Here is a 57671-nt window from a genome sequence, read left to right as displayed (position 1 = left end):
AAAAGTATAAACATACTAAAAGACATCATCATGGCACCTATTGTAATAACCTTTATTTTGTTAATTTGTTTTCTTTCAATATAACTTACAATGGGCATTTCCAAAAAAAAGATGAGTAAACCATTAAGCATAAGTAACAAACCTGATTGAAATTCAGTCAAATTAAATTGAATTTTATGATAAAGGGGAAGAGTAGTAAAAAGTTGAAAAAATAAAATGCCTACAAGCATACAGCAAAATAAGAAAATCCAAAAAATAAAATCATTAAATACAGAAGTATTGTTATTTGATAAATTGTTTTCCTTTTTAGGTTCTAACTGTTTCCTTTTTACCGTTATAAAATATCTAAAAATGCTAATAGCCAGTATACAGGTTGCGCCATCAACCCAAAAAAGACCTTTGTAGCCTATTTTCATGATTATTAATCCAGCCATAGCAGGACCTAATGCAAAACCTAGATTAATAGCTAAGCGAATTAATGTTAAAGCTCTTGTTCTATTTTCTTTAGTAGCAAAAGTATTTAAAGATACGAACATAGCAGGTCTATACATATCAGCTACAACCATGATAATAAAGATACCTATACATAAGCCGATGAATGAATTGATGAATTGTAAAATAAAAAAACAAATTCCGCTTGTTAGTAGACTGAAAATCATTATTTTATAAAACCCTATTTTGTCAGTAAGTTTTCCTCCCAACCATGACCCTACCATAGAACCGATACCAAAACTAACTAATATCCAACTGACTTCCTTGTAGCTAAAATGAAGGTCTTCTTTTAGGTACTTTGATAGGAAAGGAAGAACCATTGTTCCTGCACGATTGATAAAGGTTATTAAGGTTAAAATCCAAATTTCCCTTGAAAAGCCCTTAAAATTATTAATATAACGAATAATTCCAGTTTTAAGCATAATAGTAAAGTATGTTCTCAAAAATACTAAATGAAATATAAAAAATAAGTAATTATAGATATTTGTTTAATCCGGATTCCGAATTAGACTTCATGTTCGAGATGAAAAGACAAAAAATGAACATTTTTTGTAAATAGGGAGGAAAAGCCGTAATCTAGTCGTAGTTTGTCACTTCAACCTTAGAGAGAAGTCACATTATTTATGTTATTTCTATCCTATTTATAAATAACAAGATTATGAACCTTTAAAATAACCTTAATATAATAAAAAAGTACGCTTTTTAGATTGAAAGTCCTTGTTTATTTGTAATAAATTTCTAACGCATAATATAGGTTTAATTTTAATAAATGAAAAATGTATTTATTGATAATCTAAATTATTTGGTAAAAAAGATAGTTTATGTAAAAATATATTAATTTTAAATTTGTTTAAATAAAGCATTTTTAGATAATTTAAAAACTCTTAAAAAATAGGTTTCATAGGAATTGTATAATTTGAATTTCTTTATTATAATAAAATAGCTAGGTCTTTACTAGCTTATGAGAAAGGCTCTACTTAGAACTATTACTACTAAAGCAAAAACATGAAAGATGAAATATAATTTACATACACATTCATTTAAAGATCAAATAGGAGTATTGGAAATAGTAAATCAATACCCTCTAGAATTAGATGAAAAAATACCTTACTTTTCCATTGGGATACATCCTTGGTATATAAAAGAAGAAGAAATAGATATAGAATTAAAGATTATAGAAGAAAAATTAGTGTTACAAAATTGTTTAGCACTAGGTGAATGTGGATTGGATAAAAGGATAGAAACGAAATATGATCTTCAATTACAAGTTTTTGAAAAACAATTAGAACTTGCAAAAAAATATAAAAAACCCTTAATTTTGCACTGTGTTTCAGCTTTTCAAGAAGTAATTGGTCTAAAAAAGAAATGCAAATAGAAGAGCCCATTATCATACATGGCTTTTCTAAAAACATTCAGGTAGCTAAAAGTTTATTAGATAACGGATTTTATCTTTCTTTTGGGAAATATTTAATAAGAAATCCTGAGTTGGCATTGGTATTTAATTATATACCAGATGACTGTTTTTTTTTAGAAACAGATACAATAGAAGAAACAATAGAAGAGGTGTATGAAAAGGCTTCAATGATAAAAAAAAAGAATGTAGAATCATTAATTGAAGCCAATTTTATAAAAGTATTTCAACTTTAACTAATAGATAAAAATAAGAATTGAATGGCAGTTTGGCAGGAAAGAGCAGCGTTATTATTTAAAACAGAAGGCTTAGAAAAATTAAAAAATTCCAACGTTTTAATTGTAGGAATGGGAGGAGTAGGTTCATTTGCAGCAGAGTTTGTAGCGCGCGCTGGAGTAGGTAAAATGACAATAGTAGACGGAGATGTGGTAGATATTACAAATATTAATAGACAATTACCCGCTTTACATTCTACAGTAGGGCTACCTAAGGTACAGTTAATGGCAGCACGTATTAAGGATATAAACCCAGAAATAAATCTTACCGTTATAGAAGAGTTTCTTTCGCCAGAAAGAGCTTATGAACTTGTTACGGAAGATTTTGATTATGTTATGGATTGTATAGATAGTATTACGCCAAAACTCAATCTTATTATTGCAGCTAAAAAGAAAAAAGTAAAGATAATTAGTAATATGGGAGCAGGAGGTAAATTTGAAGCTAGTAAAGTATGTGTAAAAGATATTAGCAAAACAGATTACTGCCCATTGGCAAAACAAGTTCGTAAAAGATTAAAAGCAGAAGGGATTTCAGGAGGAGTAAAAGTAGTTTATTCACATGAAAGACCTGATTATTCAAGCGTAAAAATGACTGACGGATCTAATTTTAAAAAATCTTTTTATGGAACTAATAGTTGGATGCCCGCTTTATTTGGTTTACACGCGGCCGAAAAAGTCATTAGAGATTTGTTAAAAAAATAAAAATCCGCTTTATTTTTGCGGACTTTTAAGGTTATCAATGTGAGTATTTGTGGTGTCTTTTTTTACAGTACTCACTTTGGTAGCAACTTTTATAGGCCTAACAGGAAAATAAATTTCAGTTATCCATGAGGAGGCCGATTGAAATGTGGTACTATTTTTTATTAAAACTTCTATTTCTCGATATTTATCGCTTTTTTCTAATCTATTTTCTTCCATAAAAGCATAAATTTTAGGAAAAGCTTTTATCAGGTGAGTATAATTTCCTTTTACAGTAGCCTTTATAGTGCTTGAAGGATTAATCTGACCGCTTAAAATATCACTATCACTACTGGTGTATATTTTTTTCTTTATGGGTAAAGCAATTGAATATTTGAATTGATTTTTTATACTATCTTTTGAGTGATACACAATAAAAGGATACCCATTTGTAATTGTGTTCGTATTTTTTAGTATTTGTTGTAATTGGGGGACAAAGCGTTTAATCATTAAAGGAATTTCTTCTTTTTAGAAACAACAGGTCGTTGTATGTAATAAAGAGTATCTCTTTTTACAAAACCATCTAATTGTATTTGAAAACTGTTGATTTCTCTCGTTAAAGTTGTATTAACAAAGTTTAAAGCAGACTCAAAACGATCTTCAAAATCATTTTTAACACTTTTGCCTATGATACTAAGAAATTTATCTTTAAATGTTAGTTCTCCCTTGGTGAACCAAATAGCCTTTGTTTTATTTTTTAAAGTATCTTTAAAATTCAATACCAACTCATTTTGAACATCATTAAGTATAACTTGTTGCGTAATGGATTCGTTGGGGATTTCTTGGGTTGAAATTATTTTAAATTTTTCACCTTTCCACGGATTGATAGAATCCCAATTGGTACCATCACTGATATATTTAAAAGCAATTTCTTTAGAAACGTCAATTAATTTTTCATGTTGTATCGTATATTTTCCATCTTTTGTGGCTACAAATATAGCGATAGTTCCCGTAAGCAATAGTGCTAGTAAAAATAAGTATTTAGCTACCTTCATGATCTTAAGTGTAAACCCATGTAAAGCTATAAAAAAATGTTAAAAACGCAAATTTATTATTGATTTTTCAGTATTGTCTTTATGAAGAATAAAATTCCGATAAAAATAAAAAAAGAGATAAGTATCCAAAAACTACCTCTATAATGTATTTTGTGTAATTTTATATCTTTTCTATAAGAAAAAATCATTAATACAACAAAACAAATAAAGAATGAAATTGCAAATAAAATTTGACCTTGGCTGAACATAGTTTTTTTTACAAAATTAAGTATTAGTATTGGGATATTTTCATTTTAGACCTTTTAATTCATTCTGTTAATAGTTATAATCATACAAATATGAAAAAACAAATCGAATCAGTCTCTTTATTTCATCAATCTTTTGGTTTAGGAATAAAGAAAGTGCCAAAGGCCGATTTAGGAAATGACCTAAATCAACTACGTTTTAATTTGATGAAGGAAGAAAATGAAGAATATTTAGAGGCAGTTCAAAATAATAATTTAGTAGAAGTAGCCGATGCTTTAGGGGATATGTTGTATATACTATGTGGTACAATTTTAGAACATGGATTACAAGAAAAAATAGAAGAAATATTTGAAGAAATTCAAAAAAGTAACATGAGTAAGTTAGGACTAGATGGGAAACCCATTTATAGAGAAGATGGTAAAGTATTGAAAGGACCTAATTATTTTAAACCTAATATAGAAAAAATTTTATTATAAGAAAAGGTCTTCTTTAAGTTATAAATAGGTTGGTATTATAAGCTTGAAGAAGACCCTATTCAGTCATTCATTAAAATGGTACATTACATAATGTTACCTTCTATAATTACTTGATCAATAAGATGACTTGTAAAACTGTAAGGTAATTGGTAGTAAGTAGGAATTTCCTTTGTTATAATTAGATTTGCTATTTTACCTTTTGTTATACTACCATGTGTATGGCTAATTCCCATGGCATAAGCTCCATTTAGAGTAGCTGCATTAATGGCTTCTTCGGGAGTCATTTTCATTTTAATACAAGCAGTAGCTACTACAAAATTCATATTTCCTGATGGAGTAGTCCCGGGGTTAAAATCAGTAGCTAGAGCCAGAGGAAGACCTGCTTCTATCATTTTTCTAGCAGGGGTGTAAGGTATGCTAATAAAGTATGAGCAGCTAGGAAGTGCTACAGGCATGGTATCGGATTTTTTTAATACTTCAATATCATGATCTGTTACAATTTCCAAATGATCAACACTAAGAGCATGATGTTTTACACAAGCTTCAATTCCATTAATTGCCGTAAATTGATTAACATGTATTTTTGCTTGTAAGCCATATTTTTGACCCGCTTCCATAATACGTTCTGTTTCTTCAACCGAAAAATAACCTGTTTCTAGAAAAGCATCAATGTAGTCTGCCAAATTTTCTTTAGCAATTAAAGGAAGCATTTCATTTATAATTAAATCGATGTAAGCACTATGGTCTTCTTTATATATAGAAGGAAAAGCATGGGCTCCTAAAAAGGTAGATTTTATTTTAATAGGATACTCGTTTGCTAATCTTTTGATTACTCTTAACATTTTAAGTTCTCCTTCAATGGTTAGACCATATCCAGATTTTATTTCAATAGCCCCTGTTCCTTGCTGTATAACTTCTTCTAATCTAATTTTAGATTGTTCAAAAATTTCTTCCTCAGAAGTTTCATTTAATTTTTTAGCAGAGTTTAGAATTCCACCCCCTTTTTGAGCAATTTCTTCGTAAGAAAGCCCCTTTATTCTATCTACAAACTCTTGTACTCTGTTTCCAGCATATACAAGATGTGTATGACTATCGCACCAAGTGGGTAAAACTACTTTTCCTTTTGCGTCTATAATTTGAGCATCTACGTTTTTAGGACAGTTATCCATAGATCCAAAATCAGTAATAAGATGATCTTCAATTAATAAATACGCATTTTCAATTTTGGGAAGTTCAGCCATTTCCTTTCCTGATACTTTTAGGACAGATTCTTCTCTTATTTGTAGTAATTCTTTTATGTTTATAATTAATTTTCTCATTTTGATTTAAAAAATATTCCTGCTAAAGTACTTTGTTTTACAGTATTCAACAACAAAAAAATATTTTTTAAAATGTATTAATAAAATATAATTATGATTTTAATAATTATTTTGTTAAATTAGTGCGTTTATTTATTTAAAATAATTCTATTTATTTTATTGTAATAAATAAGAAGCGGTTAAATTTAGATTGTTTCAAGAAAATAGAGGTTAGTTATTTAATACAAAAAGCTGTTAAATTTTTTTTGACAGCTTTTTTTTTTTTTAAACATATTTTTGTGTATACCAAAATCGAAATTCATCTTGCGAAAAATAAAATATAAAAAAGGAAAAAAATTATACCGACTCTTTTAGAGTATACTGGAGGTTATAAAAGTATTCCAACTACAATGCAGTTATTTGTTTATGATACCCATACTTTAATAGAAAGTGCCGATGGTTTTTTTGAACAAATGATAGTAGATGTAGATTTAAATAAACAAAATTGGATCAATATTCATGGACTAACAGATTTAGAGAAAATTCAAAAAATAGGGGCTTTCTTAGATGTTGATAAATTTATTTTAGGAGATATTCTCAATACAACTAAAAGAACTAAAATAGATGAATATCATAACGTCTTATTTTTTAGTATCAAGTCTATTTTACCTATAGAACATTCAGATAATATAAAAGTAGAGCAAATATCTTTTTGTTAAAAGAAGGTGTTTTAGCTTCTTTTCAAGAAAAAAAAAGCGATTTCTTTGCTCATATAAGAGAACGTATCAGAACACATTCAGGTATAGTACGTGATAAAGAAGTAGATTATTTGTTATATCTTTTATTAGATGCTATTATAGAAAATTTTTTTATTACTATAGAAGCAGAAGAAGATAAGGTAGAGGAATTAATCAATATATCTAAAACTAATTCAAAGCCTGAAATATTAGAACAAATAGAAAAACATCGAGATAATTTTAATTTTTTGAAGCGTTCTATTATTCCTTTACGTGATTCATTATATTCTATAAGAAGTACAAAAGATGATAATGTGTTTAATGTAATAAAAAAGAAAATTTTAGTTTTTTTGATCGATTACACCAAAAGTGTTTAGAATTATTAGAGCAAATAGAATATGATTTGACAACATTAGATAGTGCATCAAATTTTTATTTTGCTTCACAAAGTCATAAGATGAATGAAGTAATGAAAACTCTCACCATCGTTTCGATCTTTTTTATGCCATTAACATTTATAGTAGGAGTTTATGGGATGAATTTTGATAATATGCCAGAATTACATTGGAAATATGGTTATTTTATGGTTTTAGTTTTTATGGTAGTTTTGTTAATTGCTATGGCAATTTATTTTAAATGGAGAAAATGGTTTTAAATCTAAAAGTAAAATTAATTTTTTAAAAATAGCCCTTTTAAATAATAAAAAAACAGGAATAATTATTGGCTATAATAAATAGTATTTTTACTTTTGTAGAGTATACAAAAATTCCGGAAAATGTTTGAATTTCAACAGTATTTAGGTTTCTTACTTTTCTTAACCATTTTAACAATGGGATTTTGGTTAATGATTTTCTTGATTAATTTCGTATTCTACTGGGTAGGAGGTTATTTATGGAATGAATATAAAGAAAAGAGAGCCAATAGAGAAAGTTTAAAACAATAATTTTTATTGTTTTTAAAAGCCCCTATAAGGGGCTTTTTCATTATATTATCCTCCTAATAATCGTTGTCATTGCCTTCGTTATGTGTTTTAGGTTTAGTTTCTTTCTCCGTTTTAGATTTATTAAAACGATAAGTAAAAGATAAAGTAGCAACACGCATACGATTTTGCATCTCAGAATAAGAATTTACACTAGGCAAATTTAAGTCACGAATCATTTTACGTGAATTGAAAACATCATTTACATTAAAAGCGATAGTGGCTTTGTCTTTTAGTATGTCTTTGCTAAATCCTAAATTAAGCACTGCAATTCCTTTTTGAACTCCCTGCGCAATTTTTTGTGATGCGTTGTAAGTGAAATTAGATTGAAAATCAATTTTATAAGGTAAATTAATTCGTGAGTTTATACGTCCTGTCCAAGTGGAAGATTTGAAATTGAAATCTTGAATAATTAATTCGTTTTTTGTATTAGTGTATTGATAATCACCTTTTGTAATATTATAAAAAAAGTTAGCATTTGCATTTAACTTCCACCATTTTTTTAAGGTGTAATTAGCTGTAACTTCCAAACCATATTTATCATCTGTTGAAAGATTAAAAGGCATATTAATAATGACAGGAGTACCATCAATAAAATCGCCTCTTTCTTTACGAACAATTTGAAACGCATCGGTTGTATGATTTAAATATACAGAGGCATTTAAGGTTAATTTATCCCATTTTTTTAAATACCCAATATCAAAAGCATCACTATAAGCAGGATTAATATCTGGGTTACCTTGAAATAAATTAATATTACTAGTATAAGAAGCAAACGGATTGATAAAACGATCTCTAGGACGCGTAATACGTTTGCTATAGTTGGTTGATATACTAGCATTTCCTTTTAATTCGTAGGTTAAAAAAATACTAGGAAAAAAATTATTATAATTCTTTGAATTAAAAAGTAGCGAAGTTAACTGATTGATTTCAATATGAGAGTTTTCAAAACGTAAGCCTAAGAGATATGAAAATTTATTGATTTTAGAACCAAATTGAGTATAAAAAGCGTTTACATTCTCTATATAATTCATTTTATTAGTAAAACCTATAATATTTTCGAAATTACCAGTTGTCGGGTTTAAATTCTGTACTGAAAAATCGGCCAGTAAGTTTACGAAATTACCGCGATAACCCGCTTCAAATTGAGATTCTTTATTAAAAGGAAGGATATAATCTAATTGAAGTAAATTTCTTAATTGAGTATCATGTTTTTTACTACGTTCATTTCTAATGAATTGATTGTTATCCAAAATTGTTTGAAGAATATCCGCATCATCTTTATCCGTATTTTTTGAAAAGGCACCATCAAAAGTAATTTTATGACCTTCTTTTTTAAATTTTTTAGTAAAATTAGTCGTATATTCTACATTATCTTCTGTTGAAACTAATTGATTATCACGTTTAGATGTGTTTTGATAAATTCTATTAGAATTAAAGTTATAATATAAAACATCTTCATTGTTTCCTCCTTTATTGTTTCTGTAATTAAAAACATTTGTCCAAGATGTATTTTTATTAAGGGCAATCTCCATACCAAAATTTAAATTGATTCCCTTAGAGTATTTTTCACTTTCTCTTCTTTCTTCTAAATAGGATGCCAAAAGACCTGTTTTCTTATTAAAAGTTTCTTGATCAATTTTGGTTCTTCCGGGGTTATTTCGATCATTATAACCTATGGTAGAAAAGAAATTCATTATTTCATTTTTGTAATTTACATTAGCAGAAATGCTATTGTTTTTAGGGATTCCAGCTGCAATTATAATACTGCCGTTTATTCCTTGGTTTTTGCCTTTTTTTAGAATTATGTTGATAATTCCTCCGCCTCCTTCAGCATCATAACGAGCAGACGGAGTGGTAACCGTTTCTACTTTATCTATTGCATCTGCAGGAATCATTTTTAGAGCATCCGTTACACTTACTGCATTAGTAGGTTTGCCATCTATCAAAATTCTAACATTTTCATTACCTCTTAAAGCAACAGTTCCTTCACTACTAACAGATATAGAAGGAATGTTGTCTAAAACATCACTCACCGTTCCTCCTCTGACTAATATATCCTTACCTACAGTAAAAACCTTTTTATCCAATTTTAGATCAACTGTTGTTCTTTCAGATCGGACTACTACTTCACTCAACGTTTTAGCATCAGGCTCTAAAGAAATAATTCCAACATTTAAATTTTCATTATATAATTTGGAATTACTTATTAGAGTTTTAAATGATAAATATTCGTATTTTAAGATAAAATTACCTGATACATTTTGAAAAGTAAATTCTCCTTTTAAATCTGTAATAGCACCATTAACAGGTTTGTTAGTGGTCGGATTAATAACCGTTATTGTAGCATATTCAAGAGGTTGTTGTGTCGTTTTATCAACAAGTTTGCCTGTAATTGTAATTTTTTTAAAAATGTTTTTTCCTGTGCATTTATAGAAATGATAGAAAAAACAAAAAATAGAAAAAATATTTTTTTCATCTGAAGGGGAATTAATGAGCAAATGTAATGGGTATATTTTGCTAAAAGGATTAATAAAATGTTAATATCTATTATAAAATTTCATTGATTCGTTCAGTAGGTCTGGCAATAACAGCTTTATCTCCTTTTACAACAATGGGTCTTTCTATAAGTTTTGGATGTAGAATCATTGCTTGAATAACTTCTTCTTCATTTAATTCTTTTGATTTAAAGTTTTCAATCCAAATACTTTCTTTTTTTCTTACTAAATCAATAGCTGGTATATTTAATTTTTTTAATAAGTCCTTTAATTCCTCTGTAGTAGGTGTGTTTTCTAAATAATTAACTACTTTAAAATCTTCATTTTGATTTTCTAAAAAGCAAACACCTTCTCTTGATTTTGAACAACGTGAATTATGGTAAATTGTAATCATAATTTAATCTATTTTTTTTGTAACAAAAATAGACTAAATTGCTCTTATAGTTAAATAATAATAATATGTTTTTAGAACAAGCTTTTTTCAGGGGAAATAAATTTTGGAAATATCTCTTAGGGACATTTATAGTTTTTATAGCAGCTTTAATTGGGCAAATACCTTTTATGATGGCTGTTTTTTTAAAGTTAGAAGAAAAAGGAGATACTATTTATGGTAAAAATGAGGTAGCTCTTTTACAAGTGTTAGATACTAATTTTGGACTTTTTCTTATGTTGTTGAGTTTTGTTTTTGCTTTTTTAGGCTTTATTTTTGTTGTTAAAATTGTGCACAAACAATCTCTCATAAAAATTATTACAAGTAGAAAAAATATAGATTGGAATCGTGTGTTTTTTTCATTTGCTATTTGGGCTCTTTTTCAAGTTATAATAACGGGTTTTTCTTATTTGTTATCACCAACAGACTTCGAATGGAATTTTGAATTAAAATCATTCCTATTATTGTTTTTAATAGGCGTATTAATGATTCCTATACAAACAACTATAGAAGAATTGATGTTCAGAGGTTATTTAATGCAAGGTTTTGCATTTGTTTCTAAAAATAAGTTATTCCCTTTAGTTCTTACTTCTTTAATATTTGGATTACTACACATGAGTAATCCTGAAGTGGGTCAAATAGGTAAAGTGTTGATATTGTATTATATAGGAATAGGTTTTTTTTTAGGTCTTATTACCTTGTTGGATGAAGGAATGGAACTTTCCTTAGGTTTTCATGCAGCAAATAATTTAATAACAGCTTTGTTGGTAACTTCTAATTGGACTGTCTTGCAAACAGCATCTATATTAAAAGATGTATCCAAACCTGAATTAAGCATTGCTCTTTTTTACCAATATTCGTGGTATTGCCTCTTTTATTCGTTATTTTTTTAAATAAATACAAATGGCGTAATTGGAAAGAAAAATTAACAGGGACTATTTTTATACAAGATAAATGATAACAATTCATCCTGATTTTAAATTAAATGATGTATCGTATGATACAGAAACTTTACTTCTTTGGGCAAAAAGTAAGATAGAGGAAGGAGGAGATTATGAAAAAAATGCAGCAATCTTTATTTTAGAATGGTTAGATGTTTATTCTAATGTAAATGTACAAACATCAGGAACTACAGGAAATGCAAAAAAAATGATGCTAAAAAAAAGCGCCATGGTTTATTCCGCCCAAAGTACAGGTGCTTTTTTTTAAATTAAATGCAGGATCAAAAGTATTATGTTGTTTGCCTGTGAAATATATTGCAGGAAAAATGATGCTGGTAAGGGCAATGGTATTAGGATGGGATTTAACGCTTGTAGAGCCAAGTTCGTCTCCTTTAAAGGACTCTTATATTGAATATGACTTTGTAGCTATGGTTCCTTTGCAAGTAGAAAAATCATTAGATGAATTACTCAGAGTCAAAATTGTACTAATAGGAGGAGCTAAAGTAAATCCAGTTTTGACCCAAAAGTTAATACAAAACTCTATTAATGCTTATGAATCTTATAGTATGACTGAAACAGTTACACACATTGCATTAAAAAAAATAGGAACAAAAAATTTTAAATTATTGCCTGGAGTAGTAATTGAGCAAGATAATAGAGGATGTTTAGTAATAAATGCTCCTAATATTAATGAAGAGATATTGGTTACAAATGATTTAATAGAATTAGTTTCTGATTCAGAATTTATTTGGAAGGGAAGAGTAGATAATGTTGTAAATAGCGGGGGAATAAAATTATTTCCAGAACAAATAGAAGCTAAATTGATACCTAAAATAAAAGAACATTTCTTTTTCTATGGTTTACCAGATCAAAAATTTGGAGAAAAATTAGTATTGGTCATAGAAGGAGAAGCTTATGAATTAGATTCTTCTATTTTTGAAGAATTAAGCTTGTATGAAGTGCCTAAACAAATAATTTTCATAGCTAAATTTGAAGAAACTGAGACAGGTAAAATAAAAAGAAAAGAAACAATGTTAAAAAACAAGTTAATATAAGGAAAAGACCTATAAATAAAAAAGAAAATTCTTTTACTCGAAAATCAAGATTAATTTTAGTATAATTTGCTCCGTGAAATGCGTAAGTAAATTCTTAAATCTTAATGAATATACTTTATGTTTCTGAATGTATTAGTTTCGTCTGCTCACCCGTTCTAGTTTTATTTGTTAACTAGAGCGAAGCGATTGAACGAACTTAAAGAGGTTGTCTAAAATAATAATCTTACATACTACTTGTTATACAATAAGATAAGTTGTATTATTAGTACTATATTGGATTAAAATGATAAAATGGCGATTTTTTAGAATAACCTTATTTTTTAGATGTTTTAATGAAAAATATTATCTCAAAGTAAAACTAGTTTTAGCTACTAATTCAGTTTTATCAAAAACATTTACGAAAAAAGTTCCTTCTGAAATATCTTCTACAGGAAGATCTTTTTCTACTTTTACCGTTTTGTTTTCATAGCGTACAGAGGATACAAAGCTGTATGTAAGCATTTTGTCTCCAAAGCTTTCAATTTTTTTATCGCCTAATACATTGTTTTTACTATCAATAATTTGGACATAGTATGATTTATCTCCTGATTTAGCAATTTGATTTTCTGCTATTGTAAAACTAATTTTTAAAAGATTAGCACGACTTGCTTTGTCTGTAACAATTTGTTTTCCACTGCTTTTTTGTTTAACAGCTGTTGTTTGTAGATTTACAATAGATAATTTAGACCCTTTTTCGATTGCTTTAGCAAGCATATTATTTTTTGAAATTAAGGTATCATTTATTGAACGAGATTTTTTTAATACAGTATTAGTACTATCAATTTTAGTATTAAGTGTTGCATTTTCTTTTTTTAATCCATCAATCTGTTTGATTAAATTGGCAATTTTAGATTTCAGTTTTTGAACTTCATCTTTATATTTCATAATAGCTGCCGTGTCTGTATTTTTTGTTTTTTCTAATTCAGTCATTAATTGCTGAATTTTTTCTTTTTCGGCCATTAATTCCTCTGTCATTGTGGTGTTTGATTCCATAGCGGTTTCTAAAGATTGCTTCGTTATTTCTAAATCTTTCATTAAAGCATCTTTTTCATTTGTTACTACAGATAAGGTATTTTTAGAATCTTCACTTAGCTTGTAAATATAAACTAAACTGGATGTTAACATCATTAATAAAATACCTATAACAACTTTAAAACCTACGTTGCTAGATCTTTTTGGAGCACTTCTTTGCATATTAAATTTATTTATTTAGGGTTATTATAGTATGCTAAAATAATTTTTTAATGTGATTGTAGCAAGGAGTTAACGTAATTTTACATAAAAATAGTATTTTTGACTCAATATAATTTCGTTCCCCAATGGAAAATTTAATTCGTTTTAGACAATCTGATCTTTCTAAAATTACGGTTTATCGTAATGGAGAAATAAAATTTGGAGAAAAAATTCAAATCGTTCCCAAAGATGAAGAGGTCTTTAGTTTTTTTAAAAAAAGTGATGCTAGATACGTACTTTTAGGAATTCCTGAAGATATAGGTATACGAGCTAATTTAGGAAGAAGAGGTGCTAAGACAGCTTGGGAAAGTACTCTTCAAAATGTAGCTAATATACAACATAATAAGTTTTGTAAAGGAAGTCAAATTATAATCTTAGGTCGTGTAGATGTTTCGCAAGAAATGAGTCAAGCAGAAGATTTAGATCCTAATAATCCAGATGATCGTAAACAATTATTTAAAATAGTTGAAAATATAGATAAAGAAGTTTCCCATATTATTTACCACATTATAAAGGCAGGTAAAGTACCTATTGTAATTGGTGGAGGGCATAATAATGCTTATGGAAACATAAAAGGAACTGCATTAGGATTAGGAAAATCCATCAATGCCGTAAATTTTGATGCCCATTCTGATTTCAGAATTTTGGAAGGAAGACATAGCGGTAATGGTTTTTCCTATGCTTTTGAAGAAGGCTTTTTAAAAAATTATTTTATTTTTGGATTACATGAAAGCTATACATCTAAAAATGTCTTAGATATTATAAAAAGTAAAAATGATCGGGTAAAATATAATACCTATGATGAAATTAAAATCCGTCAAGAAAAACACTATCAATCAGAATTAAAATTAGCTTATGAACATATAAAAGGAGATTCGTATGGAATTGAAATTGATCTAGATTCTGTTCCTAATATACCTTCTAGCGCTATGACTTTAAGTGGTTTTTCTGTAGAAGAAGTAAGGCAGTTTTGCTCCTTTTTTGCTAAACACAAAAATGCTAGCTATTTACATATTTGTGAAGGAGCTCCTTCTTTAGGGGAGGATAAAAACCCTCAATTAGTTGGTAAATTAATAGGTTATTTAATAACTGATTTTATAAAAGCACATTCTTCAGTCTTAAAATAGTACCTTTGTCCAAATTATATATATATGACTTTTGAACAGTTTAGTTTTCATCGAAATATTGTAGAGTCAATAAAGGAAGCGACCTATACAAATCCTACTGAAATACAAGAAAAAGCAATCCCAATTATTTTAGAAGGAGAAGATTTAGTTGGTTGTGCACAAACAGGAACAGGAAAAACGGCTGCTTTTGCTATACCTATTTTAAATTATTTAATTCCTATAGTAGGATCTATTAAAAAACGAAAATATATTCGCACCGTTGTTTTAGCTCCTACTCGTGAATTAGCGTTACAAATAGAAGAAAGCTTTAATAAATACGGAAAATATACGAATTGCACGACACTTACTATTTATGGTGGTGTACCCCAAACTACTCAAGTAGAAAAATTAAAAGAAGGAATTGATATATTAATTGCCACGCCGGGACGATTTTTAGATTTAAATAAACAAGGAGTAATTGATATCAATCATCTACATCATTTAGTGATAGACGAAGCTGATTTAATGCTTGATATGGGATTTATTAATGATGTAAGGAAAATAACAAAAATAGCGCCTCAAAACAGACAAACACTTTTGTTTTCTGCCACAATGCCTATAGAAATTAGAGAAATAGCAGAAGAATTTCTTAAAAAACCCAAGTATGTAGAAGTTAAATCAACTATTAATAACAGTCAAAACATAGTACAATCAATTTATTTTGTTGAAAAAACAGATAAAAAACAACTTTTAGTACGAGTTATCAAGCAAGAAAAGCTAGTTAATACAATAATATTTGTAAGAACTAAGCAAGGGGCTGAAAATCTTGTTGAATTTTTACAAAAGAATCAATTAAATTGTGATGCCCTTCATGGAGATAAATCACAAAATGCACGCCAAAAAGTATTAGAAAATTTTAAAAATAAAACAATTGATTTTTTAATAGCAACAGATGTTGCTTCAAGAGGAATTGACATAGATCAACTACCTGTAGTCATTAATTATGATTTGCCTAATATTCCAGAAACATATATTCACAGAATAGGTAGAACGGGTAGAGCAGGACATTCTGGTATTGCTATTTCATTTTGTGGTAAAGATGAAGAAATATATTGGAAAGATATTATTAGATTGTTAAAAAATAAAGTAACAACGGTAGATAATCATCCTTTTCCTTGGAAATCTTCCAATAATAATGGTAAGAAACGAAACCCTTCTTCTAATAATCAGATAGCTACTAGTGTAAGTAGCAACTCGTCAAAACAAAGAAGCGGAAAAAAATCGAGAAAGTCAGATAATTCTAAGAAAAATAAAAAACGTTGGTATTAAGCTCTATAAATAATCAAAATAAAAAGAAGTTTATATAAAAAGACTTTACTTGCCCTTTCATTTCATTTTTTTAGAAAGTAAAAACAGAATGAAATGAAAGGGTTAAGTAATATTTGTATTAATAAAGATAGTTTTTTCTTGTTTTAAAAGAATAATTTAAGATATTGAAATGTTTTATAAGATTATTAAAAACTATTATCACCATCTAATAATTTGCCAAATCCACCTAGCAAACTACCTTCTTCCTTACTTTGTCCTCCTATATTAGATGCTGCAATAACGCGTCCAGCTAGACGACTAAAAGGGAGAGATTGTATATATACCACACCAGGACCTCGTAAGGTTGCATAAAACATACCTTCTCCACCAAATAAAGTATTTTTTATACCTCCTATAAATTCTATATCATAATCTATATCTTTGGTAAAGCCTACAATACATCCAGTATCAATTTTTAAAATTTCTCCCGGCTGTAATTCTTTACGAGCCAAAGTGCCTCCTGAATGCACAAATGCCATACCATCTCCTTCTATCTTTTGCATGATAAAACCTTCTCCACCAAATAAACCTCTGCCTAGTTTTTGTGAAAATTCAATACCTATTGAAACTCCTTTTGCTGCACACAAAAAGAATCTTTTTGGCAAATAAATTTACCACCATATTGCATTAAATCTAGTGCAATAATTTTTCCAGGATAAGGAGAAGCAAACGAAACTTTTCTTTTTGAAAAATCTTGATTCTGATAGGCGGTCATAAATAAACTTTCACCTGTTAACACTCGTTTACCAGCACTTAAAAGTTTACCTAAAATACCAGTGCCTTGAGCGTTTGAACCATCGCCAAAAATAGTTTCCATTTTAATCCCATTTTCCATCATCATAAAGCTACCAGCTTCCGCTATGACGACCTCTTGAGGATCTAATTCTATTTCTACGTATTGCATTTCTTCACCATAAATATGGTAGTCTATTTCATGTGCCTGCATTTTCTAATTTTTATTATTTGCTTATAAGTTTTATATTACAAGAAAATGTTACAAAATAACTCAAAATTTAACCATGTATAGTTTCTTTTTACCATAATTTATAATGATACTTTCCTCGTAAGTAATCCACTCTTTCCAGCGGTTATCTACATAATCTCTTTCGCCGTATTTTCTAGCAAAATTTAAAAAAACAGTATAATGATTAGCTTCAGAAACCATTAGTTCTCGGTAAAATTTAGATAATTCTTGATCTTGAATGTTTTCAGAAAGTACTTTAAAGCGTTCGCAACTTCTGGCTTCAATCATAGCGGCAAATAGCAAACGATCAATCATAGATTGTTCACGGCTTCCATCTTTTTTTAAAAATTTGGTTAGTTGTCCTACATAATCATCTTTTCGCTCGCGTGTAAATTCATAATTACGTTCTTTAATAATATCATGAACCATTCTAAAATGATCCATTTCTTCAATAGCTATTTTAGTCATTTCAGTTACCAGATCTTCTTTTTCAGAATTATTGATGATGAGATTAATTGCGTTAGTTGCCGCTTTTTGTTCACACCAAGCATGATCTGACAAAATTTCAGCAAGGTTTCCTTCTGCTATATTAGCCCATCTAGGGTCTGTTTTTAATTTTAATCCTAACATATAAAAATGATTGAAATACAAAATTACATTTTTTACTCCTAATTTATAATTGTTATTTTGCATAAAAAAAGACTTGAATACAGTTTTATTTATAGGTTTAGTTTTTCCAGAACCCACTTCTTCTGCGGCGGGGACTAGAATTGTACAACTCATTAACTTATATAAAGAGTTAGGATATGAAGTAATTTTTGCTTCAACTGCGCAAAAAACAGAAAACTCATTTGATTTATCATCTATTGATGTTTTAGAATATGCTATTGAGTTAAATCATAATAGTTTTGATGATTTTATTTTAAATCTTGATCCTGTTATGGTTGTTTTTGATCGTTTTATATCAGAAGAACAATTTGGTTGGCGTGTTGCTACAGCTTGTCCTAAAGCAATACGTATATTAGATTCAGAAGATTTGCATTGTTTACGTTATGCTCGACATACAGCCGTAAAGAAAAATAATGTTTTTGATACAAAAGACTTATTAGAGGAACCTTTGGCTTTAAGAGAAATAGCTAGTATATATAGATGTGATTTAACATTGATTATTTCTGAATTTGAAATGGAAATTTTACAAAATATTTTTAAAATAGATAAATCGTTACTATTTTATCTACCTATATTTTATTCAAATAAAACTAAAACACTTGCTTATGAAGATCGAGTAAATTTTGTTTTTATAGGAAACTTTTTACACGAACCTAATTATGATGCTGTTGTTCAGTTAAAAACAATTTGGAAAGAAATACGTAAAGAATTACCTACTGTAAATCTTACCATATATGGAGCTTATGCTTCATCTAAGATAAATCAAATGAATAATGAAAAGGAAGGTTTTTGTATTAGAGGTAGAGCATCTTGTGTATACGAAATACTGGAGCAAAGTAAGGTACTATTAGCTCCCTTACGATTTGGCGCAGGAATAAAAGGAAAGTTATTAGAAGCTATGGTAGTTAATACTCCTTCCGTTACCACATCTATTGGTGCTGAAGGAATAAGTACTCCAAAGTATTGGAATGGTTATGTAACGAATGATATGAATGATTTTGTCAAAAAAGCAATAAATCTGTACAAAGAAAAACAAATTTGGGATAAAGCATGTAAAGAAGGAGAACGAATTATTTTTACAAAATTTAAAAAAGAATTATACGAACAATTATTCAAAGAATTAATTTTAAAAATAAAAGAAGATATAAACCATCATAGAAATCAAAATTTTATAGGAAAATTATTATTACAAAATCAATTTGCAGCCACAAAATATATGTCAAAATGGATAGAAGAAAAAAATAAAAAAAGATCGTTTAAGAGAGACGTTTTTTTGTATTTTTAATAGGAGTTTAGAATAAAAAATAAATTTATATTTTTGATTAAGGTTTTGTATTTTCAAATGATTCAGTTGTCAGGATTAAATGTTTACCAATCATCTTGGTTCTTACTTTTTTTCCTATTTGTTGCTTTTTTTGTATTTTATTATTATTTTTTTAAGAAATCTGTGGTTAATCGTGAAATGATGCGTGATTTTTCAGATTTCGATGGTTCTTATGAACAATATCGCCTGTATTTTTTATTTGTAGGGATAGGATTAGCTTTTATAGAATTTACCGTTATTTTTTTACACTTAAGAGAAAAAGAAGTTTTTCCGATTAATTTTACAGTAGCTAGTATTTTACTTTTTGTGTATGCTGCTAGTTATAAAATTTCATTTATAGAAAAGCATTTAAGAGCGTTTTTTACACTCATGTTTTTTACGTACTTTTTAATTACCTTATTACGTATTGTTGCACATCCAGAATATATATTTACTTATTTTGACTGGATTGTTTTATTCTTTTTTCATATTATCTTTTTACTACCATAAACTATTATTGGGTTTTTGTAGTGTTTAACTATTTGTTAATAATATTTTTGTTTTTTTATGAAATACTTAATGAAGTAATGTTTGTTACTTTGGGAAATAGTTGCTTAATGATTTCTCTAATCAATCAGGTACGCTATATTATAAAATATAAAACAAAAGATAATTTTTTATTTACCAATAATGCTATTAATAAAAAAGCAACGTTAGTTATAGCAATCAATAAAAATGGAACAATAGTTTATTGTTCTCAAAATGTAAAAAATATTTTAGGATATACAGTTGAAGATTTACAAGGAATGAGCTTTTTAAGTCTAATTGAAGATCCTGAGTTTACAATTGAAAATTATAAAAATAATCAGGAGTTTTATACTCGTAAGGTATTAGCAAAAGAAGGAACCTACAGATATATACAATGGAAAAATGTTAAGAACTTAAATGATATTTATTTAAGTATTGGACAAGATATTACAGGATTAATTGATTTAGATCATCAGTATAAAAATTTAATAGAAACAGCTACCGATATTATTTATGAAACAGATCGAAGAGGTAAATTTACTTTTGTTAATACATTTGCTAAATCCTTATTTAATTTAAAAAATGAAGATATAATAGGACAAAATTTAATTCTTTTTATTAGAGAAGATTATATAAGAAAAGTACTTAGATTTTATCATTCTAATTTGTTAGGAAGAAAAGAGGCGTCTTCAATAGAGTTTCCTGTTGTTATTAATGAAAATACAGAATTATGGTTGTCTCAAAAAGTTAATGTAAAAAGAAATCAAAAAGGAAAAGTTTTAGGGTTTTCAGCAATAGCAAGAGATATTACCTTGCTTAAAAATGTAGAAATACAACAAAAGAATAGACAAAAGAAAAATGAAATTTTTAATAAAACAATAAATAAATTAGCTACTTTATCTTACAAGGAAGAAGAAACTTTTAGTGATAGAATAAACCTTATACTAAAGTCTACAGCAAAGGGAGCCCTGATAGATAGAGTAAGTTATTGGACTTATGATCCTTTAAGCCTTCAGTGTTTTTCTTTATATGATTTAGAATTAGATGAATTTAAAAAAGGGTTGGTTTCTTTTAAATCAAATCGTCCTAACTATTTTGAACACTTCGAAAAAGAACAATTAGTAGTAGCAACTGATGTCTATGAATACTTTGGTACAAATGAATTGGTAGATGATTATTTCCTTAAAGGAGAAATCAAATCAATGTTAAATCTTCCTGTTTTCATAAATGGCAAATTATGTTCCTTATTAAGTTTTGAAACAACAAAACAAAAAAGAGTATGGGATAATGATGATATTAATTTTGCAAGATCAATAGCGGATATCGTTTCCTTAGCAATTGAAACATATAAGAGAAGAGAAACAGAAGAAAAATTAGAAGAAAAAACAAAAATATTAACAGCAATTGCAGTTTCTACAGAAAAATTACTTAAAAATAATAACCTAGATCCACTATTTGAAGATGTCTTTTCTATAGTAGGACAAGCGACAAATATTGATAGAATTTATTATTTTGAAAATAACGAAGCAGAACATTATTTTAGTTGTAAAAATGAATGGGTAAACAGAGAAAAAGATATACAACCTCAAATTAATAATAAAGCCTTGAAAAAAATGTTTCACCAAGAGAATTTAATTTACTATGAAACATTGTCAAAAAAAGAAGTTTTTAGAGCTAAAAGTGCTCAAATAAAAGATCCTTTTATTTACGAAAGATTATGTTCACAAGGAATATTGTCTATTTTACTATTTCCTATATTTATAAATAATGTATTTAGAGGTTTTTTAGGATTTGATGATTGTTCAAAAGAACGTGAATGGGCAGAGGAAGAAGTTAGTATATTGCAAATATTAGCCAATAACGTTTCTATTACGATAGAAAGAATAGAAAATTTAAATCTGATAGAAGAATCTCAGAAACAGTTTAAATTGTTAGCAGATAATATACCGGTGTCGTGTTTTTGTCAGAATATAATCAAAAGTTTTCTAAAATATATATTAGCGATAAAATAGAAAATCTGACAGGATATACGCGTGAAGAATTTTTAGATGGTCAAGTATATTTGATTGATTTGACACATAAAGAGGATAAAGAAAAAGTAATATCTGAAAATAAAAAAGCATTTGAATCAAATAATCCTTTTCAATTAATCTATAGAATTAAGAGAAAATCAGGTGAATATATTTGGATTGAAGAGTTTAGTGATACCGTAATTAAAGATGGTAAAGTGTCTTATATAGGAGGAATTTTAGTAGATGTAACGGAAAAAAAAATAATAGAAAAAGAAATTAAAGCCCGTGAATATGCAGAAACCTCTAATAAAGCTAAGTCTGAATTTTTGGCTAATATGAGTCATGAAATTAGAACACCTTTAAATGCTATTATTGGATTTTCTGGTTTAATGAAACAAACTCAATTAAATCATATTCAAAATGAATATTTATCAACAGTAAATGAATCAGCTAAAATTTTATTAGAGGTGGTAAATGATATTCTTGATTTTTCAAAAATTGAAATGGGAAAATTAGAGTTAGAGTTTAAAAAAACTAATCTCTATGATTTGGTCTTGCAAATTGTTAAAATAATACGTTTTGATTCTGAAAAAAAGGTATTGCTTTAGATTTTATTTTTGACGAAAGAATTCCTAAATACGTTTTAATTGACCCACTAAGAATAAAACAAGTCTTATTAAATTTATTGTCAAATGCCGTTAAATTTACAAATGAAGGAGAAGTAGTTTTAGAATTAAAGCTTAAAGAAATTGAAGGAAATAAAATAAAAATTCAATTTTTGGTTCGAGATAGCGGAATAGGGATCAAAAAAATAAGTCATCAGAGAATTTTTGAACCTTTTTCTCAAGAAGACAATTCAACAACTAGAAAATATGGAGGAACTGGCTTAGGATTGACAATATCTAATAATATTTTGACTCTAATGGGAACTAAACTTCAGTTGGAAAGTGATTATAAATTAGGAAGTACCTTCTTTTTTGAATTAGATTTAGTTTTTTGTTCTCAAGAAGAAAAATGTGTAGAAAATTTAATTCATAATTCAGATGTTGTTGTTTGTGAAAATTTTTCTGCTGAATATTTAGATAGAATCAAAGAATCGAAGTTTAAAGTATTGATAGTAGAAGATAATAAAATTAATATGATGTTGGCTAAAACTCTATTAAAAAAAATTTGGCCTAATTTAATTCTTTTTGAAGCTGAAAATGGAGTTGTTGGAGTTGAGAAATACATTCAAAACACTCCAGATTTAATACTACTAGATATTCAGATGCCTTTAATGAATGGATATGAAGTTACATTAGAAATTAGAAAAAAAGATAAGAATATTCCAATTATAGCTCTTACGGCAGGTACTATTAAAGGTGAAAAAGAAAAATGTTTAGAAGTAGGGATGAATGATTATATATCTAAACCTATAGATAAAGATTTTTTTGAAAAAACAATGTTTAAATGGTTAAATCAAATAACTAAAAAATAAAGATATGAAATGGGAAGGAAGACGTCAAAGCGATAATGTTGAAGATAGAAGAGGTGTGTCTACCAGAGGTAAAATGGTGGCAACAGGAGGCGTTCTAGGTGTTATTATTTTGTTGTTAAATCTTTTTGGAGGTGAAACAGGTAAAATGATTACCCCAGTTTTAGAACAAATGAATCAATCTACTACTCATCATGCCCCTTTAGTAGAAGGTTCACTTACACCAGAAGAAAAAGAAATGGGGAAATTTGTAGCCACTATTTTTGCTGATACAGAAGATATTTTTGGTAAATTATCAAAAGAAAATAATATTAATTATAGAAATCCCAAAATGGTTTTGTTCACAAATGCTGTTGAAACTGCCTGTGGTAGTGCTTCTGCAGCTTCAGGTCCTTTTATTGTCCCGGAGATGAAAAAGTTTATATGGATTTAGATTTTTTTGAAGAATTAAGAACTCGTTTTGGAGCTAAAGGAGGGGATTTTGCCATAGCTTATGTTATTGCTCATGAAGTAGGACATCATTTGCAAACGGTTATAGGGACATCTAATAAAGTGCGACAATTGCAACAAAGTATGACACAGGAAGAAGGAAATCGTTTATCCGTAGCTTTAGAATTACAAGCTGACTTTTATGCCGGTGTTTGGGCTAAACATAATCAAAAATATTTAGATCCAGACGATATTGAAGAAGCTTTAAGTGCTGCACAAGCAGTAGGAGATGATGCTATTCAAAAAAAAATGCAAGGTTATGTTGAGCCTGAATCATTTACGCATGGTACTTCTGAACAGCGGAAAGAATGGTTTTTAAAAGGTTATCAAACAGGAAATTTATTAGAAGGAGATACTTTTAAAAGGATTCAATAATGTTTTTTTTAACCATATAAATTATTCAAAAAAAATGTTTTACGTGTTAACTAAATAGGATCTGCTGAAAAATTCAAAACCTTATGAGATTTAGTACTTCTTAAGTTGATTGAATGATTTTTTTGGAATTATATTTTTAAACTTAATTTTTAGGAGCTTTATAAGAATTAATATCGCTCAAAAATTACCAAATTCGAAGGTTTTGAATTCATTTGCGCAAGTTATTTTTTAGTAGTCTTAAAATGAATATATTTAAAATAGAAATGAATAAGTTCAAGATCTTATTGTTTCTTGAATTTACCTTAGATTTCGTATTAAACTTTGTTATAAAACAAAAATTCCGAATAGATTCAAGCATTTATGAAAAATTATAGAAGAAATAAATGAACTACTTTTCATGATTAAGATTTGAATAGATGCTTGGATTGGAGGAGAAATAAAAGAGTATAAATTTGGCTTTGCCAATTCATTTCGAGTTTAACCCAGATTCCGCATTAGACTTGGTTGTAAAACAAAAAATTTCAATAAATTCAAGTGCTCACGGAAAATTTTAGAAGAAGAAATAGTGAACTATTTTGATGATTAAAATTTGAGTACATGCTTGAATTTGAAGAAAAATAAAGTGGAATAGATTTACTTCGTCTATTCGCTACGCTCGGGTCTAATGCGTAATCTGGGTTTAATGCGGTATTTTAGCTAAAATATAAATTTGATAAAAATGTTAAAGCCTGATCATAAGATCAGGCTTTAAAGTAAAAAAACTATTATGAGAAAATATGATTTTATTTTTATTTATTATGGTTGAGCAAATGAAGCTCTAGCTCCACCAGCAGCAAAGATAGCTAATGATCTTTCTTTTTGTCCTTGAGAGAACATATACATACCTCTGTCATCAGTGTAATCCATATAATTCATATACATTTCTAGTGGTGTACCAGTACAAGTTGATCTATGTCCAACAGCAGGTACTCCATAGTTTGAAGAATCATGAAGAGGAGTGTCTGCTACAAAATCATTTCCACAGTTTGCATCACCCCATATATGACGTAAATTCATCCAGTGGCCTACCTCATGAGTAGCTGTTCTTCCTAAATTGAATGGAGCAGTAGCTGTACCCGTTGTTCCTGTATATTTATAGTGTAATACAACACCGTCAGTTGCAGCAGCACCGCCAGGAATTGAGCGTACCCTAGTAAACTAGAACCTAAATTACAAACCCAAATATTTAGTTTTGTTGTTGGAGAAGTAGGGCTTATTCCACCTTGAGTTGATTTTTTCATAGAATCGTCAGTCCCCCAACTTCTTTTTTTGGTGCTTTTACGAATTACTTGATCTAAGACAAAACGAACATTGAAATTACCACTTCTTACAGAAGAATAAGGGTTGTTAGCCGTGTTATAGTCTGCATTTGTAGCTGCATAATCTGCATTTAAAACATCGATCTGAGACTGTAATTGAGCTAATGAAATATTTTCTGTTGTGCCATTGTATAAAACATTGAAAATAACAGGAATTTCGATAACACCGTTTACCAAACGATTATTTTTGATAACTTCAGATGTTTGTTGTTCGATAGCAGCCATTCTTGAAGCTAATCCCCGGGTCTTCTTGCATTTGTCTTTCTAAAACTTCATGAGATGCACATCCTCTATGAGCTGTAGTATCTACTTGGTCTGTTGAAGAATTATCCTCTTTTTGACAAGAAAACATCATGAATGCTATTGATGCTGACAATAAAACTTTTTTCATAATTAATTGGTTTTGGGTTGATAATTTTTGTTTTATTCTGGTGCAATGATATAAAATATATTTTAATTTTAAAAATATATTTATCATTAAAATTGATTTTTTTAGGTTTATATCTATTTTATTTTGTTTTAATATGTATATAATGTATTTATTGTTTGTTTTTGTTGTTTATTTATTAAAAATATAATGTTAATTTTTATTCTTGTTTTTTGCTTTTTTGTTTGTAATGTATAAAAAAATCAATATGTTAAATAATTTTAAAATGTATAATTCTGTTTGTAAGTCTAAAAAAAATGAATATAATCAGGTATTAAATGTTTATTGAAAAGGAGTGATTTTTTATTATAAAGATTAGAGGTTGTATATGAAATGGGGAAAACTTTTTGTTTGAAACAAAAAAAAGAAGATTTTTGTTTTTTTACATGACATAGTAGGGCTGTGAAGTGAAAAATAGATAAAATAACGTGAGTTGGACTTAAGAAAACTTTTAACTTGCTAATAAACAGTTCTTTCATATTTCTTTGAGGAACTTTGTGTAATAGCTATACGATGAAAAACACAAAGAAAACGCTAACGGAAGCACAAAGTTTTTGTGTAATGTGTTAAAAATCAATGTTTTTATGTCGAACTTATGTTAAAATATGAAATAGAAAGATCATTTCTAGTTAATTAACCTATGAATAAATAAAGTAAATTGCATAAGGCTAATAATCTGATTTTTCTGTTATATAAGAGATATAATGTGTGTTAAGTAGTTGATTTTTAGATTGTAATATCTGTAAGGGGAGTTTTTGTTCATTTTCATCACAAAGTCTAGTACATGATTTAGGTTTATCTTATAAGGGGGGGTAGATTTAAAAACATTTTTATATAAATAAATATTTTGTCTGTAAAGTTTTATCCAAAATCTGCTATTAGACTTGAAGTGAATTGGTGAAGCTAAATGTATACTACTTTTTTTAAAATTAAAGCACGTATGTCTTTTTAATCGTCAAAATAATTCGTTATTTCTTCTTTTAAAATTTTCCATGCGCATTTGATTTATTAAAAAATCTTGTTTTATAACGAAGTTTAATTAAGAATTTGGATTTAAATAGGTGTGTTATTCAGATTTTAAAATTATTTTAAAGTAATAATATTATGATGTAATAGATTTTGTTATAAGTGGAATGCTTGAGTTAATTCATAGAGAGCTATAGATAAAGCTTGTACAACATTCATACTACTGTTATGACCAAACATGGGGATGTGAGTTTGAATAGTTGAAAGTGTTAATATTTCAGGAGAAATACCTTGTATTTCATTGCCAATTATTAAGGTTATGGGAAGGTTTGAAGAAATTTTGATTTTGTTTAAAGGAATGCTAGATTGGGTTATTTCTAATGCAATACAAGTAGAAGGGGTTGTATTGAGGTAGTTTATAAGAGATTCCTGTTCTTTAATGATTTCAAAAGAAATTTTTTTGTGAGTACTTCTAGATGTTTTGTTTATTTTACGTTCAGAAAAAATAAAGTTAGATCCAGAAAAAATGATTTTAGAAACCCCCATGGCATCACAAATTCGGAAAATACTTCCTATGTTTTCTTGAAAGTAAACACCATCGCAGACTACAGTTATAGGGAATTTTTTAGTTTCGAAAGGAGAGTTGTAATGAGTAAGTTGTTCCAAATTATTAATGATTAAAAACGTAATTTAAGATATTGGCTCCCATTTTTAAAGCTTTTTCACGTACTTCTTTAGGGTTGTTATGTACCTCATAATCTTCCCATCCATCGCCTAGGTCACATTCGTATGTGTACAATAGTGTTAGACGATTATTTAGAAATATACCAAAAGCCTGTGGTCTTTTACCCTCATGTTCGTGTATCTTGGGTAATCCAGAAGGAAAAGAATAGGGTTTTTGAAAAATAATATGGGAAGAAGGAATTTCAACTAAAGATTGGTTAGGGAAAAGTTTTTTAATTTCATTTCGAACATACTGATCCATACCATAATTATCGTCTATATGTAAAAAACCTCCTGCATTTAAATAATTTCTTAAATTTTCAGCTTCTTGTGGGTTAAAAATAACATTTCCATGTCCGGTCATGTGTATAAAAGGATAGGAAAAAATATCGTTGCTACCGGAGTAACTGTTGAAGGTTTACTTTTTATGCGTGTATTGATTGTTTGGTTGCTGAATTTTATTAAATTAGGGAGCGAGGTGGGGTTAGCATACCAGTCGCCACCACCGCTATATTTTAATAAAGCTATTTCTTGAGAAAAAACAGATAAGTTGAAAAAGCTAAAAAAAATAAGATATATTCTGATCATTTTTAAAAACATATAAACTTTATTTATTTAAATAAAATAGAGGTATTGCAGGAATAAAATTATATTTTTTTATATTACGATTAAGGAATTACTATTCTAAAATTGTAAAAAAATAAAAAAGGTCTTTATTCGTTACTAAAAACGACACTATGGCAAGCAACCACAGCAGCAGTTTCTGTTCTTAATCTTGTGTTTCCTAAAGTAACGGGAATAAATCCTTTGCTGATAGCTAATTTTATTTCATTTTCTGAAAAATCACCTTCAGGACCAATTAAAATAGTGTATTTAGAGTTGGCTATAATTTCATTTTTTAAGCTTTTCTTATGGCTATCTTCACAATGAGCAATAAACATTTGTCCTTCAAAATTTTGATTAAGAAAATCTTTAAAAGGAATAGCTTCGTTTAATTTAGGTAAATGAAATTGATTAGATTGTTTCATGGCGGACTGGATGATTTTATCTAAACGGTCTATTTTTATAATAGTTCTTTCAGAATGCTCACAAATAATAGGCGTTATTTCTTGTATGCCTATTTCTGTTGCTTTTTCTAAAAACCACTCATAACGTTCATTCATTTTAGTTGGTGCGACTGCTAAATGTAAACGAAAATGATTTTGTTTAAATTCTTTATGATTTTTTATTTTTACTATACATTTTTTTTCTGAGGCTAAAACAATTTCTGTTTCAAATAAAAAACCAGTACCATTGGTAACAAATAAAAGATCATTTTCTTTTTTGCGTAATACTTTAACTATATGCTTACTTTCCTCTTTGTCAAAAGAAAAATCACTAGAAGTAATCGTTATATCTGGATTGTAGAATAATTGCATTATCGCTTTTTTTGTTGTTATTTTTTGTTTTCAATCAAGTGTAGTCTTTTAAAACTCTATTCTAGCTTTAGAAGTGACAGTGTTATTACTAAAATGATTTTCTAAAAATTTGTAGTAGCCAACTATACCTATCATACCTGCATTGTCAGTCGTGTATTCAAATTTAGGGATGAAGGTTGTCCAGTGATATTTTTTTTCAGCTTCCTTTAAAGTTTTACGAATACCGCTGTTGGCAGATACACCGCCTCCTATAGCAATTTGTGTAATGCCTGTTTGTATAGAGGCTTCTTTTATTTTATCCATCAGAATTGTAATGATAATATTTTGTATAGAAGCACAGATATCATTTAGATTTTCATTAATAAAATGGGGGTTTTCTTTTACATTTTTTTGAATAAAATATAAGATTTGTGTTTTAAGTCCACTAAAACTAAAATGAAGTCCATCAACCTTAGGTTTCGTGAAAATAAAACGTTTAGGATTTCCTAGTTGAGCGTATTGATCTATAAGAGGGCCACCGTGGTAAGGTAGACCTAATATTTTAGCAGATTTATCAAAGGCTTCTCCTACGGCATCATCAGTAGTTTCTCCAATGATTTCCATATCAAAAAAACTTTTAACTTTTACAATCTGAGTATGACCTCCTGATATGGTGAGCGCTAAAAAGGAAAATCAGGTTTAGAATATCCATCTTCATTTATAAAATGAGCTAATATATGAGCGTGCATGTGATTAACTGCTATTAAAGGTATGTTTAAAGCCATGGCCATACTTTTTGCAAAAGAACCACCAACCAATAAAGATCCCATTAATCCGGGCCTTGTGTAAAGGCTATAGCAGATAACTGCTCTTTCGATATTCCTGCTTTTTTAAGTGCTACATCTACTACAGGAACAATGTTTTGCTGATGTGCTCTAGAGGCTAATTCGGGTACTACGCCTCCATATTCTTCATGAATATTCTGACGTGCAACAACATTTGATAACATTTTATCGTTGTGTAATACGGCACAGGCCGTATCATCACAAGAGCTTTCAATTGCTAGTATATAAATATCTTCTATTTTCATTTTAAAGCATAGAATTTGTTTGTAAAGTTGTATAAAATCAAGGAATAGATTATTTTTACAACCCGTGCCAAAGTTACTAAATTTTAACTCAAAAAAATATTTCCTTTGGAAGAGCAAGAAGGTGAAGTAAAAAAAAACAAAAAAAGACTGTGGGTAACGATTTTAAAGTGCAAGATGTATTTTTTTCTTGGCTTAGTATTATTGTTACTCACATTGGTCATAGCACTGTCTATGCCTTCTGTTCAAACTCGATTAGGCCAATATGCAACAGCCTTTTTAAATGAAGAATTTGGTACAGATATTACAGTTCAAGAAGCAAATTTTACAGTTTTTGGGGGAGTTAAACTAAAAAAAGTTTTCATTAAAGACTATAAAAAAGATACACTTTTTCATATAAATGTATTAAAAACCAATATTTTAGATTTGAAAAAATTGATAGATGGTGATTTGCATTTTGGAGAGGTCAGAATGGATGGGCTTACATTTAAAATTAGAAATTATAAAGGTGAACGTGATACAAATTTGGATAAATTTATAGAACTTTTTGATGATGGAACTCCTTCTACTTCCAAGAAAAAATTTCTAATGACCATTAAAAATATTCACTTAATTAATAGCGCATTTTATTATTGGGACGATAACATGAGAGACCCTTTAGTTTTTAGTGCCAAAAATTAAATGCAGAAACGCATAAATTTAAAATTTTAGGACCTGACGTTACAACTCAGATTGATGAAATGTCATTTGTAGATAACAGAGGTATAGAAATAGAAGAATCCTCGTCTAATTTTACCTATACAAAAAAAAAATATTCATCTAGCAGAACTAAAGCTAAAAACATCAGAATCTAATTTAATAGGAGATGTTGAATTACGTTATGATCGCAAAGATTTTGCAGACTTTAATAATAAAGTCCTATTTGATGTGAAAATCCAAGAAGGAATAATTTCATCTAATGATTTAAATAAATTTTACGGAGAGTTCGGTAAAAATTTAAAATACAAAGTAAAAGGTAAATTATTAGGGACTTTAAACAACTTTTTTACTAAAAGATTGGTTTTATTAGATGATTTTGGATCACAGATAAGAGGTGATTTTCGATTTAAAAATCTCTTTTCAAAGAAAAAAACGCCTATTATGTAAAAGGATATTTCACCAAAATAACATCGACGTATGATCATTTAACTAAAATATTACCCAATATTTTAGGGAAAAAATTGCCAACCAATTTTAAAAAATTAGGTACTTTTTCATTAAATGGACAAGCAGAAATAAATTTTAAAAACCTAAAAGCAAATGTTTCATTAGTTTCTGCACTAGGAATTGCTAAAACAAATTTAGTCATGACCAATATTAATAATATTGATAATGCTACCTATGTAGGTAACGTTAAACTGACAGAGTTTGATTTAGGTAAATTTTTAAATCGAAAAGATTTAGGAATTGTAAATTTAGATACAGCAGTAGACGGTAAAGGATTTACAGAAAAATATTTAAATACAAAAATAAAAGGAACTGTTCAGAGCATTTATTATAATAAATACAATTACAAAAATATAGTTGTAGATGGCGAGATGAATAAATCTGTTTTTGAAGGCTCGATAAAAGCCAATGATCCTAATTTAGTTATGGATTTTGACGGTTTTTTAGACCTGACTAGAAAAGAAAATAAGTACGAATTTCATGCAAAAGTAGAGTATGCCAATCTTAAAAAAATAAATCTTTATACCTCCGATGCAGTTTCTGTCTTTAGAGGAGATGTAAGAATGAATTTACAAGGAAATTCAATAGATAACATTTATGGAAATGTTTATATAAATAAAACATCTTATGAAAATCCAAAAGAAACCTATTTTTTTGATGATTTTATAGTTCAATCTACTTTTGAAAAAGATGGATTCAGAACCATTACAATTAATTCACCCGATATAGTTGAAGGAAAAGTAGAGGGACGATTTAAATTTAAAGAATTACCCGACTTAGTAGAAAATTCATTAGGAAGTCTTTATGCTAATTATTCACCCAATAAGGTAAGTAAGGGACAATTTATGAAATTTGATTTTAATGTTTACAGTAAATTAATAGAAATATTTTATCCTGAAATTTCATTAGGTGAAAACACTTTTATGAAAGGTGAAATAAATTCAAACGAAGGCTTGTTTAAACTAAATTTTAAATCACCCAAAATAAAAGCATACGATAATGAATTTGATAATATTAGTGTAGACATAGATAATAAAAATCCTCTATACAACGCTTATGTTGAAATGGATAGTATTAAAACAAAACACTATAAAGTTTCAAAAATGAGTTTAATAAATATAACCTCAAATGATACTTTATTTGTTAGAACAGAGTTTAAAGGAGGCGATAAAGCAGAAGACTTTTATAATTTAAATTTATACCATACTATTGATCAAAATAATAAAAGTGTAGTAGGAATTAAAAAATCAGAAATTAATTTTAAAAATTATTTATGGTTTCTGAATGAAAAAGAAGAAGATAATAATAAAATTGTATTTAATAAAAAACTAACCGATTTCTCAATAGAAAAAATCGCTCTTTCACATAAAAACCAAGCAATGGAATTAATGGGAGTGCTAAGAGATTCCACCTATAAAGATCTTCGATTATCATTTAAAGATGTAGAGTTAGATAAAATTACACCTGCAATAGATAGTCTACGATTGAAAGGGAAAGTTAATGGGAATATAGACTTTAAACAAGAAAAAAGTATCTATGAACCTGCTTCGGAACTGACAATTGATGATTTTAGAATTAATAATTTGCCGTTAGGAAAATTTGATATAGCTGTTACAGGAGATGATAGTTTTAGAAATTTTAAAATTAATTCAGTCTTAAATAACAAAGGAAATGATATTCTAAAAACAGAAGGAAGTTTGTACTTTCAAGGTAAAAAAACTTTGATGGATCTAGATGTCAGACTCAAAGATTTTGATCTCTCCTTTTTACACCTATGGGAGCAGATATAATTACAGACATAAGAGGACTGGCCTCTGGATCGGCTAAATTTGAAGGAGATATTTATAATCCAGAAATAAATGGACGACTTTATTTAAATCAGTCAGGTATTAAAGTACCTTACTTAAATACAGATTATAATTTTGGCAATAACTCGATAGTAGAAGTAACAGAAAATCAATTTTCATTTCGAGATATAAAAGTAACAGATACTAAATTTAAAACAACAGGTACCATGGATGGTTGGGTAAAACACAACAAATTAAGTGATTGGTATCTGAATTTTAATATTAATTCTGATCGTATTGTTGTACTTGATACCAAAGATCATGAAGACGCATTGTATTACGGAACAGCTTATATGGATGGAAAAGCAAGTATTAAAGGGCCAACAAATGCCTTAGTAATAAATGTTAATGCTTCTTCTGCAGAAGGATCTTCCTTGAAAATACCAATTAATGATGATCAAGCTAGCTCTGAAAAAAATATATTAAATTTATAAATTCAAAAAACATATCGGATAACGTAAAAAGTAAAGAAAAAGATTATAGTGGTTTAGAATTAAAATTTGAATTAGATATCACTCCTGTTGCAGAAATAGAAGTCATCATTAATAAAAATAATGGACATGGACTAAAAGGACGTGGTCGGGGTTCCTTGCTAATGGAGATAAATACATTAGGTAAATTTAATATGTGGGGAGATTTTCAAGTGTACGATGGGGTATATAATTTTAAATATGGAGGATTCATAGATAAAAAAATAAAAGTTAAAAACGGAGGATATATTTCTTGGGATGGAGATCCATTAAATGCGACTCTAAATATGGAAGCTATTTATAAAACAGAAGCCAACCCATCTATTTTGCTAGATAATCCTAGTTTTAATAAAAAAATACCAACAGAAGTAGTTATAAAACTAACAGATAAATTAACCAACCCGAAACCTGATATTTTTATTAATTTTCCAACAGTAAACTCTGTTCTACGTTCAGAAATAGATTACAAACTTAACGATTTCGATACACGCCAAAAACAAGCATTATCTTTAATCTCATCCGGAAGTTTCTTATCAGATAAAGGAGTCGTAGAAAATGTAATTAGCGGTAATATCTTGGAACGAGCAAATAGCTTGTTTGATGAATTATTTGCAAATGATGAACGTTTTAAATTGGGGCTGAATTATGTACAAAACGATCGATTAAATCAAGAAACAACCACAGGAGGACGAGTAGGATTTACCGTTTCAACCCAAATAAGCGATAAAATTACTATTAACGGTAAATTTGGAGTGCCCGTTGGCGGAATAAACGAATCGGTTGTAGTAGGAGATGTAGAAGTTCAATTACGTCTAAATGAAGATGGCTCACTAAAAGCACGCGTATTTAATCGTGAAAATGATATAACCTATTTAGGTCAAGGAGGAATAGGTTATACACAAGGATTAGGGTTAAGTTACGAGGTAGATTTTAATACATTTAAAGAATTAATGTATAAAGTTTTTAATTCTAAAAAAATTAAAGATCAAAGAAAATCAGATCAGCAAAAAGATCAAATACCAGATTCTGACTTATTACCAGAAATCATTCAGTTTACAGAAAAAAGGAATAAGAAATCTTCAGAAAAAAGAAAAGAAGATGAAGATAGAATTCCTGAATTAAATTAGTTGTTTATTTCTACAAAAAATAGTACCTTAGATCTCCGTTGAGGATTTGTCAATCTTTTTTACCTTTTTGATTGTAAAAAAATCGCTCAAAAAATAATATTTATCATTTTTAAGTAAAGAGAACGTTTGTAACTTTACTTATTAAGAAAACCCTTTTTTAATGTCAAATACTAACATAAAGAAAATAGGAGTCTTGACCTCTGGTGGAGATTCCCCAGGGAATGAACGCGGCAATTCGATCCGTTGTTAGAACATGTGCCTTTTATAATGTAGAATGCGTAGGTATTTATAGAGGTTATCAAGGACTGATAGAAGGCGATTTTAAAGAAATGGGACCTCGTTCTGTAAATCATATAATCGATAAAGGAGGAACCATACTTAAATCAGCCCGTTCAAAAGATTTTAGAACTTTTGAAGGAAGAAAATTAGCTTTTCAAAAAATAATAGAAGCTCAAATAGACGCATTAGTCGTAATAGGGGGAGATGGAACCTTTACGGGAGCCGAAATATTCAATAAAGAATTTAATTTCCCAGTTATGGGAATTCCGGTACCATAGATAATGATATTTATGGAACAAGTCATACATTAGGCTATGATACTGCCTTAAATACAGTAGTAGAAGCTATTGATAAAATAAGAGATACAGCAAGCTCTCATAATAGACTCTTTTTGTAGAAGTAATGGGACGAGATGCAGGACATATTGCACTAAATGCTGGTATTGGAGCAGGTGCAGAAGAAATCCTTATTCCTGAGGAAGATTTAGGATTAGAAAGATTATTAGAATCCTTAAAAAGAAGTAAAACTTCTGGTAAATCCTCTAGTATAGTAGTCGTGTCAGAAGGCGATAAAATAGGTAAAAATGTATTTGAATTAAAAGAATATGTAGAAGAAAATCTACCTGAATACGATGTTCGAGTTTCCGTATTAGGTCACATGCAAAGAGGAGGTTCTCCTTCGTGTTTTGATAGGGTATTAGCTGCTCGTTTAGGTGTAAAAGCAGTAGAGTCCCTTTTAGAAGGAAAATCCAATTATATGGTAGGATTATTAGAAGATAAAGTAGCCTTAACCCCTTTAGAACAAGCTATAAAAGGACATTCTAGAATTGATCAAGAACTACTTAAAGTTTCCGATATTATGTCTATCTAATAAAAAACTAGAAATTAAAAAATAAAACAATACAAAAATCGTGAAAATAGATATGAGTAATCTGTTGCGTTGCTAAATAATTTTATAATTATTTAAAGTGTTGAAAACCAAAGGTTATCTGCGATTAGAAATGAATAAAAAAATATATATGAAAGTAAAAATAGGAATTAATGGTTTTGGTCGTATAGGACGTATAGTATTTAGAGAAATAGTAAAAAGAGATAATGTAGAAGTAGTCGCAATTAATGATCTTTTAGATATAAATCATTTAGCTTATTTGTTAAAATATGATTCAGTTCATGGCCGTTTTGATGGCAAAGTAGAAGTAAAGGAAGGAAAATTATTTGTAAATGATCGCCCTATAAGAGTAACAGCCGAAAAAAATCCACAATTAATAAAATGGGATGAGGTAGATACCGAAATAGTAGCAGAATGTACAGGGATTTTTACAAAACTAGAAACGGCTCAAGCGCATATTGATGGAGGAGCAAAAAAAGTAGTAATATCAGCTCCTTCGGCAGATGCTCCAATGTATGTAATGGGAGTAAATCATACAGATGCTTCAGCTAAAGATACAATAGTATCAAACGCATCATGTACAACAAATTGCTTAGCTCCCTTAGCAAAAGTTATTCATGATAATTTTGAAATCGTAGAAGGATTGATGACCACAATACATGCAACAACAGCTACTCAACTAACCGTAGATGGTCCTTCTAAAAAAGATTTTAGAGGAGGACGTTCTGCATTGGTAAATATAATACCATCTCAAACAGGAGCCGCTAAAGCAGTTGCTAAAGTCATACCAAGTTTAAAAGGAAAACTAACAGGAATGTCTATGAGAGTGCCTACAGCAGATGTATCCGTAGTAGATTTAACAGTAAAATTAGCTAAAGAAACATCTTATGAAGAAGTTATGGCAGTACTTAAAAAAGCATCTGAAACCACAATGAAAGGAATTCTTGGATTTACAGAGGATGATGTAGTTTCGCAAGACTTTATAGGCGATACCAGAATATCAATTGTTGATGCTAAAGCAGGTATTGGGCTTAATTCAACTTTTTTTTAAAATTGTATCATGGTATGATAACGAATACGGTTATTCAAGTAAATTAATAGATTTAGCCGTACATATAGCTAATTTATAACGAAAATGATTATTTTTATCTCCCGTTTCTTCATCTTAACGAAACGGGATTTTTATTATAAATAAATCAGTATTATTCAATTGATCGTATTATTCCTTAAATTCAGATTCTGTATTAGACTTCGTTGTGAGACAAAAAAACAAATACTTACGGAAAATTTTAGAAGAAGGAATAGCAACTATTTTGGTCATTAAAATAGGAGTACGTGCTTGAATTGGAAGAAAAATAAAAGGAATAGATTGGCTTCACCAATTTAATTTGTTCGAGTCTAATGCAAAATTTGGATTAAAAGTGTATCCAAAAAAAATACTAAAAAATAAAATAAATATTTAAAAAGAAAAGATTTACGCATTAATGAAAGTCTTTTAATTATTGTATAAATAAAAAGAAAATATAAAGAGAAAAACTATACAAATGAAATTAATAATAGACAGTGGTTCTACTAAGGCAGATTGGATTGCAATAGATGATTTGGGAAATATTTTATTTTCTACCCATACATTAGGTTTAAATCCTGAAATTTTAACAGAAATAGAAGTTTTAAAACGTCTAAATGATAATTCGGAATTAAACAAAAATAAAGAAAATATTTCAAATTTATATTTTTACGGAGCAGGATGCGGAACGGATCGTATGAAGAACTTTTTAGTTTCTATCTTTGAACAATACTTTTTGAATGCAAAAATTATTGTTTATGAAGATACATACGCAGCAGTGTATGCTACAACCTTAAAAGGAGAAAAGGCCATTGTTAGTATTTTAGGAACAGGATCTAATTGTAGTTATTTTGACGGTGATATATTACACCAAAAAGTACAGTCGCTAGGTTATATTATTATGGATGACTGTTCTGGTAACCGTTTTGGACGTCATTTGTTAAGAGAATATTATTATAACAAAATGCCTAAAAAATTAGCAGAAACTTTTGAAGCATCCTATAACCTAGATGCAGATGTGATTAAACAAAATTTATATAAAGAACCAAATCCAAATGCTTATTTAGCCTCATTTACAGAGTTTTTAATAAAACATAAAAACGAGTCATTCTGCCAGCAAATTATAAATGAAGAAATAGAATCTTTTATAGAAAACAGTATCAAACAGTTTGATAATTATAAAGAAGTATCCAATCATTTCATAGGATCAGTTGCATATTTTTTACAAGATGAAATTAAGTCTGCTTTAGAAAAACACAATATAAAAATTGGCAAGATCTTACAACGTCCAATAGACGGGTTAATAACATATCATTTACAAACCAATTAAAAATATGGTAATAGCACTAATAGCACATGATGTAAAAAAAGCAGATATGGTTCAGTTTGTAAGTAGAAACCTAGATTTGCTTTTAAAAGAAAATATTAAAATTATAGCAACAGGTACAACAGGAAGCCGGTAGAAGTAACCGGAATTAAGGTTGAAAAATTGTTGAGTGGCCCTTTAGGAGGAGATGCACAGATAGCAGCTAGAGTTGCAGTTGGAAAATGTAAAATGGTTTTGTTTTTTAAAGATCCAATGAGCAGCCATCCACACGAACCAGATATTAATATGCTTATAAGAATTTGTGATGTACACAATATTCCTTTAGCAACAAATGAAGCAACCGCACAATTGTTATTAGATGCTATAGCCAAACAAGATTAAATAGAGGTGAAATTTCGTAAATAAAATATTTTATTATAAAACAATGTATTTTCTTTTAAAAAGGGGTATATTAGTATAGTACTTGCTGTCAGTAAGATAGGCGTTGCGTTCTAATAGATCTTAATAAGAATTTAATTAAACATATAAAATTTATATTTATGAATAAAACAATTTTCTTGCTCAGTCTCAGTTTTCTGGTATTAAATTCAATTCAAGCTCAAAAAAGAAACCAACAGACAATACAGTTAATCTTTTATTAATTAAAAATGGAGAAGCCAGTATTGTATTTAATAAGAAAAAAGATTTGTATTTAGTTGTTATAAAAGATAGTATGCTTTTAACTAAAAATAAGCCAGAATTTGTACCGAATACAGTTAAAGTTGCTCCGATAAAAGTTAAAAATAAGACATTTTACCATGTTAGTTGGAAAGCTGTTGAAAAAAAGGAGACTTCCTTAGGAAAAGAATTTGTAAACCTTACTGAAAATCAGATTTGGAATCCTGTAAAAAAAACACTTTTAATAGCTAATATTGAAAAGTCGATAGATATAACAGAAATAGAATATTTAGATAAATTTAAAAATGCTTCGCAAACGATTTCCAAAAAAAGAAATGAAGGCTATTTATTTAGCCTATTATCTAATGGAGATTTTAGTTTGAGTAATAAAAATAACATGACTAAATATAGTTATAATGAAAAGACAGATAAATACGAATCTGTCAAACGTTAAGAAAGTTTATTTGAAGATTTCATAAAATAAAAGAATCTGTTGATGAAATATGAAAGAAGGAGGTAAAAATCTTTTACCCCTTCTTCTTAAAAGTCATTTTTTTAGATTTTGCTTCTTGAAATATAGTATTCATAAAAAGTATTTAATACTATTTTACAGTATTTATTCTAAAAGCAGGCTAATAAAAATGTACGATTTTTTTGTAGATATGGAAGTAAAAGACATAATTTGATGGGCATTTGTTACTTCGATCAAAGGAAGAAGTCATAATCTAAAATATGATTTCTACTTTTGTTATATAAATGACAAGATTGAGAATTTTTAAGACAACTTGATTGCTCTCAAAAAATGTACTTTTTTAGATTCAAAAAAAATATTTTAAAAACAAGGGTTAAATAAAGAAAAATTAATTTAAGTATTTATTGTATATATTATTTTTTAAATGTGGCTAGATATCGTTTTATTATAAAGAATGCAAAAAGGTAATGTGGTCAAAAATAGTTGGTGATTTTTTAGTATTTAATGCTTATATTACCCCTATCAAATTGAAGAGGACGTTGGCTCTGCTGAGGAGCAACCAACTAGCAATAAGTTTGATAATTATACGATAGTTTGAGAGGATAGATTTTCAGTCTATCCTCTTTAATTATCGGTAATTTAACATGGCTAAATAAAACCTTTTTACATTTGGTTTTTATAATACAAATACCATTTCAAAAAGTTCTTTCTGTTGGCTAAACTTAATCCTCTATGAATATTCAAGTTGCCTTTTAAGTGTCCGAAAAATGATTCCAATGAGTTTGTTGAATTGGGTATTTTTTCATCTTTTAGATACAAAAATATATTAGGCAATGCTTTTTTGATTACCGTAAACGATCTTCTAACCATTTTATGCGTATACCAATATCTTCCTGTTTCGGGATTATATGATTTTTGATTAATGAAATCTCTATATGTTTCTTCCCATTTTATGAGTTCCATAAGCCATAATTGCTTTTTGTACTCGGTGTTTATATAATGAATTTTAACAGCTATTTGTTTCAGTTCAAAACCAGATTTATGTTTTGGATTTGCTGTAAGCCATATTCTACACATTCGTGATATATGAACTAAACATCTTTGAAAGGGTACTTTTGGACAAACTTTTTTAATGGCTTTTATAGAAGATTTATCTCCATCAGAAGTAATGCTTTTTATTGTTATCCCAAGCTTTAATAGATTTTCTAAGTCTTCGGCTATTTCCTCAAAATGTTCTCCATTGCTTATTCTGTAAAGTTGTGTTAGCTTTAAATGAAAGTTTCTATATACAACTAAACAGATATCATTTGGAAAATAAGTTCCATCAAGAACTAAATATATCTCATCAGTTGAACTAAACTCTAAGACAGGAGATTTGTTTAGCATCTTATAGAAATAACGTTGTAAAGTGCTTATTCCATATCCTGATTCTTGTGAAATTTTATTAAAAGTGTCTTTGCCAATTACCCAATTTTTGAACCATATTTCTTTATTAGAATCTGAAACTGATTTATTAATATTAGTAAATAATTGTCCACAATTTTTACACTTAAATCGTTGTTTGTTTTGTTGAATTCCCCATTTTATAGTTTCTAGACTTTTACAAGTTGGACATCGCTTTTTTTTGAGTTTTTCATAAATAAAAAAGTTTATTGAAACGAATTTCAATAAACTCTTCGAAATATCATATTTTACAATAGCTAACAGCTATTTTACCAACTATTTTTGACTATTAAACCTGCAAAAAAATACGCATCATTTTTAAACCCAGATTCCGCATTAGACTTCGTTGTGAAACAAAATTTTTCAATAAATTCAATTGCTCACGGAAAATTTTAAAAGAAGAAATAGAGAACTATTTTGATGATTAAAATTTGAGTACGTGCTTGAATTTGAATAAAAATAAAGTGGAATAGATTTACTTCGTCTATTCGCTACGCTCGGGTCTAATGCGTAATCTGGGTTAAAGACATTAATTTAAAAATTTTCAAAAACACCCAAACCAAATAATGCAAAGTCATATTTAACAGGATCTTTTGGATCTAATAAACGTAAATTAATGTCTAATTCATACAATGCTTTTGAATCATTTTGTTTACGATTTAAAAGACCTAATTTTCTAGCTACATTACCTGAATGAACATCCAACGGACAAGATAGTGAAGAAGGAGAAATTTTTTTCCATATTCCAAAATCAACACCAGCGGAATCTTGTCTACACATCCAGCGTAAAAACATATTAATACGTTTAGCAGCAGAGTTATTAAAAGGATCTGATATATGTTTTTGAGTTCTTGTAGTATGAGGAATTTCAAAAAAAACTTTTTTAAATGCACTAATTGCTTTTTGTGTAGAGCTATTTTCTACATGTTTAGTGAAAACAGTTTCCAACCCTCCATGATGTAAATAAATATGTTGAAGACTTTTAACAAATTGTATAAAGTCTTCTCCATTAAAAGTTCTGTGTACAAATGAGTTTAATTTATCAAGCTGTGACAAATTGTGATTTATAATAAAGTCATAGGGAGAATCACCTAATAAATTCATCATTTTTTGTGCGTTTTTTATAATCATCTTTCGGTTCCCCCAAGCTATAGTAGCACTTAAGAAAGCGGCTATTTCAATGTCTTCTTTAGTATTGAATAAATGAGGGATTTGTATAGGATCACTCTCTATAAAATCAAAACGATTATATAAATTCACTTTTTCATCTAAAAAATCTTTTAATTCTAAAAACTCCATGTCAATTAAAGATGACTTCTATGTCATTTATATCTTTTATGTTACCATCCACAATAGTTATTTTTCGATCAGCCATATTAGCTAAATCTTCATTATGAGTAACAATTACAAAAGTTTGGTTTAATTCATCACGAAGTTTAAAAAACAATTGATGTAGATTTTCTGCTGTTATAGTATCTAAGTTACCAGATGGTTCATCAGCAAAAATGACCTTCGGTTTATTTATCATAGCTCTAGCAACAGCAACCCGTTGTTGTTCACCTCCAGATAATTCCATAGGTTTATGGTTTATTCTATGTTCTAAACCTAAATAACTTAATAATTTTTTAGCTTCCTCTTCGACTTCTTTCTTGCGTCTTTTGGCAATATAACCGGTATACAAACATTTTCTAAAGCAGTAAATTCAGGAAGTAGTTGATGAAATTGAAAAATAAAACCAAGATTTAAATTTCGAAATTTTGATAGTTCTTTATCATTCATTTTTAATACATCTTGACCATTGATTTCTAAAGAGGAAGAAAGATTAACTCCTTTTCTGTTTTTAAAACTAGGTTGGTCCAAAGTGCCTAAAATTTGAAGTAAAGTAGTTTTTCCTGCTCCAGATGCACCAACTATTGATACGATTTCACCCTTTTTAATTTGAAGATTAACTCTTTTTAAAACTTTTAGCTGTCCAAAGTATTTATGAATATTTGTGGCTTTGATCATTATTAAGTATTTTCACAAATAAACAAAGAATTTTATTCAACTTCAAATAAAGTTTTATTAAGATTGATGCTATGTTTTTTTAACCCGAATTTTGAGTTAGAAATTTATTACAAATAAAAAGAATTTTAAATCTAAAAAAGGATGTTATTTTTTAACCTCAATTAAGATGTGCTAAAGGATCACAATTTTTTCATTTTAACCCTGATTACACGTTAGAGATCTTTTAAAAAAGATACACATTTTGTTGATTGGCAGTACTATAAGAATTAAGGATTAGAAGTGCTAGAAACAGAAGCCATTTTATTTCAATGAGTTATAAAATTTATTTTTTCTAATGCTGAATTTGGGTTTACGCAAAAGAAGGCAAGAATGAAATGGATAAGCGAAGTTTTTATATAGTATTTATTTATAACATCATTTATTTCCCTGTTTGAAGATAGCCCTCGGGATTCCTATTGTGTGAAAAACGGTTGCTTTTAGGTGAAAAGAAATCGGTGTATTTATATCTTCTATACTCTTTTTATTTTCATTATAAAGTTTATGCCGCAATTTAGTTTTAAATGAGATGTAAAAATAAGTATTTGTTAAATATTTATTTATTTTGTTATATAGTAGTTGTTTAGTTTTTTAAGTATTAAAAAAGTTGTTTTAACATATTTTTAAGTCTATATTGTTAAAAAAGTGATTAATTTTGCATGCTTGCATAATAAAATAACAAATGAAGAAAATTGTAATTTTTGGTTCTGGTGTTACAGGACTTAAACTGGCTCACGAATTAGTTAAAACAGGAAATATGGTTACTGTTTATGAAAAAAAAAATCAACCAGGAGGAAAATGTATAGGAACCTTTCAAAATGGCTTACCAACAGAGCTTACACATAGACAAATGTTTGCCTCTAATATGAATTTTATTAACACATTAAATGAAATAGAATATAATGGAGGTAGCTTACTAAAAAATATTGAACCATTAAATAATGTTCAGTTTTATTGGGCAAAAGAAAATAAATTTATGGATTTCAAACGAAATTTTTTTAATTTTTTTGAACAATTAATCGATAATTTAAAATCAGCAAACTCTTTGTTTTTTTCAGGAGTACCTTTAAATGATATTTATTGGTTTAGATCTAAGTTATTGGTAAATAAAAAGGATAAGAATACATTGAATATGCCTTTATCTGAATACTTAGAATTTGATAAAAGACCAAAACTTGCCAATTTTGTCCTAAAAATAATATCTACATGGATAGGAGGAAATGGAGACACAAAGACAGGAGATTTCTTATTATTATTTAATTATAAAAATTTAACAAAAGAAAAAGTATATACTAAAACAAATACAACAAGTATTACTCTTAATGGGCCTATATCTGATTCTTTAATACAACCATGGTATGATTTTTTAAAGCAAAAGGGAGTCATTTTTCATTTTAATGAAGGTGTGAAAAAGTTGAATATTAGTAACGGAAAAGCTTTAAGTGCAATTTCTGAAAAAGAGAATGTTATTGAAGCAGACGCATTTATTTTAGCAATACCTCCTAAACAGGTTATAGATATGTTCCCTACAATAGGAGAAAGACTATCGGTTAACTATATTAAAAGCCATGGTTTTCAATTCCATTTTAAAGAAATTCCAGATTTATTTGTTGATAAAACAATTGGAATTATTGCTGATTCAGCTTGGGGGTTAAGTTATAAATTATATCATACCAAAAAATACGCAAATAAAGAGTTTTCTAACGATGTTAAACTTACAATTTCTGTTACAGCTACAAAAACTGAAAAAGAAAAAGGATCTTTATATAATAAACCCCTAATAGAATGTACTTTGAAAGAAGTAGAGGAAGAAATATTATTCCAAATGGGTATTAAGGAAAATATGCACAAGGATATTATGTACGGAAATTTAAATATTGGAGTGGGAGCAAAGTATTTAGAATATACAGACTTTAATATAGAAAAATATAGAAATTGGTATCATGGTCCATTAATTAGAGAAAATGATAATGGTAAATTTTTCTGGGCATTCGAAAATGAATTAATTAATCCAGATTACAATAATAGAGTCGGAATTAATTCTGCTAGTTGTGATAACGTTTTTATTTCAGGAGAATGGATCAATGATGAGAATCAGGTATGGACAGTTCCTTCAACAATAGAAAGATGTATGGAAAATGCAGCAATCTGTTCAAAAGTTGTAGATAATTATTTAATAGAGGCGTAAAATATTGTTAAACTCAGATTCCGCATTAGACTTCGTTTTTTGAATAAATTGAGGTGCTTATGAAAATTTTAGAAGAAGGAATAGAAAATTACTTTGATGATTAAAATTTGAGTACCTGCCTGAATTGAAATATAAATAAAGAAAAATAAATTCACTTCGTTCGAGTTTAATGCTAAATTTGGGTTCAATATTAGGTTATAACTTTTTATGATTTATTAACCGTAATTAGTGTTTTTATTTTAAAAATATTTTTAAAACCAAGCTATTACTATGTGTATTGTTTGGATTAATAAATTGAAGAAGATTGTTAAAATAAATGAAACCTATAATAAATTATAGATCCTATAATGTTTTATTTCCTCATTTTTGTCAATACCTAGCTAAATATAAATGTAAGAAAAATTAAAAATAAGAAGAAAATGAATTCATTGTCAAATAAAAAATACCAATTATATACTACGTCATTATTTTTCTTTTTAAGTTTATTATATTGTTTTTTTATTCAATATTTAATTGAAAAGAGTGTTTATAATGAGGTTATTATTAGTTTACTTTTCCCATTGTTAGCTATTCCTTTTTTTAATAAAGAAAATTTAACACCAGACATTAAAAGATTACTCGTATTAGAAACTTTTTTTAATCTGATATGTATCACCTTAAAATTTAATACATCTTTAAAAATAGAAATGATTATTTTTGATATTGTATTTGCCATATTCTTTTTTTTTTCAATCAGGAGGTTTTTTACTTTCTTTATTAGTTAAGAAAACATATTATAATTTGATACCCACTATTGCGTTAACAATAGGACTTTTTATCTATTATTTTAGATCAACAGGAACAACACTTTCACCAGATAATAAAGTTCTTATTTATGGATATGATGCTCCTCTTGAATTGCAGTTAATCTATTGCTCTTGGTTAATAGGAGTCTTACTAATAGATAATAAACTAATATTACCTAAGGCTACAGTATTAATGGTTCATCTAGCTTCATTTATAGTAGCTTTTCAATCGAGTGAATTTTTTCATTCAAGAATAGCAACAGCATGTCATCTTTTTGTTTTGAATTCCTTATTAGTTTATAAATCAAGAAATTGGGTAAATGAAAACTTTGTATCTATAGATTCTTTAAAAGAAGTTTTAGATAAACCTATATATTACAAAACCTTATCATTAATGATAAGTATTTTATCTGTGTTTTTTCTAATTTGTCTGTTTTTTAATACACAATGGTAATAATTTTTATAAAAAAATAAGACGAAAATACATAACTTAATGATTCCTTCTTCTTTTGTATTCTACAATAGAAAAAGGAATCATTTTATTTCAAAATGAATAGATTCTACATTTTAAAATATTAAAAAAGTTGATATTTTTATCACGGATAAAAAATGTTTTTTATTCGGCATTATAGTAAAAATTGAAAGATACAATACGTATTAAAATGCTGAAAAATAATAAATAGAGGTTTTCAACCTAGATTTCGTATTAGACTTTGTTTTGAAACAAAAAAGAATAAATTTAGTTGCTCATAAAAATTTTAAAAGAAAAAAAGGAAACTATTTTGGTGTTTAAAAAGGAGTACGGACTTGAATTGTAAGAAAGATAAATAGGAATAAACGGGCTTTGCTAATTCACTTCCTTCGAATCTAATGTAGGATTCTATCTAACTTAATTTAAGGAATTGATAAAGAAGTAGTTTCGATTCCGTATTTTTTAATCATTTTTTTAATTTGTATCGTTTTTTTATTCTTCATTTCTTGAATATATTGGTCTGTATTTATTGGTATATAATGTTGTTTTTTGACTATCATATTCCAAATTATAACTGCTATTTTTCTTGCTGTTGCTGTAATTGCAGCACCTCTTCCTTTTTAAAAGAAATCCTTTTAAAGAACATAACGAGGTAACCTTCTTTTTTTCTTTCAATTGTATTTGCCGCATTTCTTAATGTCAATGCAAATTTATTTTTCCCTTTTGGAGTTCTGCTACTCAAAACCTTACCTCCACTAATTTTATTATTTGGAGCTAACCTGAGCCAATTCACAAATTGCTTGGAGGTCTTGAATTTATATATATCGGTGCCTATTTCGGCTAAAAAACTAGTAACGGTTCCTGAGCAAACTGATTCTATAGCAAAGAGATCTACTCCAAAAAGTTTTAAACTATATTTCTGTACATCAAATTTGGGTTGGTTTTTCCCTTTATTCTGTTTCTTTACCAATTCGATATCTTCTGATAAAACAATTTCTCTGGTTTGATTTTTCAGCACTTCATCAATACGAGTATCGGTGTTTTTTATTTTATCTTGAATAAGTCTGTAAATATCATAACAATCGGAAAGCTCATGTAGGTATTCATTGTTTATTTTACCTTGTAAAGCGTCGGCTATTTCTTCTTTGCTTTTTTTAACTCGTTTGTCGCAATATTCAGCTAATTTTTCACCTGAAGTTTCACCTGATAGTATCATCTCAATTACTCTTATTCCAGAAACTCCTGTGATGTCACTTATCACAACGTCGAGTCTGAAGTTCATTAAACGTAATGCTTTTTGCATTTTGTTTACAAAGCCTGAACTTTGTTCAATCAAACTAGAACGATGTCTATGAAGTGTTCTTATCTGCAAAGTGGTTTCAGAGGGCAAAAAGAACCTCGTAATAGCCCTAAAGAATGAAGTTTCTGTATCCATTGTGCATCTTTCACATCTGTCTTTGCTTTGAGGTTTTTTGTTTGAGTCCCTTGAACCAAAAGAACTTCAAAACCATTTCCCTGCAAGATCATAAACAAAGATTGCCAATAACTCCCTGTGGACTCCAAAGCAACACTACGAATCTTGTTCTCTTGAAGATAAGCTACCAAAGCGCATAATCCTGATTGATAAACATTAAATTCTCTAATTTGATTTTCATCCTGTCCTATGGCTACAAAATGAGAACGTGACCCAACATCAATTCCTGCAGCATTGGGATTTACAATTTGCATTTTTTCGAAACTTTTCATAAAATATTTTTTTATTAAAATGCGAGGAAATGTAATATCTTTGCTTAAATTATTCTATACGAGATAACATGGTGTTTCATCATTGATTGTCTCAAAGGGCTTCCAAATGGAAGCCTTTTTACATTTCAGCCAAAATCTGGGAGGGGATAAATTCACCATTTTATACATAGGCTTCGCTCGCAAGTGCAAGTTAGCTCTCATTTGTCAAAGAACAATACTTTCTTGAAATCTGGGTTAAAACAAAAGAAAATATTAATCATTTATAATTATTGTCGTGAATCTAACAAAAGATCAACTAATACAAAAAAGTAAAAGAAATAAGCAAGCAACAATTGGAAAACTAATGGTGAGTATCATTATGGATTTTGTAGGTTATTTCAGTTATCTATTTCCTCGGAATAGGAGAGTTTTTGGATCTTGTTTGGGCCCCTTTTGCTGCATTTATGATGATCTTACTTTATAAAGGAACAGTAGGTAAAATTGCAAGTTTTTTAACATTTGTTGAAGAAATAACGCCAGGTTTAGATTTTATCCCATCTTTTACAATTACTTGGATTTATGAATATTACCAAGATAAAAAAGAAGAAAAGTAATTTTATATCTCTTTAATTATAAACAAACTCAATCTTTAAAATTTTATGGTTATTAAAAAAATATTTGTTTTAATAATGGTTCTCTTTTCAATGAACAATTTCTCCCAAAATGAAAAAAAAGCTATTTTGCATGATACAACTTTTGTTAATATAAATGAGTACTCCAAGAATTTTGTTTTAGATATCAAATATGCAACGGATGATAATTTTTTTAAAAAGAAAGTATATGATTGTAATGCCTGTTATTTGCGATATAAAACAGTAAAACAATTAATAAAGGCTAACAAAGAATTTGCCCAAAGAGGATACCGAATAAAATTATTTGATTGTTATCGACCTTTGAGTGTACAAAAAAAAATGTGGCAAATTGTTTCAAACCCTAATTACGTGGCAAATCCAGAAAGAGGATCTATCCATAATAGAGGAGGAGCGGTAGATTTGACCTTAATTGATAAACAAGGAAATGATGTAAATATGGGGACTGCTTTTGATCATTTTGGAAAAGAATCGTCACATACTTATACTAATTTACCTCAAAAAGTATTAGAAAATCGAAAATGGTTAAAGGAAATAATGAAAAAACATCACTTTGACTCATTAGAATCAGAGTGGTGGCATTATAGTTTAGAAGGAGCCCGTCAGTTTCAACTATCTAATTTTAATTGGCAATGCAATTAAAATCATTTGAGAAATAAGTTTTAATTTGAGTGTTTCTTTAGATTTTTAAATGATACTTTAAAAAGGAATTAAATTCTATAAAACTTTTTCATTATAAATCAAATGATAAAAATCAACGTTATTATCATAAAATACAGTTTTTTCAAAAATTCATACATAAAAAACGATTAGTTCCTTTGTGAAACTAATAGAATTAGTAATATCTGTCGCTAATATACAAGACTTTTGTGATTCAACCCAGATTCCGCATTAGACTTCGTTGTGAAACAAAATTTTTCAATAAATTCAAGTGCTCACGGAAAATTTTAGAAGAAGAAATAGTGAACTATTTTGATGATTAAAATTTGAGTACGTGCTTGAATTTGAAGAAAAAATAAAGTGGAATAGATTTACTTCGTCTATTCGCTACGCTCGGGTCTAATGCGTAATCTGGGTTAAATTTTTTCGCAAAGTAAAATAATCTTATTATTATCTAAATCCGTTGTAAAAAAGGTATACAAATTTCCTCCTTCTTTTATTTTCCATTTTTTTCTAATTGTTTCTACAGTTTCAGGAAAATTACGAGTCGTAATATTTGCTTTTTTGCCTTCTAAATGTTTCTTTATATCTATTTTGTTATACGAAATGGTTTCAATTATTTTAAATTTCCTGCCAGGAAAATAAATAAGTTCAGTATTCGTATATAAATGTGAAAAAGGATGTAGCTTTTTAACAGGAAATAAATGACAGATATAGTCAAAAGCTCCTGATTTCATAATAGCATTATTAGGTTCATATAAAAAAAATAAAGGCTTTGAGTAATTACAATTAAAATTTTCTTTTCCCCATGTAAATTCTATAACTTCATTTTCTTCTTTCGTAATATTAACAGCTTTTATTAAAATAGTATCATTATAATTTTTTTCAATAATCCAAAGGAGTTCTTTTACCTCATTTTGTAAGGCTACAATATGAACTTCTTTTACATTTTTTAATTCGTTCAGACCAGCTGATATGTCTAATATAGGAGCTGTCTTAATTAGAATACGCTCTGTAAATTGAAAATAAAATGCTAAAAAATCAGGAACATTAGGGAGGCAATCTTTTAATAAAAAAACTTTCCCTTTAGTGTCATTTCTTCTAGAAGGATCAATATAAATCCAGTCAAAAGATTGATTTAATTTTTTTAAAGTTTCATGGCTATCTCCAAGATGACATTCAATATTATTGATTTTAAGGAGATTAAAATTGTGTTTTGTGATTTCGTGTAAAAAGGTTTTGATTTCACAATGAATTAAATGATCAAAATTTTTAGAAAAATAATAATCATCTACACCAAAACCGCCTGTTAAATCAATCAAATTTTTGCCACTAATAAGCGAAGATTTATAATGAGCTGTAGCTTCTGATGAAGTTTGTTCAACTGATAATTTGCTTGGGAAAATAATATTTTTTTGATTGTACCAACTAGGTAGTTTTTCTTTTGCTTTTGCTTTAGAAGCAATTTGATTTAAAATTTCATTCCAAGGTATTTCAGGAAAAGGATTTTTCATCAATGCTACTTTCGTAAAGTTGAGCGCTATTGAATCCTCTATGAATTCTTGTACTTTAGGAGCTAATAATGGTTCAAAAATCATTATAAATTTTTTGTAAGGGTATAGATGAATTTGTTGTCAGGAAAAAACTCTTTTCCAATTACTTTAAGTATGGTGTAAGAAGGAACAGCAATGATCATTCCCGTAATTCCGAATAAAAATCCAAAAATTAAGATGATCAAAAATATTTCTAAAGGATGGGAGTTTGTACTGTTTGAAAAAATAATAGGTTGACTAAAATTATTGTCAATAAATTGAACAATAAAAAAACCTATTAAAATATAGAAAGAATGATAAAGCATTTCGGCGTTAATACTTCCATTAAAACTGCCTAATAGAGCTAGGGTAACAGCTAAAAAGCTGGCTATAATTGGTCCTATATAAGGGATGATGTTTAAAACGGCACAAATAAAAGCTATAATAAAGGAGTTTTCTACATTAAAAAGAATAATACTATAAAATAAAGTATAAATACAATGAGAAGTTGTAGTAATATACCACTAAAATATTTTAATAATAAAAAATCTATTTTTTGAATAGAAGTGACTATTTTTTCTTCATGCTCATCGGGTAAAATATTTTTGAATAATCGAAGAAAAAGAGCCCTGTCTTTTAAAAAGAAAAAAGTAATAAAAAAGCAAGAAGCAATTCCCATTCCAAAATTACTAATAGCGTTAATAAAAGAGTTTAAAAATTCACTAAGAAAATGAAAGTTGAGGTATTTTGTTAAGTTACTTCTATTAAGTATTTGATCAGCTTTAAAACCATTTGTGTTTAAAAAGGATTCTAATTGAGTAATTAAGTGTTCTATTTGTATAGATAATGCTTTACTGTCAAGTAATGAAATATGGGTGGCTTGACTATTTATTAGAGGAATGAACATTAGGAAGAAACCTAATATGACAATTCCGAAAAGGAATAAGGTTGTTAATACGGCTAAAATACTTTTAAATTTTAATCTTTTTTTTAAAAATCTACGATGGGGGATCCAATCATAGAAAGTAATAACGAAATGATTAGATAAATAATGACTGTTTTTATTTTGTAAAGAAAATAGAGTAAAATGGTTATAGAAATTAGCGTAATGACTGCTCTTATAATTCCGTTTGCAATAGCTTTGCTTTCCATATTTTCCGTTTTTGTGACGAATATATAAAAAAAATCCTGAGAAATACTCTCAGGATTTTAATCGTATCAAAAATGCTATTTTTATGGTTGAGCAAAAGAGTTTCTTGCACCTCCTGAAGCAAATACAGCTAAAGCTCTTGATTTTTGTCCTAAAGAGAACATATACATTCCTCTGTCATCTGTATAATCCATGTAATTCATGTACATTTCAAGAGGAGTACCTGTACAAGTTGATTTATGACCTACTGCAGGAACACCTGAGTTTGGAGAATCGTGAACAGGAGTGTCAGATACTAAGTCAGATCCGCAAGTAGCATCTCCCCAAATATGACGTAAATTAATCCAGTGTCCTACTTCGTGAGTAGCTGTACGTCCTAAGTTAAATGGATAAGTAGCTGTTCCTGTGTTACCCGTGTATTTAGAATCTAAAACCACACCATCAGTAGCTGAAGAACCGCCGGGGAATTGAGCGTATCCTAAGATACCTCCTCCAATTGTACATACCCAAATGTTTAATTTGGTTGTAGGAGAAGTAGGGTTAATACCTCCTTGAGTTGATTTTTTCATAGCATCAGCTGTTCCCCAAGATGTTTTAGTAGTTGATTTTCTTATTACTTGGTCAAGTACGAAACGAATTCCTAAATTACCACTTCTTACATTTGCATAAGGATTATTAGCTGTGTTATAATCTGTATTGGTTGCTGAAAAATCTTTGTTTAAAACATCAATTTGAGATTGTAATTGTGCTAATGAGGTGTTTTCAGCTGTTGTTCTGTATAATACATTAAAAACAACAGGAATTTCAATTACGCCATTTACTAACCTTCCTGATTTGATAATTTCAGTAGTTTGTTTTTCAATAGCATTCATTCTAGATGCCAATGCAGGATCTTCTTGCATTTGTCTTTCTAAAACTTCGTGAGAAGCACACCCTCTATGAGCAGTAGCGTCAACTGTATTGTTTGTAGCATTGTCTTCTTTTTGACAAGAAAACATCATTAAAGCAGCAGAAGCTGATAATAATAATTTTTTCATAATTTGTTTTTTGTTTGGTTTGATTAATAATAAGTTTTTAATTGGTTGCTAAATTATATATATTTTTTTAAAAAGCAAATAAATATTTATTTTATTTTATTTTTTTGATTAAAAAATGAATTTAGTTTAATTTTTTTATTATTTTGATTTTAATATTGTAATTATATTTTTTTGTTTTTTTAAATAGAAATAATATCTAATTAGATGTTTTTGTTAAGGTTGTTTAAAAATTTTAGATAGTGTCTTTAGAAGTTAAAAAAGTAGGTCGTATGATGCTAAGTTGCTTTTTAGTTATTGTTTTTACTTGGTTTAAAGAATAATTTATTATAAATATTCAATCAATATAAAAGACGAGTTAGCTGTAATTTTATAAACCGAACTTGAATGGATTTGTTTGTTGTTTCGTCAAACCCAGATTCCGTATTAGACTTCGCTTTTAAACAAAAACTTTCAATAAATTCAAGTGCTCACGGAAAATTTTAGAAGAAGAAATAAGGAATTGTTTTAATCATGAAAACGGAGTACGTGCTTGATTTGGAACAAAAATAAAATGGAATAAATTGGCTTCGTTCGAAGCTAATGCGGAATTTAGGTTAAAATGAGATAGAGAGAATTACTTATTTTAAAGAACTGCTATTTTAAATAATAAACTTATAACCTATACGTTTAAATTATATTTAACAGAAAGTACTACATTTGAATTACAAAAGATATTCTATGCGTCAATTACCTTTTCTTATATGTTCCATTTTTTTTTGGGTCAATTCATCCATTTTTTGTCAACAATCTGAAATTTATACAAATCCTCTTAGTTCCTACCAAAAGGGGATTCATCTTTTAAAAAGTAAACACTATTTAGCTGCGCAGTTGATTTTTGATAAAGTACAAAAGACAGCTGAGTTTGAAATAGCATCGGATTGCGCCTTTTACAGTGCATTAGCTTCTTTACGATTGAAACAAGAAAATGCGGATCAAAAAATGCTACAGTTTATAAAAGAATATCCTATTAGTACCAAAATGAATTCTGCTTATACGGAATTAGCAACTTATTTTTTTGAAAGCGGAAGATATGCGTATGCCTTAGAATATTTTGAAAAAGTAGATGAATCAGCATTAACTCGTGATGAACTTGAAAAATACTATTTTTATCGTGGTTACACATTTTTTACAACTCATGATCAAAAATCAGCCAAATATTATTTTAATCGTGTTGTATACTCCCATGAATACGGCTCAAAAGCCAAATATTATTTAGGTTTTTTGGCTTATCAAGGGAATCAGTATGAAGAAGCAAATAAATATTTTGATCAAGTAGATAAAGAAGATAAATATAAAGAAAAGCTTTCTTACTTTCAGGCTGATATGGCGTTTAAATCAGGAGCCTTTCAAAAATCTATTGATTTAGGCTTAAAAGCAATGGCTCATTCAAGCATAGAAGAAAAATCAGAACTAAGCAAAATTATTGGTGAAAGTTATTTTAACTTAAAAGAATATGATAAAAGTATTCCTTATTTAAAAGCATATCAAGGTAGAGAAGGCAAATGGAATAATACAGATTTTTATCAGTTAGGATATGCTTTTTATCAAAAGAAAGATTATGAAACAGCCATAGCATATTTTAATAGGATTGTTGAAGGAAACGATTTAGTAGCCCAGAATGCGTATTACCATTTAGGAGAAAGCTATTTAAAAACAGATAAAAAACAACAAGCATTAAATGCTTTTAAAAACGCTTCTGAAATGATTTTTGATAAAAAAATTCAAGAAGATGCTTATTTAAATTATGCAAAATTGAGTTATGATATAGGGAATTCGTATCAAACAACTCCAGAAATCCTAACAGGTTTCTTAACAAAATATCCCAATACATCCCATAAAAACGAAATAGAAAATTTATTGATTAATTCTTTTATAACATCTCGTAATTATAAAGAGGCGTTACAATTACTTGAAAAAAACAAATCAATAACCAATCGAATAGTTTACCAAAAAGTAGCTTTTTATAGAGGACTTGAATTGTATGCTGATGGCAACTATAATGAAGCACTGAATCTATTTAAAAAATCTATAAATGAACAAAAAAATCTTGTTTTTACAGCTCGCGCCACCTTTTGGAAAGGAGAAACAGAGTTTATAAAAAATGATTTTTCAAATGCGTTGTTAAGTTATAAACAATTTTTAGGTTTTGTAGAATCCAAAACAACAACCGAAAATGAAAATATAAATTATAACATAGCCTATACCTATTTTAAATTAAAAGAATACGAGCAAGCCTCAAGATTTTTTCAAAAACATACAGAAAATTCTAAAGAAGATAAAACACGATTAATAGATGCTTATTTGCGATTAGCAGATTGTTATTTCGTAACTTCTAAATACAATTTAGCTATTGAATCCTATGATAAAGCCATCGCTTTAAAAGGAATAGATACAGATTATGCTAGTTTTCAAAAAGCTATTTCGTATGGGTTTGCAGGAAAAAATGATCAAAAAATTAGAGAACTAAATAATTTCATCAAAAAATTTTCAGAATCAGAATATCGTGACGATGCTTTTTATGAGTTAGCGAATACTTACACAACAATAGGACAGTCTACAGCTGCTATAAAAATGTACGACCAGTTAATTTCCGAGTATAACAAGGGGCGCTATACCGCAAAAGCCATTTTACGTCAAGGACTTATATTTTATAATGAAGACAAAGACGATTTGGCCTTGTTAAAATTTAAAAAAGTAGCACAAGAATATCCAGGAACCGAAGAAGCCAATGAATCAGTTCGAACAGCTAGACTTCTTTATATAGATAAAGGACAAGTACAAGAATATGCAAATTGGATTAAAACCCTTGAGTTTGTAGAAGTAAATGATACAGAATTAGATCATGATGCTTGGGAAGCAGTAGAAAAGCAATACGCACAAGAAAATAAAGAACAAGCTTTACTTAATTTAAAAAGTTATATTAATACTTTTCCAAATGGGAAACAAATATTAAAAGCATACTTTTATTTAGCAGAACTATATTACCAAAAAGGTGCAATAGATCTTTCTCTTTCTAATTACGAGTACTTAGTTTCCAAATCAAGAAATGAATATACAGAACAAGCCCTTACTCGTTTATCAGAATTATTTTTAAAAAAACAAAATAATACAGAACAATCCATTGTATACCTAATACGTTTAGAAAATGAATCGGATTTTCCACAAAATAAAATGTATGCACAAGCGAACCTAATGAAAATTTATTATGAAAAAAAAGAATATAATAATGCCGTTGTATATGCTGAAAAAGTATTATTAAATCCCAAAACAGATAATAAGCTTAAAACAGATGCTCAAATTATTATTGCGCGTGCAGCTAGAGAATTAGGAGATGAAAATAAAACAAAAGAAGCTTATTTAAATGTTCAAAAAAATGCTAAAGGAGAATTAATGGCCGAGGCACTGTATTATGATTCCTTCTTTAAAAATAAGGAAGGAAAGTTTGAACTTTCCAATGCTATTGTGCAAAAAATAGCAAAAGAATATTCCGGATACAAATATTATGGAGCCAAAAGTTTAATAATTATGGCGAAAAATTTTTACGGACTGAAAGATAGTTATCAGGCAAGTTATATTTTAGAAAGCGTAATTAAAAATTTTAAGAATTTTCAAGATGTACTTACAGAAGCTCAAGAAGAGTTGAATAAAATAAAGGCAGAAGAAGCTAAAACAAATTCCTCCATAAAAGGATAATATTTAAAAAAATATAGTTCCAAATTGGAAATAAAGCTGTTCTAAAAGCAAAGCATCAACATTTAGTTTACCACTCCCAAACAGAACGAGTTTTTAATGAATATGAAACTATTTTGATTAAAAGGAAAGCCCCGTATTATGGTTTCCTTTATAGATAAAAAATAGTTTATTTTAAATAAGAAAAAAATGAATAGAATTAATATATATACCATAATCTTTTTAATGATTTTCTTTCAGAATGGATCAGCTCAAAAAAAGAGGACACCATAGGAACTGAAGTTGTAAACGTAGTAAAACCTTATACACCTGCAATTTCCGATGCTTTTAAAATAAAAGAAAATCCACCTGTTATAGAAAAAGAATCTACTCAAAAAGAAATAGTAAAATATCAAATTTTTTCATTTCCTGTTGCATCCATCTTTGTACCTTCCAAAGGAAAAGCAGCTCTGATAGAAAAAGCCAAACAAGAAAAAAATAAAGCCTAATTATATATCAGCCGCCTATGGTAATTATAATACACTTTATTCAGAACTTTTTATCTCCCATAGTATAGATGATACTCAAAATATAGGAGGTACTGCTCAATATCTAGGTTCAGGAGGAGGCATATCAGGAACATCACTCAATAATGGATATGAAGATTTATTACTAGGAGGATTCTATGACTACACATTTAATCAAAATATACTAAAAGTTGATGCCTCTTATGGAAGAGAAGGATACAATTGGTATGGTTTACCATTAAAAAATCCCAACTTCAATTTTAAAAATGTTAATTCTATAAAGCCTCAACATATTTACAATACACTAAAAGCAGATGCTGAAT

Annotated in this window: 43 protein-coding genes and 13 pseudogenes (1 of these 56 running past the window's edge); 31 read left to right on the top strand and 25 right to left on the bottom strand. The window is 28.3% G+C overall.

Annotation, left to right across the window (positions count from 1 at the left end; genetic code table 11):
* Positions 1 to 914, bottom strand: the 5' portion of a protein-coding gene (locus tag JJC05_RS02310; RefSeq protein ID WP_105197108.1) for an MFS transporter. Its footprint begins 310 nt before the window's first position; the window shows 914 of its 1224 coding nt (coding positions 1-914); it begins with the start codon at positions 912 to 914; the stop codon falls past the left edge of the window.
* Positions 915 to 1504: 590 nt separating this feature from the next.
* Between JJC05_RS02310 and JJC05_RS02305 the strand changes: the two are divergent.
* Both JJC05_RS02305 and JJC05_RS02300 read left to right on the top strand, forming a co-directional pair.
* Positions 1505 to 2139, top strand: a pseudogene (locus JJC05_RS02305) (TatD family hydrolase).
* A gap of 24 nt (positions 2140 to 2163) precedes the next feature.
* The gene (locus JJC05_RS02300; RefSeq protein WP_105197107.1) at positions 2164 to 2880 is read left to right on the top strand and encodes a tRNA threonylcarbamoyladenosine dehydratase; all 717 of its coding nucleotides are present in this window, start codon (positions 2164 to 2166) and stop codon (positions 2878 to 2880) included.
* 9 nt (positions 2881 to 2889) lie between these two features.
* Here JJC05_RS02300 and JJC05_RS16455 read toward each other — a convergent pair whose 3' ends face one another.
* Positions 2890 to 3366, bottom strand: coding sequence for a GyrI-like domain-containing protein (locus JJC05_RS16455; RefSeq protein ID WP_258929425.1), 477 nt, complete (start codon positions 3364 to 3366; stop codon positions 2890 to 2892).
* Positions 3366 to 3911 carry a hypothetical protein gene (locus JJC05_RS16450; RefSeq protein ID WP_258929424.1) on the bottom strand — a complete coding sequence of 182 codons (546 nt, stop codon included), beginning with the start codon at positions 3909 to 3911 and terminating at the stop codon, positions 3366 to 3368. The genes JJC05_RS16455 and JJC05_RS16450 overlap by 1 nt, the downstream gene beginning before the upstream one ends.
* A gap of 338 nt (positions 3912 to 4249) precedes the next feature.
* On the opposite strand from JJC05_RS16450, the gene JJC05_RS02290 reads away from it, so the two are divergent.
* Positions 4250 to 4633 (top strand): pyrophosphohydrolase domain-containing protein, encoded by a 384-nt coding sequence (locus JJC05_RS02290; RefSeq protein ID WP_105197104.1) that lies wholly within the window; start codon positions 4250 to 4252, stop codon positions 4631 to 4633.
* An 83-nt stretch (positions 4634 to 4716) separates the two neighbouring features.
* On the opposite strand, the gene hutI is transcribed toward JJC05_RS02290, so the two are convergent.
* A complete protein-coding gene (gene hutI / locus JJC05_RS02285; protein WP_105197103.1) occupies positions 4717 to 5952 on the bottom strand; it encodes an imidazolonepropionase in 1236 nt (411 codons plus the stop codon).
* 303 nt (positions 5953 to 6255) lie between these two features.
* Here hutI and corA point away from each other — a divergent pair.
* Both corA and JJC05_RS02275 read left to right on the top strand, forming a co-directional pair.
* Positions 6256 to 7323, top strand: a pseudogene (gene corA, locus JJC05_RS02280) (magnesium/cobalt transporter CorA).
* A gap of 120 nt (positions 7324 to 7443) precedes the next feature.
* Positions 7444 to 7611: a hypothetical protein gene (locus tag JJC05_RS02275; RefSeq protein ID WP_014165448.1), complete on the top strand. Its 168-nt coding sequence runs from the start codon at positions 7444 to 7446 to the stop codon at positions 7609 to 7611.
* 53 nt (positions 7612 to 7664) lie between these two features.
* Here JJC05_RS02275 and JJC05_RS02270 read toward each other — a convergent pair whose 3' ends face one another.
* Positions 7665 to 10148 (bottom strand): outer membrane beta-barrel family protein, encoded by a 2484-nt coding sequence (locus JJC05_RS02270; protein WP_258929422.1) that lies wholly within the window; start codon positions 10146 to 10148, stop codon positions 7665 to 7667.
* A gap of 49 nt (positions 10149 to 10197) precedes the next feature.
* Positions 10198 to 10539 (bottom strand): arsenate reductase (glutaredoxin), encoded by a 342-nt coding sequence (arsC, locus tag JJC05_RS02265; RefSeq protein WP_105197100.1) that lies wholly within the window; start codon positions 10537 to 10539, stop codon positions 10198 to 10200.
* Between the two features lie 65 nt (positions 10540 to 10604).
* Here arsC and JJC05_RS02260 point away from each other — a divergent pair, with 65 nt between their 5' ends.
* From JJC05_RS02260 to JJC05_RS02255, 3 genes are all read left to right on the top strand, one after another.
* Positions 10605 to 11468 (top strand): CPBP family intramembrane glutamic endopeptidase, encoded by an 864-nt coding sequence (locus JJC05_RS02260; RefSeq protein ID WP_309597391.1) that lies wholly within the window; start codon positions 10605 to 10607, stop codon positions 11466 to 11468.
* A gap of 61 nt (positions 11469 to 11529) precedes the next feature.
* Positions 11530 to 11784, top strand: a complete 255-nt coding sequence (locus tag JJC05_RS16440) for a hypothetical protein (protein WP_258929421.1) — start codon at positions 11530 to 11532, stop codon at positions 11782 to 11784.
* A gap of 58 nt (positions 11785 to 11842) precedes the next feature.
* A complete protein-coding gene (locus JJC05_RS02255) occupies positions 11843 to 12571 on the top strand; it encodes an acyl-CoA synthetase family protein (protein ID WP_258929419.1) in 729 nt (242 codons plus the stop codon).
* A 342-nt stretch (positions 12572 to 12913) separates the two neighbouring features.
* Here the strand turns inward: JJC05_RS02255 and JJC05_RS02250 are convergent, their stop codons facing one another.
* Positions 12914 to 13804 (bottom strand): DUF8428 domain-containing protein, encoded by an 891-nt coding sequence (locus JJC05_RS02250; RefSeq protein ID WP_088391874.1) that lies wholly within the window; start codon positions 13802 to 13804, stop codon positions 12914 to 12916.
* Positions 13805 to 13929: 125 nt separating this feature from the next.
* On the opposite strand from JJC05_RS02250, the gene JJC05_RS02245 reads away from it, so the two are divergent.
* Both JJC05_RS02245 and JJC05_RS02240 read left to right on the top strand, forming a co-directional pair.
* Positions 13930 to 14970, top strand: coding sequence for a formimidoylglutamase (locus JJC05_RS02245; RefSeq protein WP_235878123.1), 1041 nt, complete (start codon positions 13930 to 13932; stop codon positions 14968 to 14970).
* Between the two features lie 24 nt (positions 14971 to 14994).
* Positions 14995 to 16278 carry a DEAD/DEAH box helicase gene (locus JJC05_RS02240; RefSeq protein WP_127823177.1) on the top strand — a complete coding sequence of 428 codons (1284 nt, stop codon included), beginning with the start codon at positions 14995 to 14997 and terminating at the stop codon, positions 16276 to 16278.
* A gap of 185 nt (positions 16279 to 16463) precedes the next feature.
* Here JJC05_RS02240 and JJC05_RS02235 read toward each other — a convergent pair.
* Positions 16464 to 17263: pseudogene (locus JJC05_RS02235) on the bottom strand (TIGR00266 family protein).
* 67 nt (positions 17264 to 17330) lie between these two features.
* Positions 17331 to 17911: pseudogene (locus JJC05_RS02230) on the bottom strand (MiaE family protein).
* A gap of 73 nt (positions 17912 to 17984) precedes the next feature.
* Here JJC05_RS02230 and JJC05_RS02225 point away from each other — a divergent pair.
* The 6 genes and pseudogenes from JJC05_RS02225 to ypfJ all read left to right on the top strand — a co-directional run bounded on the left by JJC05_RS02225 (position 17985) and on the right by ypfJ (position 24131).
* Positions 17985 to 19235 (top strand): glycosyltransferase, encoded by a 1251-nt coding sequence (locus tag JJC05_RS02225; protein ID WP_258929418.1) that lies wholly within the window; start codon positions 17985 to 17987, stop codon positions 19233 to 19235.
* A gap of 33 nt (positions 19236 to 19268) precedes the next feature.
* Positions 19269 to 19763 carry a hypothetical protein gene (locus tag JJC05_RS02220; protein ID WP_235878122.1) on the top strand — a complete coding sequence of 165 codons (495 nt, stop codon included), beginning with the start codon at positions 19269 to 19271 and terminating at the stop codon, positions 19761 to 19763.
* Positions 19764 to 19840: 77 nt separating this feature from the next.
* A complete protein-coding gene (locus JJC05_RS02215) occupies positions 19841 to 21793 on the top strand; it encodes a PAS domain S-box protein (protein WP_235878121.1) in 1953 nt (650 codons plus the stop codon).
* Complete coding sequence (locus JJC05_RS02210) at positions 21742 to 22401, top strand: sensor histidine kinase (protein WP_235878120.1); 660 nt, start codon at positions 21742 to 21744, stop codon at positions 22399 to 22401. Before JJC05_RS02215 ends, JJC05_RS02210 begins: the two co-directional genes overlap by 52 nt.
* Complete coding sequence (locus JJC05_RS02205) at positions 22392 to 23270, top strand: ATP-binding protein (protein WP_309597503.1); 879 nt, start codon at positions 22392 to 22394, stop codon at positions 23268 to 23270. The genes JJC05_RS02210 and JJC05_RS02205 overlap by 10 nt, the downstream gene beginning before the upstream one ends.
* 4 nt (positions 23271 to 23274) lie before the next feature.
* Positions 23275 to 24131 (top strand): annotated as a pseudogene (gene ypfJ, locus JJC05_RS02200) (KPN_02809 family neutral zinc metallopeptidase).
* A 795-nt stretch (positions 24132 to 24926) separates the two neighbouring features.
* On the opposite strand, the pseudogene JJC05_RS02195 reads toward ypfJ, so the two are convergent.
* The 5 genes and pseudogenes from JJC05_RS02195 to tsaD all read right to left on the bottom strand — a co-directional run bounded on the left by JJC05_RS02195 (position 24927) and on the right by tsaD (position 30092).
* Positions 24927 to 25880, bottom strand: a pseudogene (locus tag JJC05_RS02195) (zinc metalloprotease).
* 1158 nt (positions 25881 to 27038) lie between these two features.
* Complete coding sequence (locus JJC05_RS02190; RefSeq protein WP_088393100.1) at positions 27039 to 27548, bottom strand: TrmH family RNA methyltransferase; 510 nt, start codon at positions 27546 to 27548, stop codon at positions 27039 to 27041.
* 4 nt (positions 27549 to 27552) lie between these two features.
* Positions 27553 to 28193 (bottom strand): annotated as a pseudogene (locus JJC05_RS02185) (DUF4159 domain-containing protein).
* A 125-nt stretch (positions 28194 to 28318) separates the two neighbouring features.
* Positions 28319 to 29023: a 16S rRNA (uracil(1498)-N(3))-methyltransferase gene (locus tag JJC05_RS02180; RefSeq protein WP_105196801.1), complete on the bottom strand. Its 705-nt coding sequence runs from the start codon at positions 29021 to 29023 to the stop codon at positions 28319 to 28321.
* 48 nt (positions 29024 to 29071) lie between these two features.
* A pseudogene (tsaD, locus tag JJC05_RS02175) lies at positions 29072 to 30092 on the bottom strand (tRNA (adenosine(37)-N6)-threonylcarbamoyltransferase complex transferase subunit TsaD).
* 213 nt (positions 30093 to 30305) lie between these two features.
* Here tsaD and JJC05_RS16435 point away from each other — a divergent pair.
* The 10 genes and pseudogenes from JJC05_RS16435 (at position 30306) to JJC05_RS02145 (ending at position 39410) form a co-directional block, all read left to right on the top strand.
* Positions 30306 to 30770 (top strand): hypothetical protein, encoded by a 465-nt coding sequence (locus tag JJC05_RS16435; protein ID WP_258929417.1) that lies wholly within the window; start codon positions 30306 to 30308, stop codon positions 30768 to 30770.
* 246 nt (positions 30771 to 31016) lie between these two features.
* Positions 31017 to 31235, top strand: coding sequence for a hypothetical protein (locus tag JJC05_RS16430; RefSeq protein WP_258929416.1), 219 nt, complete (start codon positions 31017 to 31019; stop codon positions 31233 to 31235).
* Between the two features lie 74 nt (positions 31236 to 31309).
* On the top strand, positions 31310 to 33085 hold the full coding sequence (locus JJC05_RS16425) for a hypothetical protein (RefSeq protein WP_258929415.1): 1776 nt from the start codon (positions 31310 to 31312) through the stop codon (positions 33083 to 33085).
* Positions 33070 to 33576, top strand: coding sequence for a translocation/assembly module TamB domain-containing protein (locus JJC05_RS16420; RefSeq protein ID WP_258929414.1), 507 nt, complete (start codon positions 33070 to 33072; stop codon positions 33574 to 33576). The genes JJC05_RS16425 and JJC05_RS16420 overlap by 16 nt, the downstream gene beginning before the upstream one ends.
* On the top strand, positions 33564 to 34739 hold the full coding sequence (locus tag JJC05_RS16415) for a translocation/assembly module TamB domain-containing protein (protein WP_309597502.1): 1176 nt from the start codon (positions 33564 to 33566) through the stop codon (positions 34737 to 34739). Before JJC05_RS16420 ends, JJC05_RS16415 begins: the two co-directional genes overlap by 13 nt.
* Positions 34740 to 34899: 160 nt before the next feature.
* Positions 34900 to 35888: pseudogene (gene pfkA, locus JJC05_RS02165) on the top strand (6-phosphofructokinase).
* Positions 35889 to 36036: 148 nt separating this feature from the next.
* Positions 36037 to 37036 (top strand): annotated as a pseudogene (gene gap, locus JJC05_RS02160) (type I glyceraldehyde-3-phosphate dehydrogenase).
* A 414-nt stretch (positions 37037 to 37450) separates the two neighbouring features.
* Entirely contained in the window at positions 37451 to 38302 is an 852-nt protein-coding gene (locus JJC05_RS02155) for an N-acetylglucosamine kinase (RefSeq protein ID WP_105196797.1), read from the top strand.
* Positions 38303 to 38306: 4 nt separating this feature from the next.
* Positions 38307 to 38680: pseudogene (locus JJC05_RS02150) on the top strand (methylglyoxal synthase).
* A 304-nt stretch (positions 38681 to 38984) separates the two neighbouring features.
* Positions 38985 to 39410 (top strand): hypothetical protein, encoded by a 426-nt coding sequence (locus tag JJC05_RS02145; protein ID WP_235878118.1) that lies wholly within the window; start codon positions 38985 to 38987, stop codon positions 39408 to 39410.
* A gap of 681 nt (positions 39411 to 40091) precedes the next feature.
* On the opposite strand, the gene JJC05_RS02140 is transcribed toward JJC05_RS02145, so the two are convergent.
* The 3 genes and pseudogenes from JJC05_RS02140 to JJC05_RS02130 form a co-directional block, all read right to left on the bottom strand.
* Positions 40092 to 41096 carry an IS256 family transposase, variant Zn-binding type gene (locus tag JJC05_RS02140; protein WP_258929413.1) on the bottom strand — a complete coding sequence of 335 codons (1005 nt, stop codon included), beginning with the start codon at positions 41094 to 41096 and terminating at the stop codon, positions 40092 to 40094.
* A 309-nt stretch (positions 41097 to 41405) separates the two neighbouring features.
* A complete protein-coding gene (locus JJC05_RS02135) occupies positions 41406 to 42170 on the bottom strand; it encodes a TIGR02757 family protein (protein ID WP_105196793.1) in 765 nt (254 codons plus the stop codon).
* A 1-nt stretch (position 42171) separates the two neighbouring features.
* A pseudogene (locus tag JJC05_RS02130) lies at positions 42172 to 42878 on the bottom strand (ABC transporter ATP-binding protein).
* A gap of 718 nt (positions 42879 to 43596) precedes the next feature.
* On the opposite strand from JJC05_RS02130, the gene JJC05_RS02125 reads away from it, so the two are divergent.
* Entirely contained in the window at positions 43597 to 45102 is a 1506-nt protein-coding gene (locus JJC05_RS02125; protein WP_235878117.1) for an oleate hydratase, read from the top strand.
* Between the two features lie 526 nt (positions 45103 to 45628).
* Here JJC05_RS02125 and JJC05_RS02120 read toward each other — a convergent pair.
* Positions 45629 to 45817, bottom strand: a complete 189-nt coding sequence (locus JJC05_RS02120) for a hypothetical protein (protein WP_235878116.1) — start codon at positions 45815 to 45817, stop codon at positions 45629 to 45631.
* Positions 45818 to 45882: 65 nt separating this feature from the next.
* Between JJC05_RS02120 and JJC05_RS02115 the strand changes: the two genes are divergently transcribed.
* A complete protein-coding gene (locus JJC05_RS02115) occupies positions 45883 to 46341 on the top strand; it encodes a hypothetical protein (protein WP_235878114.1) in 459 nt (152 codons plus the stop codon).
* A gap of 440 nt (positions 46342 to 46781) precedes the next feature.
* Here JJC05_RS02115 and JJC05_RS02110 read toward each other — a convergent pair whose 3' ends face one another.
* The 3 genes from JJC05_RS02110 to JJC05_RS02100 are packed head-to-tail and all read right to left on the bottom strand — an operon-like array spanning position 46782 to position 48105.
* Positions 46782 to 46919 carry a hypothetical protein gene (locus tag JJC05_RS02110; protein WP_235877300.1) on the bottom strand — a complete coding sequence of 46 codons (138 nt, stop codon included), beginning with the start codon at positions 46917 to 46919 and terminating at the stop codon, positions 46782 to 46784.
* A 17-nt stretch (positions 46920 to 46936) separates the two neighbouring features.
* On the bottom strand, positions 46937 to 47662 hold the full coding sequence (locus JJC05_RS02105) for a transposase (protein WP_235877301.1): 726 nt from the start codon (positions 47660 to 47662) through the stop codon (positions 46937 to 46939).
* 59 nt (positions 47663 to 47721) lie between these two features.
* The gene (locus JJC05_RS02100) at positions 47722 to 48105 is read right to left on the bottom strand and encodes an IS110 family transposase (RefSeq protein ID WP_235877302.1); all 384 of its coding nucleotides are present in this window, start codon (positions 48103 to 48105) and stop codon (positions 47722 to 47724) included.
* Between the two features lie 410 nt (positions 48106 to 48515).
* On the opposite strand from JJC05_RS02100, the gene JJC05_RS02095 reads away from it, so the two are divergent.
* Together JJC05_RS02095 and ddpX are read left to right on the top strand one after the other, a co-directional pair.
* Complete coding sequence (locus JJC05_RS02095; protein WP_309597390.1) at positions 48516 to 48698, top strand: hypothetical protein; 183 nt, start codon at positions 48516 to 48518, stop codon at positions 48696 to 48698.
* Between the two features lie 90 nt (positions 48699 to 48788).
* Complete coding sequence (gene ddpX, locus JJC05_RS02090; protein ID WP_258929412.1) at positions 48789 to 49376, top strand: D-alanyl-D-alanine dipeptidase; 588 nt, start codon at positions 48789 to 48791, stop codon at positions 49374 to 49376.
* 434 nt (positions 49377 to 49810) lie between these two features.
* Here the strand turns inward: ddpX and JJC05_RS02085 are convergent, their stop codons facing one another.
* From JJC05_RS02085 to JJC05_RS02075, 4 genes and pseudogenes are all read right to left on the bottom strand, one after another.
* The gene (locus JJC05_RS02085) at positions 49811 to 50992 is read right to left on the bottom strand and encodes a class I SAM-dependent methyltransferase (RefSeq protein WP_127823169.1); all 1182 of its coding nucleotides are present in this window, start codon (positions 50990 to 50992) and stop codon (positions 49811 to 49813) included.
* Positions 50992 to 51893, bottom strand: a pseudogene (locus JJC05_RS18650) (AI-2E family transporter). The gene JJC05_RS02085 and the pseudogene JJC05_RS18650 overlap by 1 nt, the downstream one beginning before the upstream one ends.
* 23 nt (positions 51894 to 51916) lie before the next feature.
* Complete coding sequence (locus JJC05_RS17880; RefSeq protein WP_309597388.1) at positions 51917 to 52078, bottom strand: hypothetical protein; 162 nt, start codon at positions 52076 to 52078, stop codon at positions 51917 to 51919.
* Between the two features lie 81 nt (positions 52079 to 52159).
* The gene (locus JJC05_RS02075) at positions 52160 to 53113 is read right to left on the bottom strand and encodes a zinc metalloprotease (RefSeq protein WP_105196789.1); all 954 of its coding nucleotides are present in this window, start codon (positions 53111 to 53113) and stop codon (positions 52160 to 52162) included.
* 717 nt (positions 53114 to 53830) lie between these two features.
* On the opposite strand from JJC05_RS02075, the gene JJC05_RS02070 reads away from it, so the two are divergent.
* Positions 53831 to 56845, top strand: coding sequence for a tetratricopeptide repeat protein (locus JJC05_RS02070; protein WP_235878110.1), 3015 nt, complete (start codon positions 53831 to 53833; stop codon positions 56843 to 56845).
* Positions 56846 to 57671: the final 826 nt, after the last annotated feature.

The organism is Flavobacterium davisii (genome assembly GCF_019565505.1).
GTDB lineage: Bacteria > Bacteroidota > Bacteroidia > Flavobacteriales > Flavobacteriaceae > Flavobacterium > Flavobacterium davisii.
The sequence above is the reverse complement of the archived record's forward strand: the minus strand, read 5'-3'. Positions and strand labels throughout refer to the sequence as shown.

Coding starts and splice junctions, on each gene's coding strand:
- JJC05_RS02300 (WP_105197107.1), top strand. CDS start 2,164: ATGGCAGTTTGGCAGGAAAGAGCAGCGTTATTATTTAAAACAGAAGGC.
- JJC05_RS16455 (WP_258929425.1), bottom strand. CDS start 3,366: ATGATTAAACGCTTTGTCCCCCAATTACAACAAATACTAAAAAATACG.
- JJC05_RS16450 (WP_258929424.1), bottom strand. CDS start 3,911: ATGAAGGTAGCTAAATACTTATTTTTACTAGCACTATTGCTTACGGGA.
- JJC05_RS02290 (WP_105197104.1), top strand. CDS start 4,250: ATGAAAAAACAAATCGAATCAGTCTCTTTATTTCATCAATCTTTTGGT.
- hutI (WP_105197103.1), bottom strand. CDS start 5,952: ATGAGAAAATTAATTATAAACATAAAAGAATTACTACAAATAAGAGAA.
- JJC05_RS02275 (WP_014165448.1), top strand. CDS start 7,444: ATGTTTGAATTTCAACAGTATTTAGGTTTCTTACTTTTCTTAACCATT.
- arsC (WP_105197100.1), bottom strand. CDS start 10,539: ATGATTACAATTTACCATAATTCACGTTGTTCAAAATCAAGAGAAGGT.
- JJC05_RS02260 (WP_309597391.1), top strand. CDS start 10,605: ATGTTTTTAGAACAAGCTTTTTTCAGGGGAAATAAATTTTGGAAATAT.
- JJC05_RS16440 (WP_258929421.1), top strand. CDS start 11,530: ATGATAACAATTCATCCTGATTTTAAATTAAATGATGTATCGTATGAT.
- JJC05_RS02255 (WP_258929419.1), top strand. CDS start 11,843: ATGATGCTGGTAAGGGCAATGGTATTAGGATGGGATTTAACGCTTGTA.
- JJC05_RS02250 (WP_088391874.1), bottom strand. CDS start 13,804: ATGCAAAGAAGTGCTCCAAAAAGATCTAGCAACGTAGGTTTTAAAGTT.
- JJC05_RS02245 (WP_235878123.1), top strand. CDS start 13,930: ATGGAAAATTTAATTCGTTTTAGACAATCTGATCTTTCTAAAATTACG.
- JJC05_RS02240 (WP_127823177.1), top strand. CDS start 14,995: ATGACTTTTGAACAGTTTAGTTTTCATCGAAATATTGTAGAGTCAATA.
- JJC05_RS02215 (WP_235878121.1), top strand. CDS start 19,841: ATGTTTGTTACTTTGGGAAATAGTTGCTTAATGATTTCTCTAATCAAT.
- JJC05_RS02180 (WP_105196801.1), bottom strand. CDS start 29,023: ATGCAATTATTCTACAATCCAGATATAACGATTACTTCTAGTGATTTT.
- JJC05_RS16420 (WP_258929414.1), top strand. CDS start 33,070: ATGGGAGCAGATATAATTACAGACATAAGAGGACTGGCCTCTGGATCG.
- JJC05_RS02155 (WP_105196797.1), top strand. CDS start 37,451: ATGAAATTAATAATAGACAGTGGTTCTACTAAGGCAGATTGGATTGCA.
- JJC05_RS02135 (WP_105196793.1), bottom strand. CDS start 42,170: ATGGAGTTTTTAGAATTAAAAGATTTTTTAGATGAAAAAGTGAATTTA.
- JJC05_RS02125 (WP_235878117.1), top strand. CDS start 43,597: ATGAAGAAAATTGTAATTTTTGGTTCTGGTGTTACAGGACTTAAACTG.
- JJC05_RS02120 (WP_235878116.1), bottom strand. CDS start 45,817: ATGGCAAATACAATATCAAAAATAATCATTTCTATTTTTAAAGATGTA.
- JJC05_RS02110 (WP_235877300.1), bottom strand. CDS start 46,919: ATGATAGTCAAAAAACAACATTATATACCAATAAATACAGACCAATAT.
- JJC05_RS02105 (WP_235877301.1), bottom strand. CDS start 47,662: ATGCAAAAAGCATTACGTTTAATGAACTTCAGACTCGACGTTGTGATA.
- JJC05_RS02100 (WP_235877302.1), bottom strand. CDS start 48,105: ATGAAAAGTTTCGAAAAAATGCAAATTGTAAATCCCAATGCTGCAGGA.
- ddpX (WP_258929412.1), top strand. CDS start 48,789: ATGAACAATTTCTCCCAAAATGAAAAAAAAGCTATTTTGCATGATACA.
- JJC05_RS02085 (WP_127823169.1), bottom strand. CDS start 50,992: ATGATTTTTGAACCATTATTAGCTCCTAAAGTACAAGAATTCATAGAG.
- JJC05_RS17880 (WP_309597388.1), bottom strand. CDS start 52,078: ATGGAAAGCAAAGCTATTGCAAACGGAATTATAAGAGCAGTCATTACG.
- JJC05_RS02075 (WP_105196789.1), bottom strand. CDS start 53,113: ATGAAAAAATTATTATTATCAGCTTCTGCTGCTTTAATGATGTTTTCT.
- JJC05_RS02070 (WP_235878110.1), top strand. CDS start 53,831: ATGCGTCAATTACCTTTTCTTATATGTTCCATTTTTTTTTGGGTCAAT.